Annotated in this window: 58 protein-coding genes (2 of these 58 running past the window's edge); 26 read left to right on the top strand and 32 right to left on the bottom strand. The window is 42.7% G+C overall.

Annotated elements, in window-relative coordinates:
• On the bottom strand, positions 1–26 hold the 5' portion of the coding sequence (locus AC0L46_RS02790) for a LysR substrate-binding domain-containing protein (protein WP_473505580.1). 874 nt of this gene lie to the left of the window's left edge; only the first 26 of its 900 coding nucleotides appear in the window; its start codon is at positions 24–26; its stop codon lies off the left edge, out of view.
• Positions 27–162: 136 nt separating this feature from the next.
• Between AC0L46_RS02790 and AC0L46_RS02795 the strand changes: the two genes are divergently transcribed.
• Entirely contained in the window at positions 163–1,314 is a 1,152-nt protein-coding gene (locus tag AC0L46_RS02795; RefSeq protein WP_473505582.1) for a TauD/TfdA family dioxygenase, read from the top strand.
• 8 nt (positions 1,315–1,322) lie between these two features.
• On the opposite strand, the gene AC0L46_RS02800 is transcribed toward AC0L46_RS02795, so the two are convergent.
• Positions 1,323–2,219 carry a LysR substrate-binding domain-containing protein gene (locus AC0L46_RS02800; protein WP_473505584.1) on the bottom strand — a complete coding sequence of 299 codons (897 nt, stop codon included), beginning with the start codon at positions 2,217–2,219 and terminating at the stop codon, positions 1,323–1,325.
• An 81-nt stretch (positions 2,220–2,300) separates the two neighbouring features.
• On the opposite strand from AC0L46_RS02800, the gene AC0L46_RS02805 reads away from it, so the two are divergent.
• The gene (locus AC0L46_RS02805; protein WP_473505587.1) at positions 2,301–2,954 is read left to right on the top strand and encodes a LysE family translocator; all 654 of its coding nucleotides are present in this window, start codon (positions 2,301–2,303) and stop codon (positions 2,952–2,954) included.
• 145 nt (positions 2,955–3,099) lie between these two features.
• Here AC0L46_RS02805 and lhpI read toward each other — a convergent pair whose 3' ends face one another.
• Complete coding sequence (lhpI, locus tag AC0L46_RS02810; protein ID WP_473505589.1) at positions 3,100–4,056, bottom strand: bifunctional Delta(1)-pyrroline-2-carboxylate/Delta(1)-piperideine-2-carboxylate reductase; 957 nt, start codon at positions 4,054–4,056, stop codon at positions 3,100–3,102.
• A 535-nt stretch (positions 4,057–4,591) separates the two neighbouring features.
• On the opposite strand from lhpI, the gene dctP reads away from it, so the two are divergent.
• The 4 genes from dctP (at position 4,592) to AC0L46_RS02830 (ending at position 8,414) form a co-directional block, all read left to right on the top strand.
• Positions 4,592–5,653 carry a TRAP transporter substrate-binding protein DctP gene (gene dctP / locus AC0L46_RS02815; protein WP_473505591.1) on the top strand — a complete coding sequence of 354 codons (1,062 nt, stop codon included), beginning with the start codon at positions 4,592–4,594 and terminating at the stop codon, positions 5,651–5,653.
• 78 nt (positions 5,654–5,731) lie between these two features.
• A complete protein-coding gene (locus AC0L46_RS02820; RefSeq protein ID WP_414680845.1) occupies positions 5,732–6,241 on the top strand; it encodes a TRAP transporter small permease subunit in 510 nt (169 codons plus the stop codon).
• The gene (locus AC0L46_RS02825) at positions 6,238–7,560 is read left to right on the top strand and encodes a TRAP transporter large permease (RefSeq protein ID WP_473505593.1); all 1,323 of its coding nucleotides are present in this window, start codon (positions 6,238–6,240) and stop codon (positions 7,558–7,560) included. The genes AC0L46_RS02820 and AC0L46_RS02825 overlap by 4 nt, the downstream gene beginning before the upstream one ends.
• A gap of 122 nt (positions 7,561–7,682) precedes the next feature.
• The gene (locus AC0L46_RS02830) at positions 7,683–8,414 is read left to right on the top strand and encodes an AraC family transcriptional regulator (RefSeq protein ID WP_414680847.1); all 732 of its coding nucleotides are present in this window, start codon (positions 7,683–7,685) and stop codon (positions 8,412–8,414) included.
• A 55-nt stretch (positions 8,415–8,469) separates the two neighbouring features.
• Here the strand turns inward: AC0L46_RS02830 and AC0L46_RS02835 are convergent, their stop codons facing one another.
• On the bottom strand, positions 8,470–9,075 hold the full coding sequence (locus AC0L46_RS02835; protein ID WP_473505595.1) for a cupredoxin domain-containing protein: 606 nt from the start codon (positions 9,073–9,075) through the stop codon (positions 8,470–8,472).
• A 145-nt stretch (positions 9,076–9,220) separates the two neighbouring features.
• Here AC0L46_RS02835 and AC0L46_RS02840 point away from each other — a divergent pair, with 145 nt between their 5' ends.
• The gene (locus AC0L46_RS02840; protein ID WP_473505597.1) at positions 9,221–9,946 is read left to right on the top strand and encodes a helix-turn-helix domain-containing protein; all 726 of its coding nucleotides are present in this window, start codon (positions 9,221–9,223) and stop codon (positions 9,944–9,946) included.
• A 6-nt stretch (positions 9,947–9,952) separates the two neighbouring features.
• On the opposite strand, the gene AC0L46_RS02845 is transcribed toward AC0L46_RS02840, so the two are convergent.
• The 6 genes from AC0L46_RS02845 to AC0L46_RS02870 all read right to left on the bottom strand — a co-directional run bounded on the left by AC0L46_RS02845 (position 9,953) and on the right by AC0L46_RS02870 (position 16,298).
• The gene (locus tag AC0L46_RS02845; protein ID WP_473505599.1) at positions 9,953–11,035 is read right to left on the bottom strand and encodes an ABC transporter substrate-binding protein; all 1,083 of its coding nucleotides are present in this window, start codon (positions 11,033–11,035) and stop codon (positions 9,953–9,955) included.
• Positions 11,032–12,492: a sensor histidine kinase gene (locus AC0L46_RS02850; protein WP_317004451.1), complete on the bottom strand. Its 1,461-nt coding sequence runs from the start codon at positions 12,490–12,492 to the stop codon at positions 11,032–11,034. Before AC0L46_RS02850 ends, AC0L46_RS02845 begins: the two co-directional genes overlap by 4 nt.
• Positions 12,455–13,138, bottom strand: a complete 684-nt coding sequence (locus AC0L46_RS02855) for a response regulator transcription factor (RefSeq protein ID WP_414680852.1) — start codon at positions 13,136–13,138, stop codon at positions 12,455–12,457. Before AC0L46_RS02855 ends, AC0L46_RS02850 begins: the two co-directional genes overlap by 38 nt.
• A 109-nt stretch (positions 13,139–13,247) precedes the next feature.
• The gene (locus AC0L46_RS02860) at positions 13,248–14,771 is read right to left on the bottom strand and encodes a tripartite tricarboxylate transporter permease (protein ID WP_473505602.1); all 1,524 of its coding nucleotides are present in this window, start codon (positions 14,769–14,771) and stop codon (positions 13,248–13,250) included.
• A gap of 1 nt (position 14,772) precedes the next feature.
• The gene (locus AC0L46_RS02865) at positions 14,773–15,213 is read right to left on the bottom strand and encodes a tripartite tricarboxylate transporter TctB family protein (protein WP_317004454.1); all 441 of its coding nucleotides are present in this window, start codon (positions 15,211–15,213) and stop codon (positions 14,773–14,775) included.
• 92 nt (positions 15,214–15,305) lie between these two features.
• Positions 15,306–16,298 (bottom strand): Bug family tripartite tricarboxylate transporter substrate binding protein, encoded by a 993-nt coding sequence (locus AC0L46_RS02870; RefSeq protein WP_473505604.1) that lies wholly within the window; start codon positions 16,296–16,298, stop codon positions 15,306–15,308.
• 352 nt (positions 16,299–16,650) lie between these two features.
• On the opposite strand from AC0L46_RS02870, the gene yddG reads away from it, so the two are divergent.
• Positions 16,651–17,583 (top strand): aromatic amino acid exporter YddG, encoded by a 933-nt coding sequence (yddG, locus tag AC0L46_RS02875; protein ID WP_473505606.1) that lies wholly within the window; start codon positions 16,651–16,653, stop codon positions 17,581–17,583.
• A 21-nt stretch (positions 17,584–17,604) separates the two neighbouring features.
• On the opposite strand, the gene AC0L46_RS02880 is transcribed toward yddG, so the two are convergent.
• Positions 17,605–18,837: a pyridoxal-phosphate-dependent aminotransferase family protein gene (locus AC0L46_RS02880; RefSeq protein WP_414680857.1), complete on the bottom strand. Its 1,233-nt coding sequence runs from the start codon at positions 18,835–18,837 to the stop codon at positions 17,605–17,607.
• A 301-nt stretch (positions 18,838–19,138) separates the two neighbouring features.
• Between AC0L46_RS02880 and AC0L46_RS02885 the strand changes: the two genes are divergently transcribed.
• Positions 19,139–19,576, top strand: a complete 438-nt coding sequence (locus AC0L46_RS02885) for a DUF3010 family protein (RefSeq protein ID WP_473505608.1) — start codon at positions 19,139–19,141, stop codon at positions 19,574–19,576.
• Positions 19,577–19,654: 78 nt separating this feature from the next.
• On the opposite strand, the gene AC0L46_RS02890 is transcribed toward AC0L46_RS02885, so the two are convergent.
• The 6 genes from AC0L46_RS02890 to AC0L46_RS02915 form a co-directional block, all read right to left on the bottom strand.
• The gene (locus tag AC0L46_RS02890; protein WP_473505610.1) at positions 19,655–21,445 is read right to left on the bottom strand and encodes an ABC transporter transmembrane domain-containing protein; all 1,791 of its coding nucleotides are present in this window, start codon (positions 21,443–21,445) and stop codon (positions 19,655–19,657) included.
• Positions 21,446–21,512: 67 nt separating this feature from the next.
• Positions 21,513–21,722, bottom strand: coding sequence for a BrnA antitoxin family protein (locus AC0L46_RS02895; RefSeq protein ID WP_473505612.1), 210 nt, complete (start codon positions 21,720–21,722; stop codon positions 21,513–21,515).
• Entirely contained in the window at positions 21,715–22,011 is a 297-nt protein-coding gene (locus tag AC0L46_RS02900) for a BrnT family toxin (protein ID WP_473505614.1), read from the bottom strand. The genes AC0L46_RS02895 and AC0L46_RS02900 overlap by 8 nt, the downstream gene beginning before the upstream one ends.
• 50 nt (positions 22,012–22,061) lie before the next feature.
• Positions 22,062–22,466: a hypothetical protein gene (locus tag AC0L46_RS02905; RefSeq protein ID WP_473505616.1), complete on the bottom strand. Its 405-nt coding sequence runs from the start codon at positions 22,464–22,466 to the stop codon at positions 22,062–22,064.
• A gap of 265 nt (positions 22,467–22,731) precedes the next feature.
• Entirely contained in the window at positions 22,732–23,466 is a 735-nt protein-coding gene (locus AC0L46_RS02910) for a GNAT family N-acetyltransferase (protein ID WP_473505618.1), read from the bottom strand.
• Between the two features lie 114 nt (positions 23,467–23,580).
• Positions 23,581–24,237 (bottom strand): hypothetical protein, encoded by a 657-nt coding sequence (locus AC0L46_RS02915; protein WP_473505620.1) that lies wholly within the window; start codon positions 24,235–24,237, stop codon positions 23,581–23,583.
• Between the two features lie 529 nt (positions 24,238–24,766).
• Between AC0L46_RS02915 and AC0L46_RS02920 the strand changes: the two genes are divergently transcribed.
• On the top strand, positions 24,767–25,408 hold the full coding sequence (locus tag AC0L46_RS02920; RefSeq protein WP_473505622.1) for a LysE family translocator: 642 nt from the start codon (positions 24,767–24,769) through the stop codon (positions 25,406–25,408).
• A gap of 7 nt (positions 25,409–25,415) precedes the next feature.
• Here AC0L46_RS02920 and AC0L46_RS02925 read toward each other — a convergent pair whose 3' ends face one another.
• Positions 25,416–25,889 carry a YHS domain-containing (seleno)protein gene (locus tag AC0L46_RS02925; protein WP_473505624.1) on the bottom strand — a complete coding sequence of 158 codons (474 nt, stop codon included), beginning with the start codon at positions 25,887–25,889 and terminating at the stop codon, positions 25,416–25,418.
• A 200-nt stretch (positions 25,890–26,089) separates the two neighbouring features.
• Positions 26,090–26,977, bottom strand: a complete 888-nt coding sequence (locus AC0L46_RS02930; protein WP_473505626.1) for a DMT family transporter — start codon at positions 26,975–26,977, stop codon at positions 26,090–26,092.
• A gap of 140 nt (positions 26,978–27,117) precedes the next feature.
• Here AC0L46_RS02930 and AC0L46_RS02935 point away from each other — a divergent pair, with 140 nt between their 5' ends.
• From AC0L46_RS02935 to AC0L46_RS02945, 3 genes are all read left to right on the top strand, one after another.
• Positions 27,118–27,939, top strand: a complete 822-nt coding sequence (locus tag AC0L46_RS02935) for an HAD-IIB family hydrolase (RefSeq protein WP_414680868.1) — start codon at positions 27,118–27,120, stop codon at positions 27,937–27,939.
• A 62-nt stretch (positions 27,940–28,001) separates the two neighbouring features.
• Entirely contained in the window at positions 28,002–29,228 is a 1,227-nt protein-coding gene (locus tag AC0L46_RS02940; RefSeq protein WP_414680869.1) for a glycosyltransferase family protein, read from the top strand.
• An 85-nt stretch (positions 29,229–29,313) separates the two neighbouring features.
• The gene (locus AC0L46_RS02945) at positions 29,314–31,071 is read left to right on the top strand and encodes an alpha-amylase family glycosyl hydrolase (protein ID WP_414680870.1); all 1,758 of its coding nucleotides are present in this window, start codon (positions 29,314–29,316) and stop codon (positions 31,069–31,071) included.
• A 116-nt stretch (positions 31,072–31,187) separates the two neighbouring features.
• On the opposite strand, the gene AC0L46_RS02950 is transcribed toward AC0L46_RS02945, so the two are convergent.
• Both AC0L46_RS02950 and AC0L46_RS02955 read right to left on the bottom strand, forming a co-directional pair.
• Complete coding sequence (locus AC0L46_RS02950; protein ID WP_473505629.1) at positions 31,188–31,517, bottom strand: DMT family transporter; 330 nt, start codon at positions 31,515–31,517, stop codon at positions 31,188–31,190.
• A 42-nt stretch (positions 31,518–31,559) separates the two neighbouring features.
• A complete protein-coding gene (locus tag AC0L46_RS02955) occupies positions 31,560–33,422 on the bottom strand; it encodes an ABC transporter ATP-binding protein (protein WP_473505631.1) in 1,863 nt (620 codons plus the stop codon).
• Between the two features lie 281 nt (positions 33,423–33,703).
• On the opposite strand from AC0L46_RS02955, the gene AC0L46_RS02960 reads away from it, so the two are divergent.
• The 4 genes from AC0L46_RS02960 to AC0L46_RS02975 all read left to right on the top strand — a co-directional run bounded on the left by AC0L46_RS02960 (position 33,704) and on the right by AC0L46_RS02975 (position 36,510).
• Positions 33,704–34,897, top strand: coding sequence for a Bcr/CflA family multidrug efflux MFS transporter (locus AC0L46_RS02960; protein WP_414680873.1), 1,194 nt, complete (start codon positions 33,704–33,706; stop codon positions 34,895–34,897).
• Between the two features lie 33 nt (positions 34,898–34,930).
• On the top strand, positions 34,931–35,281 hold the full coding sequence (locus AC0L46_RS02965) for a HopJ type III effector protein (protein WP_317004482.1): 351 nt from the start codon (positions 34,931–34,933) through the stop codon (positions 35,279–35,281).
• 106 nt (positions 35,282–35,387) lie between these two features.
• The gene (locus AC0L46_RS02970; RefSeq protein ID WP_317004483.1) at positions 35,388–36,209 is read left to right on the top strand and encodes an HAD family hydrolase; all 822 of its coding nucleotides are present in this window, start codon (positions 35,388–35,390) and stop codon (positions 36,207–36,209) included.
• Between the two features lie 139 nt (positions 36,210–36,348).
• The gene (locus AC0L46_RS02975; protein WP_317004484.1) at positions 36,349–36,510 is read left to right on the top strand and encodes a hypothetical protein; all 162 of its coding nucleotides are present in this window, start codon (positions 36,349–36,351) and stop codon (positions 36,508–36,510) included.
• 73 nt (positions 36,511–36,583) lie between these two features.
• Here the strand turns inward: AC0L46_RS02975 and AC0L46_RS02980 are convergent, their stop codons facing one another.
• The gene (locus AC0L46_RS02980; protein WP_473505633.1) at positions 36,584–38,080 is read right to left on the bottom strand and encodes a TyrR/PhhR family helix-turn-helix DNA-binding protein; all 1,497 of its coding nucleotides are present in this window, start codon (positions 38,078–38,080) and stop codon (positions 36,584–36,586) included.
• A gap of 49 nt (positions 38,081–38,129) precedes the next feature.
• On the bottom strand, positions 38,130–39,329 hold the full coding sequence (locus AC0L46_RS02985; protein WP_473505635.1) for an ROK family transcriptional regulator: 1,200 nt from the start codon (positions 39,327–39,329) through the stop codon (positions 38,130–38,132).
• A gap of 188 nt (positions 39,330–39,517) precedes the next feature.
• Here AC0L46_RS02985 and AC0L46_RS02990 point away from each other — a divergent pair, with 188 nt between their 5' ends.
• Together AC0L46_RS02990 and AC0L46_RS02995 are read left to right on the top strand one after the other, a co-directional pair.
• Positions 39,518–40,699 (top strand): AGE family epimerase/isomerase, encoded by a 1,182-nt coding sequence (locus AC0L46_RS02990; protein WP_473505637.1) that lies wholly within the window; start codon positions 39,518–39,520, stop codon positions 40,697–40,699.
• Between the two features lie 90 nt (positions 40,700–40,789).
• Positions 40,790–41,743, top strand: a complete 954-nt coding sequence (locus AC0L46_RS02995) for a LysR family transcriptional regulator (RefSeq protein WP_473505639.1) — start codon at positions 40,790–40,792, stop codon at positions 41,741–41,743.
• 119 nt (positions 41,744–41,862) lie between these two features.
• Here AC0L46_RS02995 and can read toward each other — a convergent pair whose 3' ends face one another.
• The 5 genes from can to AC0L46_RS03020 form a co-directional block, all read right to left on the bottom strand.
• Entirely contained in the window at positions 41,863–42,495 is a 633-nt protein-coding gene (can, locus tag AC0L46_RS03000) for a carbonate dehydratase (protein WP_473505641.1), read from the bottom strand.
• Between the two features lie 3 nt (positions 42,496–42,498).
• Positions 42,499–43,344 carry a putative RNA methyltransferase gene (locus tag AC0L46_RS03005; RefSeq protein WP_473505643.1) on the bottom strand — a complete coding sequence of 282 codons (846 nt, stop codon included), beginning with the start codon at positions 43,342–43,344 and terminating at the stop codon, positions 42,499–42,501.
• 142 nt (positions 43,345–43,486) lie between these two features.
• Positions 43,487–45,526 (bottom strand): sensor domain-containing protein, encoded by a 2,040-nt coding sequence (locus AC0L46_RS03010; RefSeq protein WP_473505645.1) that lies wholly within the window; start codon positions 45,524–45,526, stop codon positions 43,487–43,489.
• Positions 45,527–45,578: 52 nt separating this feature from the next.
• Positions 45,579–46,430 (bottom strand): DUF1853 family protein, encoded by an 852-nt coding sequence (locus AC0L46_RS03015; RefSeq protein ID WP_473505647.1) that lies wholly within the window; start codon positions 46,428–46,430, stop codon positions 45,579–45,581.
• Positions 46,427–46,768: a YqcC family protein gene (locus AC0L46_RS03020; RefSeq protein ID WP_473505649.1), complete on the bottom strand. Its 342-nt coding sequence runs from the start codon at positions 46,766–46,768 to the stop codon at positions 46,427–46,429. The genes AC0L46_RS03015 and AC0L46_RS03020 overlap by 4 nt, the downstream gene beginning before the upstream one ends.
• 100 nt (positions 46,769–46,868) lie before the next feature.
• On the opposite strand from AC0L46_RS03020, the gene AC0L46_RS03025 reads away from it, so the two are divergent.
• Complete coding sequence (locus tag AC0L46_RS03025) at positions 46,869–47,939, top strand: DUF3549 family protein (protein WP_473505651.1); 1,071 nt, start codon at positions 46,869–46,871, stop codon at positions 47,937–47,939.
• A 110-nt stretch (positions 47,940–48,049) separates the two neighbouring features.
• Here AC0L46_RS03025 and AC0L46_RS03030 read toward each other — a convergent pair whose 3' ends face one another.
• From AC0L46_RS03030 to AC0L46_RS03045, 4 genes are all read right to left on the bottom strand, one after another.
• Positions 48,050–48,301, bottom strand: a complete 252-nt coding sequence (locus AC0L46_RS03030; protein ID WP_317004497.1) for a formyltetrahydrofolate deformylase — start codon at positions 48,299–48,301, stop codon at positions 48,050–48,052.
• Between the two features lie 191 nt (positions 48,302–48,492).
• Positions 48,493–50,667 carry a bifunctional 23S rRNA (guanine(2069)-N(7))-methyltransferase RlmK/23S rRNA (guanine(2445)-N(2))-methyltransferase RlmL gene (gene rlmKL / locus AC0L46_RS03035; RefSeq protein WP_414680885.1) on the bottom strand — a complete coding sequence of 725 codons (2,175 nt, stop codon included), beginning with the start codon at positions 50,665–50,667 and terminating at the stop codon, positions 48,493–48,495.
• 121 nt (positions 50,668–50,788) lie between these two features.
• On the bottom strand, positions 50,789–51,829 hold the full coding sequence (locus AC0L46_RS03040) for a quinone-dependent dihydroorotate dehydrogenase (RefSeq protein WP_473505653.1): 1,041 nt from the start codon (positions 51,827–51,829) through the stop codon (positions 50,789–50,791).
• Between the two features lie 30 nt (positions 51,830–51,859).
• Positions 51,860–52,081, bottom strand: a complete 222-nt coding sequence (locus tag AC0L46_RS03045; protein WP_317004500.1) for a DUF2835 domain-containing protein — start codon at positions 52,079–52,081, stop codon at positions 51,860–51,862.
• Between the two features lie 129 nt (positions 52,082–52,210).
• On the opposite strand from AC0L46_RS03045, the gene AC0L46_RS03050 reads away from it, so the two are divergent.
• The 6 genes in view from AC0L46_RS03050 to AC0L46_RS03075 are tightly spaced (at most 4 nt apart) and all read left to right on the top strand, a layout consistent with a single transcriptional unit that may run on beyond the window.
• Positions 52,211–53,179 carry an AAA family ATPase gene (locus tag AC0L46_RS03050; protein WP_473505655.1) on the top strand — a complete coding sequence of 323 codons (969 nt, stop codon included), beginning with the start codon at positions 52,211–52,213 and terminating at the stop codon, positions 53,177–53,179.
• Between the two features lie 4 nt (positions 53,180–53,183).
• Complete coding sequence (locus AC0L46_RS03055) at positions 53,184–54,095, top strand: DUF58 domain-containing protein (protein ID WP_473505657.1); 912 nt, start codon at positions 53,184–53,186, stop codon at positions 54,093–54,095.
• On the top strand, positions 54,095–54,577 hold the full coding sequence (locus AC0L46_RS03060; protein ID WP_473505659.1) for a DUF4381 family protein: 483 nt from the start codon (positions 54,095–54,097) through the stop codon (positions 54,575–54,577). The genes AC0L46_RS03055 and AC0L46_RS03060 overlap by 1 nt, the downstream gene beginning before the upstream one ends.
• Positions 54,570–55,568 carry a vWA domain-containing protein gene (locus AC0L46_RS03065; protein ID WP_473505661.1) on the top strand — a complete coding sequence of 333 codons (999 nt, stop codon included), beginning with the start codon at positions 54,570–54,572 and terminating at the stop codon, positions 55,566–55,568. Before AC0L46_RS03060 ends, AC0L46_RS03065 begins: the two co-directional genes overlap by 8 nt.
• Positions 55,565–57,322, top strand: a complete 1,758-nt coding sequence (locus AC0L46_RS03070; protein WP_473505663.1) for a VWA domain-containing protein — start codon at positions 55,565–55,567, stop codon at positions 57,320–57,322. The genes AC0L46_RS03065 and AC0L46_RS03070 overlap by 4 nt, the downstream gene beginning before the upstream one ends.
• On the top strand, positions 57,316–57,671 hold the 5' end (the start) of the coding sequence (locus tag AC0L46_RS03075) for a BatD family protein (RefSeq protein ID WP_473505665.1). Its footprint extends 1,471 nt past the window's final position; the window shows 356 of its 1,827 coding nt (coding positions 1–356); the start codon lies at positions 57,316–57,318; the stop codon falls past the right edge of the window. Before AC0L46_RS03070 ends, AC0L46_RS03075 begins: the two co-directional genes overlap by 7 nt.

Here is a 57,671-nt window from a genome sequence, read left to right on the forward strand (position 1 = left end):
TTCATCGCTGGAATGTCTGTTTTCATTATTCGTTCGCCTAATTCTCAAATCATTCATTAGCATCACTTATCATAATGCCTAAAATTCATCATTTTCATAAAAAATACAACCCGTTTAGCATACTGCATATCAACCTAATAACCTTCTCCCAAGGATTACGCCATGATATCAAGTGCTGTAGAGACGACTAACTCGAATCAACTCATTGTGTCCGTAGAAAAGGGTCAATATAGCCTCACGGTAAAATGGCATGACGGCTCTGAGTCCGAGTTCCATTACCTTTGGCTTAGAGACAATTGTTCAACTGGTTTCCACGAAATAACCAAGGAAAGATCGTTTGACTTGCTCAGTGTCAGTGAAAATATTCACCCGACTCAAATACAAATAGAAGAAGAAAACCTAATAATTGAATGGTCAGAAGGCGAACACAGAAGCGTTTTTTTACACTCATGGCTATTAAAACACAGCTATTCACGCACCGAAGATTTGACTCATGAAAGTCGTTACCAAAGTTGGGATGCTTCTTTTATTCATCGTCTCCCTCATGCAGATTACAACGACATAATGGCGGACGATTCAGGTTTGTACCAATGGATGGTGGCACTCGATAAATTCGGATTAACCATTGTTGATGGCATGCCAGACACTATTGAATTAACAACCACACTGGCATCTCGCATTGATTATCTAAGACAAACAAATTTTGGGACAACCTTTAATGTTGAGTCCGTTGCGGCTCCTATTAATTTAGCTTACACCTCTATCTCTCTGCCACTGCACACGGATTTACCGAATCAAGAAACACCGCCTGGTTATCAGTTTTTACATTGCTTGGCGAACGAGTGTGAAGGTGGTGAATCTATTTTTGTTGATGGTTTACGTGTTGCTGAAGAATTACGTAGCCAATGCCCAGATCATTTCAAGATCTTGGCAGAGCAAGCCATTCCCTTTCGCTTCCATGATCAAGAGCATGATATTCGCCAACACCACCCAATTATTAATTTAGACAACTTCGGCAATATCATTGAGGTCAAATATAACGCTCACCTCGCAGATGTCTTTGATGTGCCTGCGAACCTGATGCATGAGTATTATCTGGCGTATCGTAATTTAATGGCTCGACTAAGAGATGAACGTTTTGGCATTCAATTCAAACTCCAAGCAGGTCAAATGGTAGTATTTGATAATCGAAGAGTATTACATGGTCGTAATAAATTTGAGGACTCAACAGGTCGCCGACATTTACATGGCTGTTATGTAGATCGCACGGAATTCCAAAGCCGCCTACGAGTATTGGCTCAGAAACATCAATAACACGGCTTTTAAATCTGATTCACTTGATCTCTTAACCAATCACAAAAAGCTTTTATCCTTGGGTCTTGTTGTAGGTTATTTAATGTCAGAGCGGCGTAGCTATAACCCGTTTTTTCCATACCAAGTGGTGCAATGAGTCTTTGTTTTTCTAAATCATCAGACACCAAAGGTGTCGAACCAATTGCGACACCCAACTTATCTTGCGCTGCTTGTAGTGCATAAAAAAAGTGATCAAAATGCTGCTCATTTTTCGGGCTTTCTTTTTCCAAATCAGACGTATTGATCCAGTCATTCCAAGCATTGGGGCGAGTTCGGCTGTGTAACCAGTTGGCGTTAAAAAGGCCTTCTTGACTGTATTTTTCCCAGTAATCTTGTGTACACACTGGGCCTGCAAGTTCTTCGCATAAAAGTGTTACATGGTAGTCTTCGGGAATACCAAAATCGGTCCGACGAATCGCGATATCACAGTTTTCCGACAGCAAGTCAATCGGGCCACCCGCCATTCTCAGATCAACATTCAAATCAGGATATTTCTCATGAAAACCGCCTAAACGTGGCATTAACCAACGCATAGCCAAACTCGGTTCACAAGACACAGTCAAAAATGGCGATGCTTTATCGTGTCTATGTATCTCTTCTACCGTTTGGTTGAGTGTGTTTAACGTTTCCGTCGCAGCTTTAAAGAGTCGTTGTCCTGCCGTTGTGAGATACACACGTCGATTGCGCCGTATGAATAAATCAACGCCGATACGCTCTTCTATTTGAGCAACCGCTCGGCTAATTGCACCGTGTGTTAAATGCAGTTCTTGAGCCGCACGCGAAAAGCTTTGGTGCCGTGCGGCTGCTTCAAATGCAGGCAAAGCAGATAAAGGCGGAAGCCGTCTTTTTATGTGAATATTACTCACAGTATTTATCATTTTTTATCGATTTTATGGAGTTTTAAAATAATTCATACTCTTATTATTCACAAATAAGAGTAACTTACTATGTTAAATATAGATCACTTTGAACTCTACTCCGTCGCCGTTATCACCTTGTTAGCGGTTATCAGCCCTGGGCCAGACTTTGCAATGGTGTCAAAAGTGGCGCTGCTCAAAGGAAGAAGAAATGGTATTGCCTGTGCTTTAGGCATTAGTGCTGCAATTGGCGTGCATTTAGCCTATACCCTTTTTGGGTTAGGCGTCTTGTTTGCCAATAATATTTGGGTGTTAAATACATTATGCTACCTTGGCGCCTTGTATCTTATTTGGTTAGGTGTATCAGCATTATGGCCAGATATCAAAAGCATTTTCTCCAAAACGAATTCAGAAACAATGTCAGATAAGACAACACAAGAACTTGATCCAATCAAAAGTACATCGCCATTTTGGACAGGGTTTGCTTGCAACGCATTAAACCCAAAAACCATGTTATTCATCGTGGCTTTGTTCAGTCAGGTTATTTCAGACAAAACACCATTGGCAATGGAATTGGGATATGGAATTTATATCGCATTCGCCCATTTTGCATGGTTTGCTCTGGTGGCGTGTTTACTTACTTCGGCAAGTATTCAAAAGAAAGTATTGGTGTTTAAGGCATGGATTGAGCGCGTCACGGGAGTCTTGCTAGCGTCATTTGGGATACGTTTGCTACTCGAATAGCGCTTAGATTATCAGCTTTATCTAAAGTCCGATATGAACTAAAAAGTAAGCTAAAACGATAACTAAACACCTTAGTTATCGTTTTATTCCTGTGTAAAAGTGCTTGGCTTTTAATGCAATGAAACTTCAAAAAATAACGTGCTTCTTAAGCTCTATCGTACCAAAGCATCGCGGTGGCTAAATCTTCGATTGAAGAGCCAACCGCTTTAAACACTGATATGTCATTTTCAGGATCTTTAAAGGCTTTACGTCCAGCATGTTGGCCGCGGCTCAAGCTGAAAAAGTCGCCAATAATATGATCTTCCGTTATTGCGCCACTTTTAATTGGGCTAATAAAGTCTCCTGTTTCCGTCAAGGCAGCGGCTTTAAAGTCAGCAAAGACTTGTGCTTTTTGCATCAACTCATCGTCGACTTCACGCATATAAGGGGTAAAGCTACCGATTAGATCAATGTGTGTTCCCGGAGTAACCCACTCTCCCAGAACCATAGGCTCTTCGCTCAATGTCGCACAGCTGACAATATCAGCCCAAGCCACGGCACTCGGTAGGTCCTCTTTACTGACCACACTGGCTTTAATATTGAGATCTTTTTGAACCTGCTCTGCTAGACTTGCTGCGGATTCTTCGTGAATGTTATAGATTTTGATTTCTTCTAAATCTCTTACGGTTGCCATGGCGGGAATCACTTGGCTAGCCACTTTACCCGCACCAACAACCAATAAGTTTTTAGATTCTGGTCGAGATAAGTATTTAGCGCCCAATGCGGCAGCGGCAGCGGTACGTCTGGCTGTAATCACATTGCCATCAAACTGAGCTAATGGCAGACCTGTTTTTGCGCAGCTAAGAATATAAATACTGTTTAAACCTGGTAAGCCTTCCTCACCATTACTAGGAAAGACACTAACCTGCTTTACACCAAAATACAGACCTTCTAACCAAGCAGGCATTAACAATAATGTGGCGTCTTTTTTATTCGGAACGTTTAAATAGTGATGGTGACGCATTGGGCATTTTACATCTAATTTAAAGGCATCATCCAATGCTGAAATTACCTTCTCATAAGGTAAACAACCATCTTCATACTGCACAAAAATATTTTTCATTTGAGGTTCCCTTAGTGCTATTACAAGCCAATTTTCTCAAGAGTTTCTTGAAGTAGATAACAACAACCGATTGAGCAAGTAGCAGCAGATCCCCCTATTGATACAGATAAGTTTCATAGTCGAGCTCTGCCGTTTGCTTTTTCTTCGCCCACAAAAGTAAACAAAAACAGAGAAAAATCTTACCTATTTTGTGAAAAAGCCATGTTTTCAACAAAAACATCAGGATTTTTGACAAATTGAACTCTTCGAAACCCCATACAATCGATACACACCTTATGAAAAAGGGTTGTTTAATAAGAATTACTCTCAACCCAAATGCATCTTTATCTTTCAATGATAAAGATAAAAGAACACAACAAAGTTCTAAAAACCTAACTCAGCAATAAAGAAGAAAATAGGTTTGTAAGTAAACAGCACTCCGCTATTTGGCGAATACATTAAAACAACAAGCTATTCACGGAAGGCCGCTTTTTTCGTAAGGACTCAGATCCAATTTTGATAAATCATTAAAACGACAAAACATATAGGAACGAATATGAAATCAATTAAAAGAATTTTATCAACAACTCTTATTGCCTCAGCTGTTATGACGGCGAGTGTAAATATCAATGCGGCAGATAAAGAATGGCGCATGGCGACACCTTGGTCTGGCGGCCCTTGGCTAGAACGTGATGCGCAAGGTTTTGCGGATCATGTCAATTCAATGAGTGACGGTGGCCTTGAAATCAAAGTATTCCCAGGTGGTACATTAGGTAGCGCACTAAAAGTCACAGAAACCGTAAAATCAGGTGTCGCGCAAATCAGCCAAAACTACATCAACTATGATTATGGCGTTGACCCAACAGCAGCACTGCTTGCTGGTCACTCAAGCGGCCTAACACCTGAAGAATTCATGTTATGGATTTATCAAGGTGGTGGCCTTGAATTGTACGAGCAGTTCCGCTTAGAAAAATCGAAAGTTGTTGCTCTTCCTTGCTCTGTTTTGGGCACAGAAATCTTCCTTCACTCTAATAAAAAAGTGCAAACCTTTGAAGACTTCCAAGGCCTACGCCTTAGAACATCTGGCGCTTGGGCGGAAATCGCATCACGTTTGGGTGCTTCAACTGTCGTAATGGCAGGCAGCGAAATTTACAGTGCACTAGAACGCGGCGTAATTGATGCCGCTGAATGGGGAAGCCCAGAACTAAACAAACCAACAGGATTCCAGGAAGTGGCAAAATACGTCATGGTACCTGGCATCCATCAATCTGGCGGTGTTTTAGAATGTCAGGTTAACAAACGCGAATGGGACAAACTCTCTGAGAAAGAACAAAACGTATTGCGTAATGCAGCGAAATTGTCTGTATTTGATTCTTGGTTAGCCTCTTCTTATGCCGATCTAGCCGCTTATGAAGAACTAAAAAGCGGTAAAAACGAAATCGTTAAACTAGATCCTAGCTTTATTACTAAAGTCCTTGAAGAAACAACTGCATGGGAAGATGAAAACGCAGCGAAAAACCCTTGGTTTGCCAAAGTGTTGAACTCGCAACGCGCATTCAAAGCAGAAATGACAAACTGGTCAGAATATCGCCTAACGATTGGTGAATCTGAACTTTAATAAATGAGAGAAGAGACGCTAAAGGCGTCTCTTCTGTTTTATTTGTCCACTATTTAAAACAGTACCTTCAGGAAAACAATGATTCTTATAAAACTGTTAGAGATGACGACGCGTTTCTTTGGAGCCATTGCCGCCCTATTGATCATTCCGCTTGTCGGCGCACTCATCATCGAAGTATTCAGCCGCCATGTTTTAGGGTCACCAACTGCTTGGGCCTTTGAAATTAGTTACATGGTAATGGGAACGCTGTTTGTGCTTGGCATGGCGAATGCTCTACGTCTTAAGCAACATGTCAGTGTCGATCTTCTCACTATGAAAATGCCAGTAAAACTCGCCGCTGGTATTCGAGCCATTTTTTATATCATGCTGTTGCCCATTCTTATTTGGTTAACTTGGGAACTTGCACACTACTTTTACGAAGCCTACGAAAGTGGCGAAAGATCTGGACGATCTGCGTGGAACCCAATTATTTGGCCAATTTATTTCACTTGGTTCTTAGGTTTCTTATTACTCGTTTTGCAACTTTTCGCCGAGCTCCTTAAAGCCATCATTACCGTTTTTAGTAAGAAAGAGGATGACTTTGCATGAGTGATTTCCTACCTATTTTAATGTTTCCTGTGCTCATCCTATTTATTTTTCTAGGAGTGCAAATTGCGTTCGCCATGCTACTCACCGCCGCTATTTTCGGCTTAATGATGTTTGGTGACGTCACAGCTTATCAACTATTAACCAAAATCGAAGAAACCGCGTCGAACTCTATACTCGCCGCCGTGCCTTTATTTATCTTTATGGGTGCCATGCTAGAAAAATCCGGCATAGCAGAGCGACTGTTTCATGCGATCCACTTATGGACCAAACGCCTACCTGGCGGCATAGGTGTGGGAACTATTCTACTAGGTGCCATCTTCGCAGCATCCAGTGGTGTGGTTGGTGCAACGGAAGCTGTTATTGGCTTGCTAACCATTCCTATTATGCTCAAGCATCAATATGACAAGCGCTTATTATCTGGGCTCATTTGTGCCAGTGGCTCCTTGGGCACCGCGATTCCGCCTTCTATTACCGTTATTGTATTAGGTCCTGTTGCGGGTATTTCAGTTGGCCAATTATTCAATGGCCTATTGATTCCTGGGCTATTAATGGCGGCATTATTTGTGATTTATGTAATTGCCTTGGCTTATTTCAAACCTGAGCTCGCACCAAGAGAACAAGGTGAAGTCGGTGCACCACTTGGAGAAAGATTAAAAGTAACCGCGACTGCTATTTTACCTGCTGCTGCTTTGATCTTTACGGTGCTCGGTACAATTTTACTGGGTATTGCAACACCTACAGAAGCCTCTGCTTGTGGTGCGCTCGGTGCCGTACTGCTATCGCTTTGTTATAAAAGCTGTAGTGTTAAAGTACTGTGGGATTCTATGGTGCGTACAGTGAACATCACCGCAATGATCTTATTGATTGTTATGGCTGGTGGTATGTTTGCAGGAATTTTCTTTGCAACAGGTGGCATGCAAACCGTTCAATCATTGCTAACTGGATCTGGTTTTAGCCCATATACGGTACTGGCATTAATCTTGTTTATTGCCTTTATTGCGGGGTTCTTATTAGACATGATGTCGGTTGTGCTCATCGTTATTCCAGTGGCTATTCCAGTGGTTCGCTTACTAGGGTTTGATGACATCTGGTTCTGTGTTGCTTTCTTAGTCGTATTGCAAACCAGTTACTTAACACCGCCTTTGGCACCATCGATTTTCTACCTAAGAGCGATCTCGCCAGCCAGCATTACGTTAAAGCATATGTACGCTGGAGTGATACCTTTCATCATCATCCAGTTGATCGTTTTGTTCATCATTCTAATCTTCCCTGAAACTGCTCTATGGTTACCAAGAGTGCTTGGTGGACCGAGCTGGTAAAACCTCAAAACACAACTCAGCAGAAGCCTTTTTGTTGAGTTGTGTAATCGATAACAATTCCTATTGACTTAACCTAAAAAATATAAGAATGTGTAAAGATTGACAGAATTTTTAGGTTCAAAATGCATGTAAAAAGTGTTGTTTTAGCTAATGAAAGTGACCAACATAACCACAACCACCATCAACTGATTATCGCAGAAAAAGGACATGCACTCTTCGAAATTGGTGGTAAAGGTGGTGTTGTTGACAATCTTCATGGCTGTATAGCGCCCGCCAGTGAAACACACTATTTTGAAGGAATTGGTGAAAACAGTCACATCGTTATAGATATACCGAGCCTACCTCTGCACAGCCGATTAGAAACGCTTTTTGAACAACCTCATTACTTCTCTGCCGACGATAGCCTGAAAATGTTGATCTCATATCTAACAAAAGAGTCCAACACGTTTGAGTTATTCCCTGAAGCAGGTCAAGGCTGCACACTTAGCTTAATCGCCTCCCTACACTCTCGAATTCTAGGTGATACACGCCAATATAAAGACCGTAAGAAACTCGATATAGACTCTATTTCACGCTTTATCGACGAGCATATTGATCAAAAGCTTTCCATTGCTCAACTTGCTGAAATGCATCATGTCAGCCCTGGTCATTTTAGTGAGCTGTTCACCAACGCTGCGTCAATTACACCTTATCAATTCATCCTGAGAAAACGTCTAGAAAAAGCCTACAATCTTATTGTGACAACGAACAAACCTTTATCCATCGTGGCCGATGAAGCTGGATTCAGCAATCAGAGCGCCATGACACACTTATTCCAGCGCCATTACGGACATACACCTAAAAGCTTGCGTTAATATACAGAATTGTTAGGCAGGCTACTGGTTTTTACAAGCAGCAGCCACCTTTTGATTAGTAACCGTGAGAATCGTGATCAACAAATTCGATTGGCGGAAGCAACTCAAGTTTCACTGTTTGCGCTGTGTCGCTGGTGATATCAATCATTTTCTCTGAAGTCACACCTTCAATAAGTCTTTCACTCCAAAATGACACTTTATCGCCTAACTTAGCTGGCAAGGTGACTTGGCCGTTTTTATCTGTTTTAACCGTGTATTCATTGTCAGCCACGTAGATATAACCAATCATGCTGTCATGAATATTACAGCCTAAAACAACCATACCCGGCGCATCAAATTGTATTGGTGGAATTTCAGACCCCTTATAAAGCTTGATTTCAAAGGCTTTAGGAATAGAAAAACTGTAAACATGGTGACGAATATCATCACTGTTTGGAAAGCTCACATATTGGTCTTTCTGAACAATTAAAACGCGAGGCACGAAAGAGGAATGTATTTGGTTCATCTTCTCTACCTCGTCTGGCGTCAAAACAAAGCTGCCAGACAAACTCACAACGGCATTGGAAACAGGCTGATCATTTTGATCATGGATAGTTAAAGTCATATCAGCCCAAACATTTGATAGGCTTAAGCTACAAACTAGAGCGATTAAATAACGCATGATGTTTCCTTTTAATTTTAGTTTTAAACTGTGTACGATTTATAAGCTTAATCAGATTATAATGAATACTTCAAAAAGTCCCACAAAGTAATGTGTTTCTATTACAGAATTAAGAAAACAGTCACCTTTTTAAGGAGCTAATACGATGCGAAATTCTATCGAGGTTATTTCCTATAAAGGTACGGCTGACGCACATCTTCATTCTCACACTCAAATTGTCCTGCCGCTTTCTGGTAGCCTACATTTGGAAGTCGAAAAGCACCAACAGCCTATTCACTTTGGCCAAGCTTGTTATATTTCCACCAGCCAAGCTCACACTCATTTGGCAGAACAAGACAATCGCTGTTTGGTATTAAACGCCTTACCTGTCTGGGACCAGAAAATCGAAAGCGAATTCAATTTTATTAACTTAACACCACAAGCGCAGGCTTATTTACCCTTTCTATCCAGCCTAACGGCAGAAGCCAATAACAGCGTTAAAACACACCAAGCTCTGAATTTACTTGAGCATCTATTACCTATCCCTCAAGACAAAATCAGTCATTCTGATGTCCGCTTAACAAAAGCAAAACAGCGTTTAGACAAAGACTTTCAAGCCTCTTGGAGTTTGGCGGAACTGGCCGAAGACGTACACTTAAGCCCAAGCCAATTGAGCGTTTTATTCAAGCGCCACTTTGGTATGACGCCAAAACAATACTTGCTCAACCGCCGTTTAGAAGAAGCCAAAATATGGCTCTCATCCACCAACAAAAGTTTAGACTACATCGCCTACAAAGTCGGGTTAAGCAGCGCCAGTGTGTTAGTAAAGCTCTTTTCCAAACATTATCAAACCACACCAGGGCGCTACCGTAGCCAGCATTTTTCTTCGTAACGCCCGCTATTCTTCCTTGATTTCTAAAGCGGCTTCCCAGTTACGAATAAAGCGTTTTTGCTTCGCAAAATCTCGTCCAACCAAAAGTTGCTGATCAAGCTCTATCACGCCAGTGGGTCCCGGCGCACTGACCACATACAAGTTATTTGGATTATTCGCGTCAGGTTGGATAGGAAATAAAAGATCCTGAGTCTGCATCATTTGTTGGGCCGTATCAGACAACAAGAAATCAAGAAACAGCCCTGCGTCTCTAACATTCGGAGCATTATTCGGGATGAATGCCGTCCGCATTAACATGAGAGTGTAATCTTTTGGCAAAATCATTTTCAGCCGATCATCTTCTTGTGCCCTTTGTGACGCATAAGAGCCAAGTAAGTTATAGCCAACGGCCAGTTTTCCGCTCGCAATATCGTCGATAATTTCATGAGTACAACAGTAAGTTTGAATGTCGTGGTTGCCGAACGCTTCTAGCAAACGGCCCCATGTTGCGTCGGCTTGTCGCGCATCCTGACTTGCCAACAAATAACCGACACCACTCTGGCGAATATCATAGGTTCCAATCCGCCGAGTCATCTCTTTGCCATGCTGTCGAATGGTTTGCAATAAAGACTGTCTGTCCTCAGGCAGAACACCGGGGAAAGTCTGTTTATTCACCAACATTACAACCGGTTCTAGTGAAAAAGCAAACAGCTGATCCCGCCATTTAAAGTTGTCTGGCAAGAGCATAGTAGCTTCTGATTGATAGGTTTGAGCGTACCCGTCGTTGACTAATTTAAGGTGTAAATCCATCGCACTGCTGATGGCCAAACTGGCAACAGGTTCCTTCTGTTCTTCCATGACGAGAAAGTACAAATCCTGCGTACTTACATCTCGATAAGCCAGTCGAACATTCGGATAAAGGGAAACAAATGCATTTAAAATCGGTTCAAAAGAAGCCAAATCCATGGTCGAATTTATGTGTAATATACGTGTCGCATTTTTATTACCAAACCACACCGAGTCATTGGCGAACGCGCCTAAACTGATCACACTGAAAAGTAACGCGACTAACGAAACTATGGCTTTTTTCATCACAAGCAATGATTTCATACGGAGCGACTCCCCATTCTAAACTTGGCAAAATCAACCTGAAAAGTGGTGCCTTTCGGTTCCGTGTCCGATATCAAAATACGTGCGGAATGATGATCCACAATGTCCTTCACCATAGCCAAACCCACTCCGCTGCCCGCCATGTCATATCGGCCTCGATAAAAGCGCTCAAACACCCGCTCTTTTTCGACATCTGGAATCCCAACTCCGTAATCAATCACGTTAATGCGATAAAACTCATCAAACTCCTGAACTTGAACAATGATCTCCGATGCATGTTCCATGTCTGCGCCGCTATAACGCACTGCATTCTCAATAAGATTTTGCATCATTTGCTGAATCGCAAAGCTATCACCCAATACCAAGGCCGTTTTTATGGTGCAATCAAGAGACAATAAAACCCCTTGATGCAACGCCGTCACCGCCTGTTCGCGGCAAGACGCTGTGATCGGTTCCAACAAATTCACAGGCTCTAATCGCTGTGTTTGTAAGCGATGGGAAACAACCGCTTGATTAAGCAACAAGGTCACTGTTTGCCCTAAGGCATCACATTGCTTCACGATGTTTTCAAGCGCTTCGTGTTGTCTTTCTGGGGAGGTGTTGTCTCGTGCATTTTCAGCCAAAGCACGCAGACTGGCTAATGGCGTGCGCAATTGATGCGCTGCGTCGGCTGTATAATTTTCCAACTGTTCCAAGTTAGTTTGCAGCCTGACCATGAAATGATTAATGGCCACTTTTAAATGGTGTGTTTCTTTTGGCGTATTAATATCAATTGGCGTTAAATCTCCCATAGCACGGTCTTCTAATGCCCGTTCGATACGATGTAACGGCCTTAAAACAAGATGACTCCCTATGGCGATCAACGCAATCGCAACCAAGGCAATCAGCACCACAACCTCTACCGCTCGGCGCGTCACAGCGGAAGCCATTTCTTCTCGTGATAATCGAGTATGACCTAATATGATTCGCACAGTCTGCGCCCCTTCAGGATCAGTAAGGTGGCGCTCAAGCCAAGCAAAGCGCACCATTTCGCCAGAATATTCTTGGTTGTAAAATTGGATTTGATTTAACACGGGAGGATTGGGCGGCAAACTATGAAGGTCTTCATAGCCTGTAATGTAACCTTGCTCTAAGCTCTCTACTTTATAAAAAACGCGATCTTCATCTGCTTGCGCCAAGGTGGCAAAGGCAGACCAAGGAATATCAATACTGACTTCGTTTCGGATCAGGCCGACATTTTCATCCATCTGCAACAAAGCACTGCGCAGTAGACGATCATAAGATAAATCCGCTAATTTACGGCTGTAGTCAAACACCAAATTCACAGCCAATGCCGCAATAATGCCGATGACTAAAACACCCGCCAAAATAAAACGGAAACGCAAAGAAGGCGCTTTATTTAATGCGGTGATTTCCTCTTCACTCAGATTTTGATGGTGTAGAGATTTCGGCCACATAACCAATGCCCCTTAGCGTATTGATGGTTAAATCCCCTTTGATCATTTTCTTGCGTAAGCGACCAACATACAGCTCTATAGCGTTTGGCCCCGGTGTTTCATTGAAATTAAACAAATGATCGGTGATTTCGTCTTTGCTCAAAACACGCCCTAAATGGCCAAGAAAAATCTCTAGTAAGCGGAATTCACGGTTGGTAATCGCCGTCAGTTCACCATCAATAAACACCTGACGGCTGTCTCGATTCACCAGAATATTACCATGCTCAGTTGTGTTAGCAGCATAGCCTTGCTTTCTACGTAGCAAAGCTCGGCAGCGAGCTTCTAGCTCGCCAAAATCAAATGGTTTGGTTAGATAATCGTCTGCGCCTTCATCCAACAATCGGATTCGATCTTCTATCTGATCACGGGCAGTTAAAATTAGAACAGGAGTGTCATCTTCACGCTGGCGAAGCTTTTGTAATAATTGCAGGCCAGATAACCCTGGTAGATTCAAATCCAGCAAGATCAAATCAACAGATTGGTACTTCAGCAATTCATCCGCTCGCTTACCATCTCCGATCAAATCGACACCATGACCTAGACTTGTTAACCGCTCGCAAATTGCTTGCCCTAGAATTTGAGTGTCTTCAACTACTAAAATCCGCATAAAACTCAACCATCTTATTATTTTTGTGTATTGTCTTTTTGTTTAAACGAAAAAATTCGAACCGCCAAAAAACGGTTCGAATTAAAAAGTTAACTGCAATTTTTTGACGTTAACTGTCTTCTGATACAGCTTTTGACTTCGCCATTTTCGCTCTAACAATAGGGCCAACAATGATAGGCAAAATCAACCCAAGGATAGCAACCGTCCAAAGACCAATGCTTAAGCCACTGTTGAATAATACGCTCCAATCACCGTCAGAAAGTACTAATGCATGACGTAAACTTTTCTCCATTTCAGGCCCAAGCAACATGCCCAAAATAATCGGCACAAGAGGGATATCGACTTTACGGAAAATGTAACCCAATACACCAAAGCCAACCATAAAATACAAATCTAACGCGCTGTGGCTCACCGAGTAAATACCAACCGATGCAATTAGCGTCACGATTGGCATCAAGTATTTAGGTGGAATGCTCAGCAACTTAACAAAGATGCCCACCATCGGAATGTTTAATAGCAACAACACAAGGTTGCCCACGAACATCGCCGCGATAACACCCCAAACTAGGTCAGCATTTTGTTGGAACAACATAGGGCCAGGAGAAATATTCAAAGAGATCAACATCGCCAATAATACAGCCGTTGTACCACTTCCAGGCACACCTAAAGTCAACATAGGCACCAAAGCACCAGATGCTGCGCCATTGTTACCGGCTTCTGGCGCGGCCACACCGCGAGGATCACCTTTACCAAACGAGCTATCTTTATCAGACACGCGTTTTTCCAGCGTGTAACTAATGAAACTTCCCAAAGAAGCACCCGCTCCTGGAAGAACACCTGCAACAAAGCCCAATACTGCACCACGGAAAGAAGCTGGAAGCACTTTCACAATGTCTTTTGGAGACAGTTTCAGTTTGTTAATAGCCACTTGTTTCAAGCCATCACCTGCGTGACGCTCTAAGAAAAACAGCAATTCACTGATCGCAAACAAACCAACAATGGCGATGATGAAATCTACCCCTTCAAACAACTCAAGCGTGTTGAAGGTAAAGCGTTGAACGCCAGTAGAAATATCGATACCAACAGAGGCAATCATCAAACCAATCGCTGCAGCCATTAGCGTTTTAAACTGATTTTTTCCTGTTATACCACCCAGAGTGGCAAACGCCAGCGCAAACAAAGCAAAGTATTCTGAAGGGCCAAATTTCAACGCAAATTTCGCTAAGATAGGCGCCAGAATCACCAAGCCAATTGTTGCAATGAAACTACCGATGAAAGAAGCAATAGCAGAGATTGCTAAGGCTTCTGCAGCCTTGCCTTTCAGCGCCATAGGATAACCATCTAAACAGGTCATCATGGCAGGCTCATCACCCGGAATATTCAACAGGATAGACGAAATACGACCGCCATACATGGCACCCGCGTAAACAGAGGTTAATAAAATCAAAGAAGAGGTTGGCGATAAACCCAAGCTGAACGCAAGAGGAATCAAGATCGCCACACCGTTCGCAGGGCCAAGACCCGGCAAAGCACCAATCAAGGTACCCAAAATAGCACCAACAATGGCAAACATGATGCTTTCAGGCGTTAATGCAACGGCAAAACCGTTCATTAATAAGCTCATAGTATCCATATTAAAACTCCAATAGACCCAGAGGCAGTGCTAGTTCAAGCACATTATTGAATAGGAAGAAGATGATTACTGAGCTTGTCACACCCGTGATCAGACTCTTAGCAATACTCGCTCCCATACGCCAACTTAAAAAGCTCACAACCAAGGCCGCGGCAGGCATAAAGCCAATCGGCTCAATTGCCCAAGCAAAAGCCAGCATGGAAAGAACAACAACGCTCAATTCGATAAGCATCGCCACTGGCGCCCACTTCTCATCTGGGTCTGGACGAACAATCATGTAAATCGAACTAATGCCTAAAATGATGGATAACATGATAGGAAAAGTTTCAGGTCCAACACTTTCGTGTCCACCAAAAGGGACGGGGAACTGAGTCGCTTCCCAACCGTAGGCCACGGCAAGAATCAACATCAGCATGCCAAACACACGATCATTTATGCGCATGTCTCTGCTCCATGTAAGTAAATCGTAGGGATAAAAAGAAAACAGGAGGGGTTACCCCCTCCAAATAGCGGTTCAAAATCACTTAAGAGGTGTTATTTGATTAAACCTATGTCTTGAGAAAGTATTCTGATGTCCATCGTTTGGTTCTTCACGAATTGGTCAAATTCAGCACCAGATTTGTGGAATGGGATAAGGCCGTTTTTCTCCATAACATCTTTCCATTCTGGAGTTTCGTACAATTCATCAACTGTATTTACCCACCAGTCGTAAGACTCTGAGCTCGCGTTACCTGGTACGTAAAATCCACGCCAGTTTGGCGCGATAGAATCAATACCCTGCTCCATTGCAGTAGGAATATTATCGAAAGGCGCTGGCAAACGAGTTTCAGAAAGCACAGCTAGAACGCGTAAATCGCCAGAATCCATAAATCCTTTTACTTCTGAAATATCACCAGTGAAAGCATCAACGTGACCGCCAACCACTTGCACTAAGGCTTCAGAACCACCGCTGAATGCTAAGTAACGAACTTGAGGAAGCTTTTCAACATTGGCTTTTTGCGCAGTCATCAAGACTTTCAAATGATCCCAGCCACCAGAAGCACTACCACCAGCAAATTTCACAGAGCTTGGGTCTTTCTTCAACGCTTCCATTACTTGAGTAAGAGAGGTGTATTTTGAATCTTTACCAACGGCGATGATGCCGTAATCTGCACCCAAAGTACCTACCCATTTCACTTGGTCAGCACTCATGCCAGGGAATTGACCCTGAGCAAGACGGGTTGTTGTTGCTGTACTTGCAGCCACAATTAGGTTGTCATCTTTCGCACGTTTACTGATTGTGTGAGCGAAAGCAACACCGCCACCCGCACCAGACATATTCACCGTTTGAACATTGCCTTTAATGTATTCAAGGTCAACTAAAACCTTGCCAACACTACGACAAGTAAAATCCCAACCGCCACCAGGGTTTGCTGGTGCGATACATTCTGCACTGCGAGCGGGTTCGTACGCGTAAGCTTGGCTGGCAACCGTTAAAACGGCAGCACTAGAAATAAGAAGGGATTTCAAAGAAAAGGTATTAAGCATGACAGTCTCCTGCTTGTTATTTTTTTTGTTAGGTAATCATGTCCCGAAAAGTAGACTTTCAGTAAACTAGATTGCGTAAACCTTACTCTCCAAACCTGTCACCACCCTGTCATGGTTTAAGATTTCTCATTAAATTATGGTCACTTAAACTTTTTTACGGATAACATCATCACTTTTGACAACTCATAACAGGCATTTTTGACAACCGCTCAACAAGAAAATAAGTAACATTAGGTCATCTTTACACTGCTTAAAAAGTCATTCACCTTAGCGTTTGCTGAATCGCTTTTTTTAAGCGGCTAGACGTTTGAACCAATACATAAATTCCAAGCAAGATGTTTTAGGAAGCACCATGACCAAACACAACCCAAGAGCCACCTTAATTGGCAGCATTGCGATTTTACTTTGGAGCACACTGGCTCTGTTCACGACACAAGCCAACTTGGTGCCGCCGCTTTTATTGCTGACTCTTACGTTTGGCGTGGCGAGCATGCTCTTCTTTATTGTGTATTTACTAAAAGGCGAGTTGAAACGCTCTTGGCAACTCACACCTAAAAGCGCCATTTTAATGGGCGGTTTAGGCTTCTACTTTTATCACTTCTGTTACTTCTACGCTTTCCAACATGCGCCACCAGTAGAAGCTGGATTAATCGCCTATTTATGGCCACTTCTGATCGTCTTAATGGCTGGAATGACAAAAGGAAACTCTTTGTCTTGGGCGCATTTAGTGGGTGCTGTTATCGCTTTTATTGGCACAGGAATCATGCTGCAAAGCAAAGGGCAAGTGTCTGACTCTCAAATAGACAACGCATATCATTGGACAGGTTATGGTGCTGCTTTTACCTGCGCTTTAATTTGGTCGAGTTATTCAGTGGCCAATCGACGATTTCACGCGGTTCCTTCAAGCTCAGTACTTTGGTATTGCTTGGTCACGACTTTATTGGCTGGCGGCTCTCATTTGGCCTTGGAAGAACAAAACTGGTCTTTCCCTGTTTCCACATGGATTGCGGTTCTAGGGTTAGGACTTGGCCCTGTGGGAGTGGCGTTTTTCTGCTGGGATATGGGCGTTAAAAAAGGCAATTTATCTTTGCTGGGCGTGCTTTCTTATACAGCACCAGCACTTTCTACGGTTTGGTTGGGGATCTTTACAGAAGCACAATTAACCACAGGACAAATCATCGCTTGCACCCTGATCACGCTAGGCGCTTTGTTCGCTAGCCTAATGCCGAATAAGCAGTCAAACAAAAAAATGCCTTCAGTTTCTCAGGAAACAAAAGGCATTTGATTCATAAAAAGTATTGGAAAACTAAGCTACTTGATAAAGAGGACGAGGTGTTTTTTGCAAGTAGCTTTCCATTTCTGCCATGCCATTCGGCTGGTCAACTTTAATACCTAAATCGCGCATTGTGCTACCAAAGGCATGCAGTGTACGGAACAAGTTATGTTCGCGGCATTGCTCGCCCATTTGACCAATACGCACGATCGGCTGTCCAAACGAACCGGCAATTTCCACTCGGTACATTTCTGAAATGTGTCGGCAAATTTGCTTCGCGGTTAAGCCTTCTGGAATATTGATTCCGATGACAGAATTCAAGCGAGATTCATTAGGTATGAAGAGATCTAATCCCATTCCTTCAATCCCAGACTGCAATGCTTTTGAACAACGTAAATGACGAGCAAAACGGTTTTCTAACGTCTCATCACACACCAGTTTTAACGCTTCATGCAAGGCCATAATGCCAGACACAGGCGCGGTGTAGTGATAGCCGTCTTTGTGCCAAAAATTCTCAGCCAATTGAATATCGAAACACCACTGAGCTGGTGGCTTGCTGCGGTTTTTCGCTGCCGCCCAAGCTTCATCGGAAAACGCCAATAAGGACACCCCAGGAATCGACGACAAACCTTTCTGGCCGCCAGTGATCACAACGTCTACTTTCCATTCGTCCATTTTCAGCGGCATGGTACTGAGCGTACAAACGGCATCCACCACAACCAAACAGCCGTAAGATTTCGCGATTTTCGTGATCTCTTCCAAGCTGTGATTGAACACAGTGTTAGAGGTTTCACCTTGCACCATGGTTAATACTTTTGGACGCGTTTCTTCTATGGCTTTTCTCACTCGCTCTGGATCAGCCGCTTCATGAACGCCCACATGCAACTCATGTACATCCGCACCAACCCGCAACGCCATTTCCGCCATACGGTGACTAAAGAAGCCATTGTTGATACATAAAATGCTTTCGCCCGACTGCATTAGATTCGCTACCGCCATCTCCATCGCAGCAGAAGCCGGACCCGCAACACCAATCACCCACTTAGATTCAGTTTGGAACACGTAACGCGCCATGCTCTTAACCTGACCAATAACCTCTGCCATCACATCACCAAGATGGTTTATCACCACAGAATTGGCTCGGGCGACGCGTTCTGGAATAGGTACTGGGCCTGCGCCCATCATAAGCAAAGGTTCATGAGGAAGGATTTCATCTAAAGATTTCACCTGAGGACGAGAAACACCCATTGGCGATGAAGCAGTCATTTTATGCAGCCTAATTTTCAAGAATTAAAGAAAAACATTTCTACAGTAAAAAACCGTTTTCAAAGAATTTACAGTAGAAAATCTCGTGTTTTGTTATTTAACAAAATAATATTTTGAAATACTACAATACTCTTATAGAAAATAAGAGACGGCACAGTCAAAAAAGTGCAATAAACCACAAGCAGATGCATTCGCACTAGATCTGACTCGTTTCTCTTCTCACAGCCAGTATTTTTTACTCTGCGTCAATCGAATGAAGTGTGCGATAATGGCCAAAACCACCCTATTCAGGATCAACACTATGATTACTTGCGGTATCGAGATCAAAGGCAGCGAAGTCATTCTTTGCCTTATGACCAAACAAGACGGCTTATTCCAAATACCAGACTGTCGCCAAATACGACACACATTGAGCAATTCAAACGACAGTGAAGCCGTTCGAAAATTTCAATTCATGCTTAAAAAGCTGTTTGAAGATTACAAGGTAACAAGAGCCGTTATTAAAGAACGTCCAACCAAAGGCAAATTTGCTGGCGGTGCCGTCGGTTTTAAAATCGAAGCAGCAATACAACTGATCAATACTGTTCAAGTGGATCTTTTCAACTCAGCGACAATCAAAGACGTTCTGCAAAAGAACCCAATGCCGATTCCATTCAAAGCAACAGGGTTACGAGCCTTCCAAGAAGGTGCATTCACCACAGCTTATGTTGCTTTGTCGGAGCAAACTGCTGAAAAATAAGCTCTGACAAAACGCAGAAAGACATTAAAAAAGCGGACTTAGTAGATCAAGTCCGCTTTTTTGTATCACCAAAACGGATTATTTATTTCCCTGCTCAAACTGTAGCTCACACAAACGCTGATACAGTGGCGATGAGGCCAACAAAGATTGATGCGTTCCCGAATCAACAATGTGCCCTTTATCCATCACCACAATCTTGTCCGCATGAATCACGGTCGCCAGACGATGCGCAATCACGATCGTCGTTCGATCCGCCATTAACTCATTCAATGCCTCTTGCACATGAAACTCACTTTGCGCATCCAGCGCGCTGGTCGCTTCATCAAGCAATAACACGTCAGGGTCTTTCAAAATCGCGCGAGCAATGGCAATGCGCTGCTTTTGACCGCCAGACAAACGCACACCTTGCTCCCCTAAAAAGCTCTCATAACCTTGCGGCAATTGCTCAATAAAATCGTGGGCATTGGCACGCTTTGCCGCATCCACCACCTCTTCAAATGACGCACTAGGTTTACCGTAAGCAATGTTGCGCATCACATCATGACTAAACAACACAGGCTGTTGCGGCACCATGCCCATTACATCTCGTAATTCAGACAAGGATAACTGCTCAATAAAAACGCCATTGAGTGTGATATGGCCTTTTTGTGGATCGTAAAAACGTTGCAGCATTTCAAACATGGTGGTTTTGCCAGCGCCCGACGGCCCAACCAACGCCACGGTTTGCCCATGTTCAATAGCAAGATTGATGTTCTTCAGCGCCGCCACATCAGGACGAGAAGGATAGTAAAAATCCAAATCATGAAAACCAATTGCAAGAGAAGCTTGATCCGACTGTTTTTCAGGAAGAGATTGTGGATGGCTTGGTGAGGTAATCATGCTCTCAATCTGCAACAACTCCAACAAACGCGTTGCCGAACCCGCCGCCCGCTGCAATTCACCATACACTTCCGCCACCGTTGCCACAGACATGGCCACCATAATTGCGTAGAAAACAAACGCGCCTAATTCACCGCCCGTCATTCTCCCAGCAATCACATCCATACCACCCACCAGCAACATGACACTGATCGCCGCAAAGGTTAATAAGATCACCGCCGCAAACAAAAACGCCCGCTGCTTAATGCGCTTCTTCGCCACATCAAAGGCTTTTTCAACTTCATGACCAAAGGCTTTCTGCTCAATGGATTCATGATTGTAACTTTGCACCACCTTGATGTTTTGAATCATCTCGCCCGCGTAAGTGCCAATATCGGCAATGGCGTCTTGGCTGCTCGATGCCAACTTCCTCACACGACGACCAAACACCATCATGGGAATCAGCACAAAAGGAACGCACACCACCACAATCATCGACAGCTTAAAATTGGTCACGAACAACATAATCAAGCCGCCCAACAACATGAACAGCGAGCGCAGCGCCATGGAAAAAGACGAACCAATAATGGATTGCAGTAAAGACGTATCGGTCGTGAGTCGAGACATCAACTCACCACTGCGGTTTTCTTCGAAGTAACTTGGATGCAAACGAATAATTTGATTGAACACCGCCGTTCGAATGTCAGCACTCACTCGCTCACCGAGCCACGACATCAGGTAAAAGCGGAAAAAGGTCCCAAAAGCCAACAAAGAGATCATACCAATCAGCAACAAAATCGTGCTAGTAAGCTGCTCCACCGAGCCAGAAATAAACCCGTTGTCGATCACCACCTTCACGCCCTGTCCTACCGATAAACTGATCCCCGCCGTGAAGACAAGAAAGAACAAGGCCAAAGCCACCTTAACTTTGTAAGGCTTAATAAAGCGAAGTATCGGCAACAAACTTTGATAAGCGCCAGGGGAAGATTTGGAGTCAGAAGAATGTGGCAAGAGAAGGCCTTTTAATAGACGAGAAGAATGAAAAAAACAGTAGCTTACTAGCGTCTTTTCAATTTAATTACTGCCAATTAAGCTTTAGTTCCTTATGGCTTTGAGCACAGTCTTTAAGATAAAGATTAATTAGGTTTTGATAAGGCACGCCATTTTGCTCAGACAGCTGCTTAAAGTAGTCGATTACATCTTGATCTAAACGAATCGTTATTTGTTTTTTAGACTTTTTCACATACGGATTAGGTACAGAATTAGAAAAGTCATATTGATCACGCATATCTATACTCCTCGTATTGTTTACGTTCATGTTTGTCTGCTTTTCTCGCAGAAATGATACGAATTCTATCATCTGGCTCCCTGTAGCAATGACACACAATTAACACTTTTAAATCAATGCTTTGGCCAAGAATAAGAAAACGCTCCTCCCCAAAAGAACTATCTGGGTCAGGTATTAAGCGAGCATGCAAATCAGAAAATACAGATTGAGCTTCATCGAAACTCACACCATGCTTTTTGATATTTATACTGGCTTTTTGAGGGTTCCATTCAAAAGTAATATCTTCCATAAATTATAGTGTAGTTATATTGTAATGCAGACGCAATACGATAAATTCAGTTAACCACTCACTAAAAAACGAAAAGGCAAATCCCCAAAGCCCCAGATCAAGGTTCCTGTCATCAACAAAATACCTTCGTGTTTCATGGTTCTTTTTTCTAAACCGGTTTTCAAATCGTCTTCCAATGCTTCCGCTTTCTGCTTCCATATTTTGACCTGCTTTTCATCAAGACGCTTATGCTCATATTTTAGGTTCGCATAGGCATTGGGCGCTTCACGCTTTAGTACTTTATGATCATCTTGATGCGCATAAAACTCTAAAATCGTGTACAAAATACCAACGATCACAATAAGCGAACCACTGCGCGCAAACCAGTCGATATCATCAAGGAATTCAATGTAAGACAATGTTGCTCCCAGACAAGCAATAAGCACAGCAACACAGTAAGTGATATAAGTGTTCATTCGAGGTTTTGTTCCTTAAACAAAAGCGGAAAGAGGTTATCAAGGCGCATTATACAGACATTTGTTGAACACCCACTTTATGAGTCAAGCCCTCTTTTCGGATATTAATATTCAATCAGATACTTCCTTTAGGTAACGTTTTAATAGTACACATGCGCGTTATTGTCTCAGAATTAGAGAGCCACACAAGAATGATGAGGGATCAGATACGAGGAAGTTGAATTTGCGTTTAATTCAACCCTGCTCCCAATTATTGGTGCAGGTGTTAATCTAGATTGCGAATACGGTACCAGTACTCGTAGCTTTGCTGAAATTCCATTTTCTCATATAAGCTAATAGCTGGTTTATTGCCTGCAACAACTTGAAGATATGAACGAGTTGCGCCGTTTTCTACTGCCCAGTGAAGCATACCTTCTATTAATTTGGTGGCATAGCCTCTATTTCTGACAGATTTATGAGTGGCAATATCAAAAAGCCCAAATAACCCATTTGCCACCACGCCTAACCCACAAGCTACTTCTACTCCATCTTCAACCAAAACAGCAAAAAGCATTTTGTCCTCAATTCGGTCAATCATTTCAAGATGCGTTAAGTGCTCATCGAAGCTTAACTCACTAATCTTGCAAAACGATTTCACCCAAGCTCTGCTGGTGAATTCAGGGAAGCAAACCTCTTTAAAGCTGTCGTTTTCAATTGACCTTTCCAAAACAAGAGAGCGATCTAAATAGCTATATCCTGTTTCTTCTAGGTAGCTATCCAATCTTTGATTTTCACTAAAAGACGTTAAGCGAAAAATACAAGGAAGACTCTTGTCCTGAAAGTATTGCTCGTATCTGCCCACAAGCGAGTCGAAATCTGAGACTTGCTTTTGAAGTAGGTTTACAGAATTAGCCCTTTTCGTATATTCATTAGAAAAGCGCAATACAATGCCATCTGATTCCGATTCTTCTAATGCAGGCCAAGATCTGAATCCTGCTTTTTCGATTTCCGTAAAATACAAAATTCGGCCTCATGTTTGAGAAGGTTAGTGCCTTGCTAAGCGGCGTGTGGCAGTTGGCTAAACTGGCGAGGAACGAGCGTGAGCCAACTGTTACACGTCCGTTTGAGCAACTTGTTAGGCCAACTGTACAGCCAAAAACTGTTCAATATCTCTTATCATGGTTGTTACATCACTTTCAGAGAACTCTTCTGGTTTTCCATGTGCGGCACTATTTCTAATGTCTGCTAATGCAGTTATTCTTTTTTGCTGTAATTTATTATAAATGCCAGCTTTAGTAAGATCGGCATTCATTTTATCTAGCTTGCCTGTAGCGATACCTTCTCGACTACAAAGATCTCTTAATGCTGTTTCCAACACAACACCCGCAATTACAGCTGAAGCAAGCTTATAACCATTAGATAATAATTCCTCGGCTTGTTCTAATTCACTATCAAAAACATCAGCTTGGATTAAGTTTTTTATAGAAGTTAAATAACCGCCTTTATAATCATCCATTGAAGCAATGAAAACAGATTTCATTCGTTTAAATGCATCAGAGCTTGATTCATATGAGTTTATTTTTTCTGCTTCAATGAACTCAATGTAGTGCTGTGATTCTTTCCCGCACGTTGCTACAAGTAAATTTTTAACTTTTACTTTCCAAGTTAAAGCGGATTCATCATCCATTTCAGTGTAATTACCAAAGTCACTTCGACGGTGAGCAATTGTCGATTCTATTGCTGAAATTTCGGTAAATAATTGGTCAAATCTATCAGATAACTTTTTAAGCAAGATGAACCTCCATGTTGGCCTAACATTTTAATAGTGCGCATGCGCGTTTACATATTTTTAAAACTCTCTAAACATCTCTACAACTAACTGAATATTCTGTACTTTACAAAGCTATCCACAAAATTTAAAACGGGTAAAACAAGCGTGCGCGTTGTTCCTTTTATCCCCAGCGCGTTATCTCAGAGCTAGAGATTCTTATGCATTGATACTAAAAGACTATTTATTTATCTACCAGTGTAAACACGCAAATCCATGATTATTTTTTAGGAAAAACGAGCAAAGAATTGACTAAATCAAAAATAAAGCAATTTGTCGCACTGAAGTGCGACCTACTATTGAGGAGTTGTTGTAGAAGGTGAAAGCTGCGTTTTCAATATCAGATTACGGTCGACCCTCCCTTATCATGACCTACATTTTTCTATTCAGTGAATATAAAGCGTTGAACAGCCATCTAGAAAAAGCTCGACAATAACTCTGCTATTTCATATAAAAATAGATCAAAAGATGCGCATTATGAGGAGATCAGAGTATGGATTTACTGTCTTTGTTAAGTATTGGGGTTGCCTTTTTTATTGTTGCGGCTTCGCCGGGACCAGCCAATATTTCAAACGCAACAATTGCTATGAGTAAAGGTCGTAAAGCCAGCCTAATTTATGCAATGGGGTTATCTTTCGGCCTTGTTTTTTGGGGAATTATTGCAGCCAGTGGCATGGGTGCTGTGTTGCAAAGTTCAGTATACGTTTTAATGGTATTAAAAATATTTGGTGGACTTTATTTACTAAGGCTCGCTTATCTGTCAGCCAAAAGCAGCTTTTCTTCCACTGAAGATACTCTGCAAACTGATAATAAAACAGTTTCGAGTCGGGTTTGGTTTATGCGTGGCTTAATTTTGAATCTATCTAACCCTAAATCTGTCATTGCATGGATGGCGGCATTATCGGTAGGTATGGGAAGCAATGATGATATTTTCGCATTATTAGCGGCGTTTGCTCTTTGTGTGGTGCTTGGATTTGTAGTCAACTCCCTTTATTCCATTTGTTTTTCATTTAAAGGAATCATGGGCGCTTATCAAAAAGCCAAACGCTGGATCAATGGCATGACGGCTGTTCTGTTTTCTATCGCTGGCCTTGGCTTAATTCGTTCCGCTTTTCAACGCAACCCTGTAGGTTAATATCACATTAATCAAGAGAAGCTTGCCAAGCTTTATCCGCTTGGACTTGGTAAGTTTTCCAATCGCCATTTAGCCATCTTTGGCGGCCGCGTTCTGCAAAAAACAAATGCAGTTCTTCTCCGAAAAATTCCCAAACCTGACCGCTAGTAGGAATTAAACCCTCACCTAACGCCAGTGCATTGGCACAAAAACCATTGTAACGGGGAACGTATTTATCAGGGGCAGCGGAAAATTTATCCGCCGATGCTTGGCTTGCAAAACGCCACTCTGCACCGTTCCATGTCACCACAAATTGCTTCGAGCCTTTCGCCACTGGGCTGCTGCCTTCAACACCTTCACGATAATAATCTAATACATCGTGCCCGCCGATGGCCGAGTTGCTCCAATACCCTGTACTCACAGGTTCATTCGCCATTACAGAACCAGATAAAATACATACTACAAAGAAAAACCATTGAGCTAACATTCTACTTTTCATCATTCTTTCTCTTATGTTTACCGAGTTTTATTAAGAACGCTTATCTCTCTATAAAGTTCCTTTCGCTTTATTTAGGCAGAAAAAAGCCAAACATGAGTTTGGCTTTTTGAGTTCATTTTAATGCTTTTTTAAGCACCCTGTTTTGATTCACAGGTTTGTCTATTTTGATGCGACGGGAATTTATTGCACCAAAAAAGAGCAATTCAAGCTTTTTTCTTTTTCCCTAAGATGACCAACAAAACCCCACCTAATACACCTGCGGTTGCAATAATGAGATGCAAAGTCACGGCTTCGCTGGCGAAAATAACGCCGCCAATCGTTGCGATAATTGGCACTAACAATTGCAAAACAGCCGCTAAAGAAGCGCTAAGTGAAGGCAGTACAGCGTACCAAAGTGCGTAGCCAACACCTGACATTAAAGCACCTGAAACAATGGCGAATAATATTCCTTCTGAACTGGCGGTTGTTAAGCTGTAGTCTTCCAAAAAACCAATACATATCAAAGCAATAATTAGGATAGGTACGGTGCGTATGAAGTTGGATGCAGTGGCGAATAATGGCAGTGAAGAAATCTTCCCGCGCCAAGTGTACAGCCCCCAAGCAATGCCTGCGAATGTCATTAAGATAAAGCCAACCAATGAAGGCGAAGACAAGGTTGGGAAGACCAAATACACAAAGCTCGCAAAGGCAACGAGTAAGCCGATCCACTCAAGGGATTTAAGCTTCTGCCCTGCCCAAACCGCCATCAGAATCAGTGTTAGTTGAACAGCACCAAAAAGTATCAGCGCGCCAATCCCTGTCTCTAATGTGACGTAAGCGTAAGAGAAGCCAATCGCATAAATAAACAGCGAAAACGCAGATAACCAACTACCCTCTAACCACACCTTTTTTAGAGAGGTGCTGTTTTGCTTCATGCTTTGCAAAACACAAAGCAATGCCAAGGTGATAGCACCGCTGACTAAGCGCAACATGGTGAAGTTTGCTGGGTCAATTAATCCGCCATCTAACGCTAATCGACAGAGTATGGAGTTGGCCGCGAAGGCTAATAAGGAGAGAGCAATTAAGACATATAACCGTAGTGAAGCTGTCATTTATTTGTTTAAAAGTTCAGTTAACCTGAACCAGTACCTTAGTTGGAGAAATTCGGCCAGTTTCAATCACTGGCACCAGTTTTGCAAGCCTAACAGTAACGCCGACCAGTTATTTTTGGTCGCCTAAATATGGAATCTACATGACGAGTCTTTTAGTATTTTCGGATTTAGATGGCACTTTACTTGACCATCACACATACAGTTTTGTTCCCGCACAAACGGCATTACAGTCGTTAAAAACCTTTTCTATTCCTTGTGTTATCAATACCAGCAAGACATTTCATGAATTACTTTCTTTGCGAGAAGCGTTGGATCACCAAGACCCTTTCATCGTAGAGAATGGCTCTGCTGTTTATATTCCTAAGCATTTATCCCTTTTTATCGATGAAGAATTAGAAGATTGTGGCGACTATTGGGTCAAAGCCTTTGGCCCTAAGCGCAGCACTCTGATTGAGCTAACCGACAGCCAAAAAGACAACTACACCTTCAAGCGTTTCAGCGATATTTCCTGCCAAGAGCTGATGACATTAACCGGCTTGAGTGAAGAAAACGCCACATTAGCCATGCAACGAGAATTCACTGAACCTATGGTGTGGACAGATTCAAACGTGGCATTAAACCAGTTAAGAGAATACCTAGCGCCTTTTGGTGTGCAAATTCAAAAAGGCGGTCGTTTCTCACATTTAATGGGCAAACACTGCGATAAAGCCAATGCCATGCTTTGGCTAACCGATTTATACGCCAGCCAAAGTGACGAGGAAATTACCACCATGGCGTTGGGCGACGGTGAAAATGACATTGGCATGTTAAGCGAAGCCGACATTCCGGTTGTTATACGTTCACCAGTGCATGCGCCACCAGAAGTCCCTAATCGTATCGATGCTTGGTTGACGGATGGTTATGGACCGGAAGGTTGGGCGCAAGCCATAGATTTAGTATTAAGCAAACAAGGCATTATTTAGCTTTCTTGTTTTCAGTTTTACTCAAACAAAAATTATTATTTGTATTTTATTAGGAGATTTTCATGGGCGATTTTCATCAGAACGGCATCATTACGACACTCCATAACTTGGCGAACCGCCCGTTAGAGGAAATGGAGAAAGAGTTGTGCGAGTTTGCAAAAACACGTCCTATGTCTCTTATTTTGCCTTGCCTATATTCTGAATTAGAAACAGACGCAATGCCGAATATCATTAAGCATTTGCAACAGGTTCCTTACCTTTCTGAAATCATCATCGGCTTGGACAGAGCAACAGAAGAGCAATACCGCCATGCTCTAGAATTCTTTAGTGTCTTACCGCAAAACTACAAGGTACTTTGGAATGATGGCCCTCGGTTAAGAGAAATCGACAGTGTCTTGAAAGGCGAACACCTTTCCCCTTCTGATCCAGGTAAAGGCCGAAATGTTTGGTTCTGCATGGGCTACAACTTAGCGGCAGGTAAAGCAGAATCCATTGCCATGCACGACTGTGACATTGTGACTTATGACAGAGAGTTATTAGCACGATTAATCTACCCAGTGGCGAATCCAAACTTCAACTACGAGTTCAGTAAAGGTTTCTATGCTCGTGCAGCCAACGGCAAAATGAATGGTCGCGTGAGCCGTTTATTGGTTACGCCTTTGCTTCATTCCTTGAAAAAAGTATTCGGTCATCTAGACTATTTAGATTACCTAGACAGCTACAAATACCCACTTGCTGGCGAGTTTTCCTTCCGCCGCGATGTTATGACAGATTTACGCATTCCAAGTGACTGGGGTCTAGAAATTGGTGTTCTGAGTGAAATGTACCGCAACTATTCACCAAACCGTTTGTGTCAGGTGGATATTGCTGACATTTACGATCACAAACACCAAGACTTATCCGCAGATAATGACAATGGCGGTTTGTCTAAAATGTCGATCGATATCACTAAAGCCATTTTCAGAAAACTGGCAACCAACGGTACGATCTTCAATCAAGAGACTTTCCGTACGATTAAAGCGACTTACTACCGAGTTGCTTTGGACTTTATCGAAACCTATCGAAATGATGCCGAAATCAACGGTTTAAAACTGGACGTTCACAGTGAAGAACAGGCCGTTGAGTTGTTTGCCAGCAATATCATGAAAGCGGGCAACCAGTATTTAGAAAACCCAATGGAAACGCCTTTTATCCCAAGCTGGAACCGCGTAGTCAGCGCATTCCCAGGTGTTATGTCTCAACTTGCTAAAGCGGTTGAACAAGACATGGCCGAATACGGTAAAAAATAACTCGCTTGTATCCGAAAAAGGCTGCGGCCTTTTTCGGATACCTAAGTGTTGCTTCATCCACTTATTGAAAGACAGGTAGGTAACTATGGAAAATGTATCTCTGTCGCATCTCGAACAAAAGCTCATTGTTCATTTGCAGGTGCTTTACCCAAACTTGGACACGGCGGAGTTGGCACGAAAATGCTTAGCTACCTTTCATCTTGATCCAAACACAGAGTCACCTCGCCCCCATAATAACTTATGGGATCAATCCGATATCATGCTGATTACTTATGCAGATACCTTGCGATGCGAAGGTGAAGCACCACTTGAGACACTGCACAAATTTGTGAAGAGTAAATTAGCCGACAGCATTTCTGCTGTGCATCTTTTACCGTTTTTCCCATACAGTTCAGATGATGGCTTTAGCGTGATGGATTACACCACGGTTAATCCGTCGAGCGGGAAATGGGATCACGTCGAGAATCTCGCCAAAGACTTTAAAGTCATGGGTGATTTGGTTATTAACCATTGTTCTAGTCGTAGTATGTGGTTTGAAAACTACAAAGCGGGCGTGCATCCGGGCGCGGATTTCTTTTATGAAGCTGACCCAAATGCCGATTTAAGCGCTGTGGTTCGTCCAAGAACATCACCGTTGTTGCGAGAAGTACAAACCAAAAATGGAACAAAACACGTTTGGTGTACTTTCAGTCATGACCAAGTGGATTTGAACTTTGAAAACCCAGCGGTTTTATTAGAGTTCTTAGGCATTATCCGCTTATACCTTGAAAAAGGCATTCGCTGGTTCCGCCTTGATGCTGTGGCGTTCCTTTGGAAAATACCGGGCACGAGCAGTATTAACCTTCCACAGACCCATGAAATGATTCGCCTACTACGCTTGATGATTGAGCATTATGCGCCTGAGTCTGTGATCATTACGGAAACCAATATTCCGAACCAAGAGAACTTAACTTACTTTGGTAACGCCAATGAAGCGCACTTGATCTATAACTTCTCTTTGCCACCATTGCTGATTAACAGTCTTGTGACGGGTAATTTCAGTCACTTGAAAAAGTGGTTAATGAGTATGCCACCAGCGCAACAAGGCACAACCTATTTGAACTTTTTGGCTTCTCACGATGGTATTGGTTTACGCCCAACAGAAGGTTTATTGTCTGAATGGGAACTGGAAACTCTGATCAACACAATGAAGCGTTTTGGCGGAAAGCTCAGCGCTCGAACTACGCCACAGGGTGAATCCAAGCCTTACGAGATTAACATCAGCCTTTGGAATGCTTTATCAGGCTCAGCTCAGCAAGGCCCAGACCAATGGCAGTTTGCGCGTTTCTTATGTGCTGCTGGTGTGATGATGGCGCTAGAAGGTGTTCCAGCCTTTTACATTCACAGTTTGTTCGGCACAGAGAATGACTTAGAGCGAGTTGATAATACAGGGCATTTTCGATCCATTAACCGACATATTTGGGACATGGATGAACTGGATCATGCGCTGAATACTCCGACTCATCACCAAAAAGTCTTCCAGAGTATTTCGCAGTTAACCAAAATTCGTCGTGCTCAACCTGCGTTCCACCCGAATGCAACCCAATACGTTTTGCACATGGGTGACAACCTGTTCGCGTTTTGGAGACAAAGCATAGACAGACGACAAAGCTTGTTTGCGGTTTACAATATGACGGATCAGCCTCAGAGCTTTAACTTGTCTGAACTGAACTTGATTGCCACAGACGAATGGACAGACCTTGTTTCTGATGCTGTGTACGAAGACCACTTAGGTAAGATCATCCTAATGCCTTACCAATTCGTTTGGTTGGCGAATAAAAAAGGCAAAATCAAAACAAGCTAGTTGCTTTGATCAAGCCATAAAAAAACGCGACTCACTGAGTCGCGTTTTTTGTTTTTCTTTCATTGCTCGTTTAGCAACCAGGAACATCTAACAAATAAGCCTTTCTTAAATGCGAGTTAGTGACTCACTGTTTTAGAAAATACGTTAATGATCACCACACCAGCCACAATCAGAGAAATGCCAATACAGGCTGCAGCATCGAGCTTTTCATTGGCAAACAAATAGCCAAAGATAGAGATTAAAACCACGCCCAAACCAGACCAAATTGCGTAGGTCACACCAGTTGGTAAAGTACGCATCACGATACTTAGCAAGTAAAAAGACACCGCATAACCCACCACCAAAATAATACTTGGCCCAAGTTTAGTAAAAGAGTCCGACGCTTTTAATGCTGTGGTCGCAACCACTTCAGCCAAGATGGCTAAAAACAAAAGCAGGTAAATCATAGTGCTTCTCCTAAACCGTGCAATGAGTATGAGTGACGCTCTTTACTGTGCCGTATTGTCTTTTTCTAGGTCAATATCTTCTGCTAAAAAACCGCCAGTTTGATGAGCCCATAAAGAGGCATAAATACCTTTGCCTTGAATCAACTCTTCATGGCTGCCTTGCTCAACGATCACGCCTTTATCTAACACGATTAAGCGATCCATCGCCGCAATGGTAGAAAGTCTGTGTGCAATCGCGATCACAGTTTTACCTTGCATGAGTTTGTACAAACTGTCTTGAATAGCCGATTCTACTTCTGAATCTAAAGCGGACGTGGCTTCATCTAAAATTAACAAAGGCGCATCTTTTAATAGCACTCGGGCAATGGCAATACGCTGACGCTGTCCGCCTGACAATTTGATTCCGCGTTCCCCCACCATAGCATCGTAGCCAGAATTACCGTACGGGTCGGTCAACGTTTGAATAAACTCATGGGCTTCGGCTTTTTTCGCGGCGGCGATCATTTCTTCTTCTGTCGCTTCTGGACGACCGTAAAGTAAGTTCTCTCGCACCGTTCTATGCAGCAAAGATGTGTCTTGTGTCACCATGCCAATTTTAGATCGCAATGATGCTTGCTGAACTTGGCTAATATCTTGCCCATCAATTTTGATTTGCCCAGATTCAATATCATGGAAGCGCATCAACAAATTTACTATGGTGGATTTTCCGGCACCAGAACGACCAACAAGACCGACTTTCTCTCCTGCTTTAATAGACAAAACAAGATTCTCGATTACTTTTCTGTCCTGCTTCCCATAATGGAAATTCACCGCTTCGTAATCAATTGAACCATTAGCAACCACTAATTCTGGCGCATCGGCTTTGTCTTCAATTTCAATCGGGCGAGACAGTGTTTTCATGCCATCGTTTACCATGCCGATATTTTCAAACAAGGCACTGACTTCCCACATAATCCATTGAGACATGCCGTTCATGCGCAGCGCTAAACTCACCGCAATGGCAATGGCACCCACACTGATAACACTGTCCGTCCACAACCAAATAGATAATGCCGCAATAGAAAAAGTTAAAAGGTAATTACAACCTTGCACGCCAACATTGAGCATGGTGACGAGACGCATTTGTCGATAAACGGTGATTAAAAAACCATCCATGCCTTCTTTTGCGTATTCTGCTTCACGTTGGTGATGGGAGAAAAGCTTCACCGTAGACACATTACTGTAGCTGTCTACCACGCGCCCTGTCATGGTCGAGCGAGCATCAGCCTGTTCTGCCGAGATTTTCTTAAGCTTTGGAATAAAATAAAACTGCAAAGAAACATACAACACAAGCCACGCAAGCATTGGCAGCATGAGTCGGTAATCGGCATTCGCGATTAAAACCACCATAGAAACAAAGTACACAGCGATGTACATCAATACATCCAGTAACTTCATCACGGTTTCACGCACAGCAAGGGAAGTTTGCATCACCTTAGTGGAAATACGCCCTGCAAATTCATCCTGAAAGAAGGACATACTTTGGCGCAAAATATAATGGTGCGATAACCAACGAATTCGCATGGGATAATTGCCCAGCAAGGTTTGATGAATAATCGCAGAATGCACAAAAGTCACCAATGGCATCACGACCAACACCATTAATGACATTAATAATAAATGCATGCCCTCTTCAGCAAAAAACGTGTCTGGATCTTTGTTGACTAGCCAATCCACCAGCTTTCCCATGAAGCTAAACAGAGTCACTTCTAAAATCGCCATCGTAGCGGTTAAAAGAGACATAAGGATGAGTGGAATTTCAACGCCTTTCGAATAGTAACGACAAAATGCAAACAGTGTTTTAGGCGCCTGCACTGCTTCCACTTCAGGATAAGCCTTCACCCACTTTTCGAAAAAACGTAACATAAAATTCCTTATCAAACTTGAAGAGAGGCTCTAATTCTTAAGAGCAGAATGAATTATAAATCCACCGCAAGACATTTAATACGTTTTTGCGGTTTCGTAGGCATAAACCCTACCTAAAAAATAAGTGCGAAATTGAAACACGTTAGTAAATTGAAAACCAGACAATATAAAAACAGGCTCTATTCTCTGTACGCTTTACTTACTGTTTGCATAATTAAATCAGCCTAAAAAAGCAAAAAGATATTATAATTCGTGCCTATTTACTCGACGTAAGCGATTATATGAAACTGACTCTGCCGATCATTCTAGTACTTGGGTTGCTTGCGGGATTGACTCCTATGGCAATCGACGCATACCTTCCTAGTATTCCAACGATTTCAAAAGATTTGGATACCAATATCGATTTAGTACAAATGACGGTCAGTATGTATTTGCTGGTTTTCGCTTTCTTGCAAATCCTCTTTGGGCCAATTTCAGATGCGATTGGTCGACGAAAAGTCGTGGTGGGAGGCCTAAGTATTTACGCGATCGGCAGTATAATCTGCGCCTTGTCACAGAATTATGAAATGCTTTTAGTCGGCCGAGCAGTTCAAGCACTTGGTGGCGCAGCAGTTGCTGTTTGTGTTCCTGCCTTGGTTAAAGATGGACTCTCCATTAACCAATTCGCCAAAGCCATGTCTATGGTTATGCTAGTAATGGCATTGGCGCCTTTGGCCGCGCCGATTATTGGTGGTGCGATTTTAACTGTATTAAGCTGGCACTATATTTTCGGCTTTCTCTGTATTTTATCGCTCGTTGGAATGACGCTGTTTTTATTAACCATTCCAGAAACACTGCCAGTAGAAAAACGTACGCCTTTTTCTTTTTCTAATGCCATTGGTAATTATGGAAGATTATTAAGTAATCGTACTGTTTTGGGTTACCTTGCCGCTTCTGCCTTTTTCTTCGGCGGGATGATGAGTTTTATCACCGGTTCTTCTTTTGTTTATATTGAACTTTATGGCGTAGACCCTGCTCATTTTGGTTTCTTCGTTGGCTTAAACGTTATTACCATGATGTCGGCATCTACTATAAACAGCCGTTTCGTAGAAAAATTGGGCACGGAGTTTTTATCGAAATACGCCATTATTGTGGTGTTATCTTCGTCCATTGCGATGATCATTTTAACCTTCTTCGAACACCCTCCTTTGGCTCTTATCATCATTTCGAGCATGCTGTTTATGGGACCAATGGGGATTCTAGGAAGTGGCTTCATGGCGGGCGCACTAAGACACGCTGGCAATCATAATGGCAGTGTTACTGCGTTGGCTGGCACCTCACGTTTCGCCTTTGGTGCCCTTGGTGGTGCTGTGGTGAGTCTGCTGCACAATGGTACTTTTATCCCAATGCTTGCTACTATGGCGAGCTGCGGCATTATCTCATTCGTTATTTTTAAAGTTACAACTCGGTATGCCGCGCCGACAGACACAGTATAATTAAAAAAATTTACTCAGTTTTATGGAGCTTGAATGTTAAATACTCAAACGCTAATCGAAAAAATCAAACAATCACCTGATCAGGTTCAATTCAAAGAAGTCATTGGAGTGATCGAGCAAGAATACGATTTCACACCAACTTCATTTGTAAATGGTGAGCAAAACAACGCCATCAATGAAAACAATGGCTCTTGTAAGATTTTTTCTTTTGCCGCTATTCACCAATTAGCAGAAGCAGACACATTGCATTTGTTCGGTGACTTCTACCGTGTTGATGTACTTCAAAACCCAGAAGGCAGTGACCATCAAAACATCCGTCAATTCATTCAAAATGGCTGGAGCGGCATTACTTTCAACGCCATCGCTTTAACACCAAAAAGCTAACAAAGTTAACCGCAGCAATGAACTTGCTGCGGTTAACTCATGATGAATGGTTGAGTTCAGCACCTAAAAAAGCCATAGTTTCGAACACTTAATATATGAGGTGGTTATGGAATTAGTCGCATTTGATTTAGATGGTACACTACTGAATCGGCACCAACGTCTCTCTGAATACACAATAGACACTCTTGAACGTTTAAAATCCGCTGGCATCTTTTACACTGTCGCAACAGGACGAACTCACCTTGCCGCCATGCCTTGTATCCAAGGCCATGATTTCCCTCATTGGCAGATTTTTAAAAATGGTGTGGAATGGTGGAATCCTTCACAAAGCCAATATCGCCACCGCAACTTATTATCTCAAGGGCACATCACAGATTTGCTGTCTTCTTTTGAAGAACACCAAGTCACACCTTTTATCTTTTGCTTAGAAGATGACGGCTCACATCGTGTTTATCATGCGCCTTTAAATGGACACATGAGTGATCACATTGCTAATGAGCTTGGCAATCATAAAAGCATGAGTCTTCACCCTTTAGCGGAATTATCCAGTGAAGCGAAAATCACTAATATCAGCGCTATGGGCAGCCCGACGCTCATCAATCATATTGTTGAAGCAAGTAACAAACACGATCACTTAACGGCTTATTCTGGTGGTGGCATCTATAATCCAGACGCTTACTGGCTAGACATACATCACAGCAATGTCTGTAAAGGTTCTGCTTTAATGGAACTTAAAGAAGAAATTGGTGCCGAACGATTAACGGTGTTTGGCGACGGCGATAATGATTTGTCTATGTTCTCCGTGTCCAATGAAGCCTTTGCGACAGAGAATGCTCACGACCATATCAAAGATGCGGCGACCGATGTCATCGATCATCACGATAAAGATGGTGTAGCGAAGTTCTTAAGAAAAAGATACGACTTGTGACCGTTTTTTAGAAAGCGTTTGTGAAGGGTTGATTTTTAAACAATACCCTCCATTAACTAAAAGACAACATAATGGACTATACTAAATCATCAAAATGAAACATGATGGTAAACAAGAATAATTAGTTTGGAGAAATGCCATGTTTGAATTTTTACTTTTCGTAGCGGCTTGTGCCGTGATTGCTTTCTTGGCAAAGAACATTCAAAAAAGCGTAGCTCAGCCAAAATCAAAGCTGCAACCGATCAAAATTGAGCGTGAAGAAGTTCGTCGCCCGACGCCTCGTCATAGACGCCCATACTAATTCCCTTCTATTCCATTAGTCTGTTTTTAAGATGAATAGAAAAATAGCCGCATTGGAAGGCTTTCCAATGCGGCTATTTTGTTCCTATCCCATATTCTTTTAGCTTGTTTGCAATGGTGCTGTGACTCATTCCCACCGCTTTAGCCAAACGTCTGGAACTGGGAAACTCTGGGTACAATCGTCTTAATAATTCAGCTTCCCAATGTTTCACTGTTTGATCCAATGAGTTGTTGATCAAACTCAAATTCGACATCAAATCCATTTCGGGCAAAGCCACATCTTCTGCCTGCCAGTTTTTTCCTTTCACCGTCAAAAAGGTTTGCAAGCAACGGTTTTGCAGTTCTTTTAGATTGCCCGGCCAATCATATAAAGCCAATTTCGTCATGGCTTCTTTGGAAATATTCGGCACGGTGACTTTGTGTCTTTCCGCTAACGCCAATACCAATTGTTGCACCAAACCTTCTATGTCTTCCTTGCGTTCCCGTAACGGCGGCATGGTTAACACCAAAGTGGCGAGAGAGAAATACAAAGCCTTGTTAAGCGCCTTGCTTCCAAGCAACTCCTGCTCGCTAAGTGACGACAAACTGATCACTCTTAATCTTTTATCAAAACTGATGCCAGCGCCCTGCTGACGATTTAACCAAGCCATAAGCGCCGCTTGAGCTGTGTCGTCCAAATGCTCAATATCTTCTAAAACCAGCCAGCCTGAAACACTCTCTAATGCTGATATATCTTCTTGGTTCAAGCTGTTGGCGGGACGAATAATCAATTGTGCGTCTGGGTCAGCTTGATGCTTTTGCCAATATTGAAATAAGGCTTCTACAAAGTGTCGCTTCCCAGAGCCCATTTCGCCCATAACAAATAAAGGTTCATTGCCGCTGCTAAAGGCTTCTGCTTTCGCTAGGGTTTCTTGCATAGCAAAGCTTTTTACAACGGAAGGTTGAAAGTAGGCTTCCAAAGGGTTTTCAGCATTTGGGGCTTGTTTTAAACGCGCGGCTTGTTTGTCTAAGCGCAGTTCTGATTTCAAATAAATCACACTTCCAGCGAGGTTTTCAGTGCCTTCTTCGTCGGAAACAAAGATAGGCTTCATTTCCAATAAGAAAGTTTTATTGCGAATACGAATACGCTTACTAATGCTTTGCTGTTTTCCTAACAGGTCTTTGGAAAGACTCACGCCTTTCAACACCTGCGACAAAGGTTGAGACAAACAATCCACCACTGTGACATTTAAGTCTTCGGCGGCTTGTTCCGTCATCATGGTAATTCGACCTTTCAGATCAACAGAAATTACGCCATCTGGTAAAGATTCCAGCAAGAGATGAAGAGAATGATGCTCTCTTTCAAATGGCGTAAACATCACAGTCTTCACGTCTTCCACACTGTCTAATCGACGAATTTCTGCCAAAAGGGTTTGTAGTTGAGAAAAGGGAATATCAGAGAAACCGCAGTAAATACAACGCTGCTTGGTATCCACTTCAATCAAGCGAATATCAATTTTATGCGGCACAAAAAGGTCTAGAATCTCGCGTATCATGCCAATTCTGTCTTCACACTGTATTTCTAATCTCATGTGGATTATTTGCCTTTATGGGTGATTTTCATTGATTGAAGATAAAGCATTATTTCTCTTTGGCATTCACTAATAAGATATTCTTTTGCGGCGCAAACATCTCATAAAGCGGCAATACCGCAGCACCTAAAACACCCGCGCTGTAACTGGTTTGAGCCACGCGAATGGCTGGCAGAGGCAACAAACTATGGGATTTTTGCGTTTCTTCAATATAACGAATAAGAGAAACCAATACAGGTTCTGGCAAACGCCCGCCAATCAAAATCGCTTCTGGGTCATACAATGCAATAACAGACGCCAAAGCGGGCTGAACTTCCAATGCTACTTCTCGCGACCATTGTTCCGTCAAACGAATAACAGGAGCCGTAAGCCAAGCTTCTTCTGTTTCTGGCCAATCTTGCTGGTGTTCTGCAAAAAAGCGTCTTAGTGAAGACAACGACAAGGCTTCTAAAATCCACTTGCCATGTTTACCTGTTGCCGCTGGAATCAAGCCAAAGCTGCCCGCTTTGCCAGTTGCACCTGCGTAACATTCACCATTTGCAACAAAGCTACCGCCGCACGCCGTACTCACAAAAAGATAAAAGAAATGCTGTGGCGAATCTGGGCTTAACAATAGCTCACTGGTAGCGGCTGCGCCGGAATCCAATTCCACAAAACAGGTTAAACCTGTCACATCAGCCAACCAAGTTTCAAAAGCATCCGATTGCCAATAGGCCAATGCGGCTTTCAGACTGATCAAATCCGCTCTTTGATGAGAATCCGTTACCAATGTATCAAGCCAAGCATCCATATAATCTGGTCTTGCTAAGCCAATGCCTTGAACCTTGCTCCAATCCGCGCCTAAAGTAGTTTTTACTTCTTCGATTAAATCTTGAGCAATGTCTTTCGCTAGCGCCTCTGTCGGAAAAGAAACCGAACGCTCCAACAGCAAAACACAAGCGCCACTGAAATCTAGCAATGCAGCGCTAATGTGATCACGGTCAACATTGATGCCCAATCCATAAGCGCCCTTTTCATTGATACTTAGTTTAATGGAAGGCTGCCCTCGGCGACCTTTCACCTTACCAGTGACATACAGCAGTTGTCGCTCAAGCAAGGAAGAGGTGATCACGGAAATCGTCTGAGCGCTCAATCCCGTACGTTCGGCAATGCTGACACGAGAAATTTCAGGATACTGCCTTACTAGGTGAAGAATGATTCGTTCATTGTAGATGCGACTTTGCTCAGAGGTACTGCCGGATGATTTCATATAATTCACTCTAATTTTCGTGCCTGTAAATTAATCAATTAGATTTAATAAATCTAATTGATTTAAAACTATAACCTCATTAGTATGAAATAACGATCAAAAAAGTATTAATAAAAATAACAAGGCTCACCTCATTTTCCATGCGAAAGCAGAAAGTGAAGGAAACGCCAAAACTAAAGGATTGCATCATGCCAGACTTCCAGTCTCCTGAGTTTTTAAAACGTCATATTCAGACTACGATGGATTTTTATCATCCACATTGTCTCGACCCAAATGGCGGCTACTTTCAGTTCTTTAAAGACAATGGCGATATTTACGACACAGACACGCGCCATTTGGTCAGCAGCACACGTTTTGTTTTCAACTATGCCAAAGCCTATGAAGCAGAAGGAAAACCAGAGTATTTAGAAGCCACTCGGCATGGTTTGAACTATTTGAGAACTCGACATCGTCGAGACAATGGCGGCTATGTTTGGCTTCTTAATAAAGACCAAAATCTTGATGAAACCAACCATTGTTATGGCTTGGCTTTTGTTCTTCTTGTCTACGCCACAGCCTACAAAGCAGGTGTCGAAGAGGCGAAACCTTGGATCAAAGAAACCTTTGATTTAATGGAGCAACATTTCTGGGATACTGAGTTTGGTCTCTATAAGGACGAAATTTCTAGCGACTGGCAACAGGTATCACCCTATCGTGGCCAAAATGCCAATATGCACACCTGTGAAGCTCTTCTTGCTGCCTACGACGCCACACAAGAAAGCCATTATTTAGAACGTGCAAAGTTACTGGCAGAGCATATTTGTCTTCGCCAAGCTGAGCTCGCCAATGGCGAAATCTGGGAACATTACACCGAAACTTGGCAAGTTGATTGGGACTACAACAAACAGGATCCAAAGCATTTATTCCGGCCTTGGGGCTTTCAAACTGGTCATCAGACTGAATGGACAAAGTTATTACTATTGATTCACCAAAGATCACCACAAGATTGGCTGATTTCAAAAGCAAAAGCACTCTTTGATCAAGCTTGGATAAAAGCGTGGGACAAACAACACGGTGGCCTTTGCTACGGTTACGACACCCAAGGCCAAGTCTGCGACGGTGATAAATACTTCTGGGTTCAAGCAGAGTCTTTCGCGGCTGCGGCCTTATTAGCAGAGGCCACTCAAGAGGAAGAATATTGGGATAAATACAAGGCACTGTGGGATTACAGTTGGTCGCACATGATAGATCATCAATACGGCGCTTGGTTTCGAATCCTGACTCAAGATAACAAAGCTTTCGATGATAATAAAAGCCCTGCGGGTAAAACCGATTATCACACCATGGGCGCTTGCTATGAAGTGATCAACTTGCTCACCAAGTTGCGCTAAACCATTACAGAATTTAGGGGCATCATTCTATTTGTATGCAAAATACAGTATGATGCAGCCCCTACGGTTAGTGGATGAGCCCTTTCATATATGCAGTTAGATAAAATAGATCTTAATTTACTTCGTTATTTAGACTCCTTATTGAGAGAGCAAAACGTTACCCATGCAGCCAATCAGCTTGGCATCACACAACCCGCCATGAGTAACGGATTACGACGTTTACGAGATTTATTTCATGACCCTTTGTTGGTAAGAACCAGCGATGGCATGATGCCAACGGCACTGGCCATTCAACTGCAACCTCGCGTACGAAGCATTCTTCAATCAGTCGATGAAGTATTACACTTAGGGCAAAGCTTTGAAGCCGAATCCAGCTCTCGTGTTTTCCGCATCATGGCAAGTGATTACGCAGAAGCGACGTTGATTCCTCCCTTGATGGAAAAACTGCAAGAAGAAGCACCAAATGTCATCCTAGACGTGATGAATCCAAGTGATGTGAGCTTTCACGATGTGGAAAAAGGCAAAGTGGATTTGGTCATTAACCGCTTTGAAACACTGCCTCAGTCTTTCCACCAAAAATCCGTTTGGGTTGACCATTTCTCTTGCTTAGTACCCGCCAATTCCGATATCGCCAAAGACTTCAGTCTAGAAACCTACCTTGCTTCTCCTCATGTTTGGGTAAGTAAAACAGGCTTCGGTGTGGGTGTGGGTATTCAACCAGAAGAAGTGCAAAAGCTTGGTTGGGTAGACGGTTCTTTGGCAGATTTAGGGTTCAAACGTAATATCCGTTTGTTTACTCGCAACTATAATGTCGCCATGCGGGCAACAGAGCAGTTAGGTTTGATAGCGACCTTGCCATCACTGGCAACACGCTTAATGAAAGACAACGAAAATGTTGTCGTGCTACCGCCACCGTTTGAGATTCCACCAGTGGAGTTAAAGATGCTTTGGAGCCCTTTACTGCAACATGATCCGGGGCATATTTGGATTCGCTCCACTATTGCAGGCTGTGCAAGAACCATTGCAGAAAACAACAATTTATAAAACATCTTCTTACTCGAAAGTACTCGAAAGCACTTCAAAAGCTTTCAATCACAACATAAAAAAGAACGAGCACTTGGCTCGTTCTTTTACATTCTTCATTAAGAAAGACATCGTCTTAACTACATATTATTCAGTTGTGCCCTTGATTCCTCTGCACTGGAAACCGTCACTTCTAAATCTTTAATGTGACCATTTCCTAAGCTGTAACACCAGCCGTGCACATGAAGCTCTTGGCCAATGCGCCATGCATTTTGCACAATGCTACTTTGGCAAACGTTCGCAACTTGCTCCACTACGTTCAATTCGCACATACGATCGAAGCGAGTATGCTCGTCTTCGATGCTGTCAATTTCTTGTTTATGAAGGCGATATACGTCTTTAATGTGACGTAGCCAGTTATCTATCATGCCATGTTCTTCTGTTCCCATTGCGGCTTTAATGCCACCACAACCATAATGACCAACTACCATAATGTGCTTCACTTTCAACACATCGACAGCAAATTGAATCACAGACAAACAGTTCAAATCTGTGTGAACAACAACATTGGCAATATTGCGATGTACAAAAACTTCACCTGGTAACAGGTCAACAATTTGGTTTGCTGGAACGCGGCTATCAGCACAACCAATCCAGAGATATTCAGGCATTTGTTGTTTTGACAAAGTTTCAAAAAACTCAGGATCTTCTTCCGTAACTTTGGCCGCCCATTCCCTGTTTTTATCGAACAATTCCGTCAACTTATTGGACATAACCTACTCCGGCAGTTTTTTACGATACCAACGGAGTTTAATATCCGCGGTTAAATTAATAGATTCAAGCTTTTTTACTGCCTCTTTTCCATCATAAGACGCTTTATGGATATGAGGTGTCATACTTAATAGGTCTTGAATTGCAGCTTGAGAGCTCAATGTAAATTCAAAGTTTCTCGCCTCTTCAGTCACAAGTTCAAACCCATCAACGCCTTCACTGTGAGTTGGTTTGTACTCATGAATGGAGGGATACAGTATCTGACGCAGTTCAATCAAATGATTGGCCCCAGACTCAACTAAAAGCAGCAAGCCTGAATCAGTCAATGCTCTTGAAAACTCATTAAAAATAGGAAAGCCAAACAAGCATAAAATAGCGTCAAAGCGTTCAGCTGGCGTCGGCAAACTGGCATTACTTCCGACTAACCAGCTGATGCTTTTATCTCGTTTGCTGGCTGCTGTGACCGCCCATTTTGAAATATCCAAACCGGTTAATTCGGCTTCAATTTGTTGCTCCAGCAAGAGCTTATTTATTTCATTCAGGTAATAACCTTCACCACAGCCAGCATCTAATACTCTGACACCGCTGACTAAATGCTCTTTTGGCCAAGTCTCTAAGACTGCTTCTACAATCGGATAATAAAAATCTTGGTTCAAAAAGGCTTGGCGAGCCGCCACCATAGCTTTGCTGTCGCCTGGATCTTTAGAGCGTTTATTCTGTACAGGTAGAAGATTTACATAGCCGGTTTTGGCTAAATCATAAGTGTGTCCGTTGTCACACTTTAGACTGTTACCATCACGGTTTAGTGACAGCGAGTCTATCGGACAAGAAAGGTTTTCAAGCGTTCTCACAAGGCATCCATTTTTTGTTAATTGACGTTCTCACCATGCGGCACTTTTATAAAGCACACTGAACATCAAGTATTGAGAGTATAAAGAAGCGAGTCATTCTTCGCTATGAAAACAAAGCCTGAACGTCATCAGTAAATGTGATTTACATTAAGACTGCACAGGCATTATTTATACTATTGCTTTGCATATACGACAAGAAATCCACACTGTCTAACGGCTTAGAGAATAAATAGCCTTGTACTTCTAAACAGTCATAATGATTAAGTGTGTCCACTTGAGAACGGCTTTCTACACCTTCCGCAATGATTTTCAAATTCAAACTGTTTGCCATAGCAATTGTCGCTTTTACAATCGCATCATTGTCATTGTTAATACCCAAATCATTAATGAATGATCTGTCTATTTTAAGGGTTTGAATTGGGAACTTCTTCAAATAAGCGAGAGAAGAGTAGCCGGTACCAAAATCATCAATAGAGAGTGTTAAGCCTAGCTCACGAAAGCCATGTAGCTTTTCAATCGACTGCTGTGCGTCTGTCATCAACATGCTTTCAGTCAACTCAAGTTCTAGATATTCAGGGTCAACGCCCGTTTCTTCCAACACACGTTTAACCATTTCCACCAAGTCTGCTTGCATAAACTGACGACCCGATAAGTTTACCGAAAGCTTAATGGGAGGATGACCAGACTCACGCCATTCTTGTAGCTGGCGACAAGCTCTTCGAATCACCCACTCCCCTAACGGAAGAATCAAACCGCTCTCTTCTGCCAAAGGAATAAATTTATCTGGACTGATCATACCTAATTCTGGATGCACCCAACGAATAAGGGCTTCTGCCCCTACAACCGTTTCATCAGGAAGACGGATTTTAGGTTGGTAATGAAGCACAAACTCTTCTTCCTCAATGGCTTTGCGCAAGCCACTGCCTAAGGTCAAATGAGCATTGATATTTTCAGCCATATGGCCTTCATAAATACAATACATGTTGTGACCCATTGCCTTTGCTCGATACATAGCGGCATCGGCATTTTTTAGCAAATTATCAATGTCGTCAGCGTGGCTTGGATAACTTGCAATACCAATACTAGCCGTAATCATCATTTCCATATCGGCAACAAGATAGGTATTACTGGCGCTCTGCTTGATGTTATCAGCAATGCTTTCTAATTCTTGTGTGTTGTTCGTCATCTCTAAAACAACAACAAATTCGTCACCACCTAAGCGATACAAACAAGCCGTTGGCGGTATACTGCCTTTAATACGTTCAGCAACTCGCTGAATCAGCTCGTCACCGACACGATGGCCGAAGTTATCATTAATTACCTTGAAACCATCTAAATCTAGGTACAAAAGACCAAATTCTCGCTGGCGTTTTTTCGCATTAGATAAGGCACTTTCTAACTGCTGATAAAGTAGGTTTCGGTTAGGTAATTGAGTCAAAATATCGTAGTTTTTTAAACGATAAAGCTCGACTTCGTGATCTCTTTTTTCTTGGATATCGTGAACCAACAGATAAACGTGACTGTTTTCTGTGTTATGAGTCACTTCAATCTGATGCCAACGAACACCATGTTTCGTAGACAAACGAATTTCTTGAGATATATTTTCTTGCTTTGCGATTCGACGAATAAAACTGTTCGCTGCACCGGATACTGCGAATAAATCACGAATGTCCGCTAGATCGCCAAATAGCTGAGAGAAGCATTCACTTGAGTCTATGTACTGACCACTTTTATCAAATACACCAAAGGACAGGGTTTTAAACTGAGACAACAAGCCAACATGGCTATTCAATTTAGGAGGAAGCAAATCAGAAATTTGATGTTGTTCAGAAACGTCTAAAGCCGCAGAAGAAACGCAAGGACGAGCCTCTACAGAAAGCCCTTTGCGACTTTTTCCGAGTGAAATAACAGAACCTGTTACTTGGTATTGAGAGCCATCTTTGGCAATGAAGGGCCATTTGAAGGGCAATTCAGCCCCTTCTTCGAGTTCTCTTAAGTGAACCGCTAGACGTTTCTGCAAAGCGTCATTGATGACTCGTCGGCCAGATTCTATATCGTGTAAAGAATCAGCTAACAAGGCTTCTGCCGCTTCGTTAAACCAAGGAATCGTCGCGTTTTCTATGTCTATAATCCAAGCTGCCAACGGCATCTTAGATTGAAGTAAAATTGATAAGTCGGTCATTTATATAAAATACTGCCAATTAAGATCTTAAAATTAGATCCTGTTTAACCTCTTACCATGAGTCAGGAACAACAAACACACTTCGCTTTATGTCCTTTCCTACTTCCCATAAAAGTATATGTTGAGGGCGTTCATCCTGTAGGAAATGACCTACAAGATTGTAGGCAGATTGCAGAGAAAATAAAGTAAAATTCTCATTTATATTTGAAAAAGCCATCCAATGCGGCTTCTTTAATATAAGAAAGTGGGAAAAGTACGACATTAGCAGTATGAATTCCGAAGCACGAATCCAGCCACCTCTACCTTGCTCAAGCCATCGCTCAATGTCGTTGTTATCTTTTAACCCATAATATAATCGGCCGAAGACCAATAAACTTGAGTTTATTTTTCGATTATTTGCGATTTCATTGATAATCGACAAGCCTTCGGGTGTTTCAAGGATAGATAACTGGTGCTCTCGCGCTCGAGTCACCTTCTTTAATAAGCTGTCATTTTTGTTGGGGCCAATCCAAGAATGTGGTGCAAGATCAGGTCGTTCTAAATAAAACTTAATCGCTATTTCAAATTGATGAAGCTGACCGCAAGGTGTTTCCACCAACATGTCCACTTCTCCCAATGTGCCATTCTCTCCCTGAATCTGAAAGTGCTCTAAAACAACCCTGAGAGAAGACAAATGCTTGATGGCATAAGAAAACAAGGTTTCAAAATAACTGCCCAGAAAATGAGATTTGCAGGCATTCACTGCATTGATTAAATCGTCAGGGTTATGGTCCAATTCAATCAACCTTAATGACACATCATCTAACCAATAAGGTTCAAGGTCGAAATCCTTCTCAATGTAATGACCTTCCACCAGCCAAGCAAGATCTCTCACAAAAGGATGATGGAACTCAGAAGTCATCATGAAGGATTACTTAGATGCTGGTCGATAAGGTCTAAACAACGAACCAAAGCTGCGACACTTTCTTGAGGTTTATCTCTAAAAGCCTCTTCGGCCATTGGCGAAATGTGACAGCGAGTCGGCAATGTCCCCCCAGTTTCTAACAAGACTCTAAAGCGCTCAATCATCACAAATTTAAGCCATTGCTCGAACGACATTGTGTCTATACAAAATGGCTCTTGGCTCTGTAAGGCTTGTAGCGTTGGTGTCTCACAATCCCAAACACCACTGGCTTGCATCGCCATTTGTAAGTCGATTAGCAAATCAGCCAATGTGTGATGGGCAGAAAAAGCCTTTTTCAACCTGATTTCTCCCTAGAAAAACGGTAAGATATGTGATCTTTTTTTCACTGATTAACGGCATTTTTACGCTTTTATCAGCAACTTGAGTCTATATTTTATCATGAACAAAATTGAATCTCTTTCTGACTTATTTGATATGGTCGGATGTGACGTTACCTATTACGACCTTGGACGAAACATCACAAAAATTACACCTCAGCAGGCCACCCAATTCGACCGAAAGCAGCAAGTCTACCCTTTTCCGTTTCGCCAACACGCTTGGCTAGCTTGCCTTTTAAAAGCCAAAGACAGCAATAAGAAAAGTGTTATTGATGAAAGTGTAATTTGGTTTCTGAAGTTACCGCTAGACGAAGCAGGCTGTTTGAATCTAGGAACCCGCGATCATTTCATCAAAAGCATCGTCGATAAAATTCTTCACAAAGGTGAAGAGGCAGGCTTGTCCGAAGCTTTGGAAGATAACCCTTATGTCTTTAAGCCGGACCAAGAACGCATGGCGAGCCTTCACGCCATTTTAGGCAAAGACTTAAAAACCGATCCATCCCATTATTTCCACGCTGTCGTTGAATACCTTTCTTCCGATCAAATAGAAGAAAATGACCAATGGCAAACGCTTGGCCTTCAAGGCATTGCTGAACTCGCAGCAAGAGTTAACGAAACACAATACGAAGCACTGATTGATAAAGCGATAAAACGTGCCGTTCCTCAAGTCGTGAGTGCACTTTGTCACGCGCTAGAACATCAAGCGCTGCCAGCGACCCTACAAACTGAAATCATTACTCAATTGCAAACGGAGCAAGACCCGTTAATTCAAGCCAGCTACCTCCGTGCATTATCCAGATCCACGTTGGATGACTCTCTTCTCTTGCCTTTATTCGGCTTACTGGGCAGTTTAACCGAATGCAACGATGGCGACATTCACACCATTGCGGCACTGGCTGCGAAATGCCCGAATTGGCTGAGCCAAAACCCTCAACTGTTTAGAATCATCATGGAAAAACTGGCTCACAGAGAAGATGGTTACATAGCTTTCAAACAAGTGACAGCGGAACTCAGCCAGCACCCAGAAACCAAACAACCACTTTGGACTTTATTACGTGGAAACCACATCAGCCCTAAACTCGCTCAAGCAGTAAGTTTCCTGTTCACAGAAACACCAAAGTCACTGCATTAGTGCTGATTTAACGACTACATAGATAACATAAAAAAGCCCCATTAGATTTCAGAGAAAAATAATGGGGCAAAGTAGCCTCAGCTAACATTACAACAACACCAGGAACACAGTTAATGATGAACTGGTTTCACGCCTTCACGCAGTTTTTTGCGATGAGCTATAAATTCTTGAGTAAGCTTATAATTGCCTTGTTCAGTGCAAAGCGCACCTCTATCAATAAGAGCGTCTAATGTTTTCGGCAATACTTTCTGCCGACGCTTCCCTTTAACAAAGTAGAATTGCTCGCCTAACTGGATAAGTTCAAAACCAGATTCTAGATAGCCAACACATAAATTTTGAGTTGGCGTTAATTTGAGTTTCATAATTTCCCTCACTTTGCCGTCTCTTACTTAAATTGCTTTATTAACTATAGACTCTTTTTCTCACAAGATAGAGTTTGCATACCTAAGATTACAAAAAGATAAAAAAAGGAGGCGGTTTACAAACCGCCTCCTTTTTCATGACGCATCTAAGAAGATGCGATGACTATTTAAACACCTGATATCACTAAGTTTTAAGCAGTGAGCTTATGCTTAATGATGTAACACTGGTGAATTTTACCATTACGATCAAAGTCAGGATCCAACGTTTCACGAGTGATGTTTTTCACTTCAAACTCTTCTTCTAAATCTGCATCCAGTACAAAACGGCGGTAATTATTAGAGAAAATCAGCTCCCCTTCTTGCTCTAGTCTTGCCATCGCCAAGCGGACTAATTCACCATGATCACGTTGAATATCTAACACATCCGCCATTTTTTTTGAGTTTGAAAACGTTGGAGGATCCATAAAAATCAAATCAAACGTGTCTCGACTTTGCTTAAGCCACTCAATGCAATCTGCTCGCTCAACTTGATGATAAAGCTCAGAAAACTCGTTCAATTCTATATTACGACGCGCCCATTCTGTGTAGGTATTCGACATATCAACACTTAAGGAACTACGAGCACCACCTTGTCCAGCATGTACAGACGCGGTTGCCGTATAACAAAAAAGGTTCAAAAAGCGCTTACTGTCAGCTTTATCTTGAATCAATTTACGCACAGGTCGGTGGTCCAAAAATAAACCTGTGTCCAAATAATCCTTCAGATTTACGATGAAATCACAGCCATATTCTTCGACAATCATTTCATGTTTGGATTGATCAAGCTTTTCATATTGCTCTTTACCAGACTGTCTTTGACGCTGTTTCAGAACCACTTGAGACTCTGAAATATTCAACGCCGTTGGAATGGCCGACATCACTTCAAACAAACGCTGCTTGGCTTTTTCTGGATCGACACTTTTTGGCGCTTGATACTCTTGAACGTGGGCCCAATCATTGTAAACATCAATCGCAACAGCGTATTCCGGCATGTCTGCATCGTATACTCGGTAACATTGGATCTTGTTCTTCTCGACCCATTTTTTCATTTTCTTGGCGTTTTTCTGCAAGCGATTAGCAAACATTTGAGCGCCAGGCGTCATCACGGATTGCGCAACAACGTCTTCTTTAATACTGCCTTGCAACAATGGGAAAATATAAGCACGACACTCAATGCCACCGTTAATAACACGAGTACTTTTTTCTGGTCGAACCGGAATTTGACGCGCTAAGTGATCATTACTGGTTAGCATCATAAATTGCCAACCGCGCACATTGCTGACAACCCATTCGCCCAATTGACGATACAAGGCGATCAATGCCATTTCGTCGCCAATACGCTCACCGTAAGGTGGGTTACAAATCACTAAACCCGGCTTCTCTTGGTTAATGTCAAACTCGTGCTCTTGGAAAGGCGTCATGGACACATCAATGATTCCGACCATGCCTGCACGTTTAATGCTTTCACGGGAAGCGGCAATCGCTCGCTGGTCTCGATCCGTACCTTGAAAACGCAAACCCAGTTCTTCTGCGTTTCTTTTACGATTTTTGGCAAAATCCATTAACTGCTGCCACATACGGTGATCATGCTGCTTCCAGCCTTTAAATCCCCAGTAATGACGACCTAAGCCTGGCGCAATATCCAACGACATCATGGCCGCTTCTACTAAGAAAGTACCAGAACCACACATAGGATCGATCAGCTGAGTTAAGCCACAATCTTTACCCCAACCTGCGCGTAACAACAAACCAGCCGCTAAATTTTCTTTCAACGGCGCCATACTGCCCTGTTGACGATAGCCACGGCGATGCATACTTTCGCCGGACAAATCGATGCTCACAGTGACTACTTCACGCTTAATCCGCAAAGCGATACGCACATCTGGCTGATTCTTTTCAACGCTTGGACGTTCGCCAGATAAGGCAACAAAATAATCGGCAATCGCATCTTTGGCACGAACCGCACCAAATTGAGTATTGCGAATGTGATGGTTAGTGCCGTGGCAATCAATCGCAATAGTGTTGGTTGCCGACATGTGTTCAGACCAAGGAATGGCTTTTACTGCGTCATATAAATCATCCGCGGAATCGATCTTAAAATTCGCGATTGGCAGCATGACTCGGGTGGCAACACGCGACCAAAGACACGCTTTGTACATACCTTCTAAGTCAGTCGTCAGCTTAACTTGCCCTTCGCCAAAACGAGTATTCGTTAAACCTTCGCTGTGCAGCTCTTTTTCTAAGACATTCTCTAATCCTAAAGGACAGGTTATTTCTAGTGCGTAAACCTGATTTTCAGAATCAGTTGTCTGTAATATTGTGCTCATTTTTAAATTACTTTTTTAAATTCAATGGATATTCAACAAATAAAGAAGGCGAGATCATATCTCGCCTTCTTCACAGCTCACTAAACACTTTCAGTTAGATAGCTGCTTTATAAGTTCGTTTTTAAATGCCTAGATCACGCTCTCGGTAATAAGCATCTGTCGTGGCAATCGCCTCTTTTATCATCTCTGGACCTTGATAAATAAACCCAGAGTAAATCTGCACCAAGCTCGCACCGGCTTGCAATTTTTCAACCGCATCGGCACCACTTGAAATGCCACCGACACCAATAATTGGCAAGGTGCCTTTCAGATGCTCTGCCAGTACTTTAACAACATGAGTAGATGCATCACGCACTGGCGCGCCACTTAGGCCGCCTGCTTCCTCTTCAAACTGATGCCCCGCAACCGCATCGCGAGACAAGGTCGTATTGGTCGCAATGATACCATCAACGCCTTGTTTCACTAACGTATCAGATACCAGTTTAATTTCGTCATCTGTCATGTCAGGGGCAATTTTCACAGCCAATGGAACGCGTTTTCCGTGCTCCGCTTCATAGCGATCACGGGCTTCCGTCAATGGCGCAATTAACTCTGCCAAGCTTTCACCGAATTGCAAGCTACGTAATCCTGGTGTGTTTGGCGAGCTGATGTTCGCTGTAATGTAATCCGCGTAAGGAATAACAGCGGTTAAACAAGCCAAATAATCCGCAGCGGCGTCTTCAACAGACGTGGTCAAATTCTTGCCAATATTAACGCCCAAGACACCCGGATAGCGATGAGTCTTAATACGTGAAACAAGATGATCAACACCTTTATTGTTGAATCCCATACGGTTAATAATGGCTTCATGTTCTGGCAAACGGAATAAGCGTGGCTTCGGATTACCAGCCTGACCTTTTGGCGTCACAGTACCCACTTCAACAAAACCAAAACCAAGTGCGCCTAAGGCTTCAAATGCATCAGCATTTTTGTCTAAGCCTGCCGCTAAACCAACCGCATTGGGAAAACGCAGCCCCATGACTTCAACTGGCTTAGTTGATGGCAATCCACCTAGAAATTTGTTCAAACCCAATCGACTGCTTGCGGCCAGAAGATCTAAAGACAATTCATGAGAAACTTCAGGGTCCAATTTAAAAAGTAACGAGCGAGCAAGGTTGTACATAAAATAAGGCTCCTAGGTGTTTACGTTGCACTATCTAAGTTGAGTAATGCCAATTAATTTATTCGAATCATCAAATTCTACTTCAAACACACCATTAATACCTTGATGTGTTACAAAACGTTGAAAAGCCGCTAAAGGAAGTTGTACTTTGCGCCCATCCAAACTGTTCGCTACTAAGTTTTTTGCAGCGCCCGCATACATAGCTTCATATTTGAATGCGGGCAACGCCACACTCAATACAAGTTTTGCCATTTTTTATTCCTATGCTTACGTTACTCTTACAGACGTGACTCTGTGCGTAAAGATTTGAATCCGATAAGATGAGGGTTATTATATTGTGTTGACACTTTTTTTGACAGAAGTATAAGGAAGCTAGGTTCGATGGTAGCTGTAATTGAACAATTAAAAGACCACCTCAATCGTGCCATTATTGGCCAACCTGATTTAACCCATGAATTACTTGTCGCTTTAATTGCTAATGGCCATGTCCTTTTAGAAGGCCCGCCTGGTATTGCAAAAACCACGGCAGCCAAAGCGCTGGCCAATGCAATAGACAGCCGCTTCCAACGTATTCAATTCACGCCTGATTTACTGCCTGGCGATGTGACTGGCTCGGATATTTACCAACAAGAAACCGGTCAATTTAGCTTCATCCCCGGCCCAATCATGAACGAAATTGTATTGGCTGACGAAATCAACCGCGCACCCGCAAAAGTACAATCTGCGTTACTCGAAGCCATGGGCGAAAACCAAGTGACTGTAGGCAATAATAGCTATACTTTGCCACCTTTGTTTTTTGTCATCGCAACTCAAAACCCCATTGAGCAGGAAGGCACTTACCCTTTACCAGAAGCTCAGCTTGACCGCTTTATGTTGAAAATTAACCTTGGCTATCCAAGTGCTGCAAGTGAATTAGAAGTACTCAGATTGGTCAGACAACAAGACCTGCATAAAACCGCCACCAGCACGGCTCAACCGCTTTGCAAGCCGAGCGATATTCTTGAGCTACAGCAAAAAGCACTGTCTTTGTATATGTCGGAAAGTGTCGAGCAATACATAGTGCAATTGGTCATGGCAACAAGAGAGCCAGCTCTGTATCTTGGTGAAGCAGGCAAAGGCGAAAACCTCATTGAGTTTGGTGCCAGTCCACGTGCCACACTCGCTTTAGACCGCTGTGCTCGCGCCAACGCCCTACTTAACGGCAGAGACTTTGTAACACCAGATGATGTGCGCCAAGTGGCTTTACCTGTTTTGCGTCATCGCATTATTACAACCTTTGAGGCGCAAGCAGCAGGCTTATCTGTCGATGATTTATTAAAACGATTAATCAGTCACGTTCCGGCACTGTAACATTATGAGCCCATTATTATCTCCAGAATCACCGGAGTTAGATGAAGCGCATTTTGCCCTTCTGGCCCATTATGCGAAGCATTTAGGCCGAGCACCAAAAGCCATTCGTTTTGCGACGAATACTGGCGAACGTCGATCTCGCCAGAAAGGTCACGGCATGGAAATGCTAGAGCTACGAGCTTATCAAGCAAGTGATGACTTGAGGCACATAGATTGGCGTGTCACAGCTCGTACAGGTCAAGCGCACACTCGTCTTTATGCTCAAGAAAATGACCATCAAAGATTATTGTTGGTTGATTTGTCCAATCATGCTTACTTTGGCACTCGCCATACTTTTATTTCCACTCGCTTAATTCAGCTTGCGGGAATCATTGCTTGGCGCTCAAAACAGCAAGGCGACACCTTGTCTTATTGTTTGAATTATGGCGAACAAGAATACGCCAGCAACAAAAAAAGCATGTTTCCTACTTTGCTTCATCAATTACAAGACGCCTCTCGATTAGACAATAGAAGCGCAAAGCCGAATCAAAAAAGTGTGTGGTCTCGCTCTCTATTGACGTCTAAATCACACAATAAAGATGTGATTATTTTGACAGATAAGCAAAGTTGGAGTGATGAGGAAGAAAGTTCGCTTATGCAACTTGCCAAGCATAATGCCGTTCACTGGATTCAAGTTATCGATAGCAACGCCTACAACTTGCCAGCAGGTCAATATCAAATGGTTGGCCAGCATGGCATTCAACGAGTGAATGTCAGCCCAAAAACCATGCAACAGGCAAAAGCCGCTTTCTTTGAGCAAAATTCGGTTATGCGTAAAAAGCTTTCCGCTATAGGCATTCGCCATCAATTGTTCGACCTAACGGAATCCCCTGAAAAAATCGCTCGCTATTTACTTTCTCAAGGAGCCTTACGCTAATGCCTGCCGGTCAAACACAGGCAACAATCAGTTTGCCAAATGAAGCTTATTTGCTACCCGAATCCATTCCAATGTGGCCGCCCGCGTGGTGGACATGGCTAATTCTTGCGTTGCTGCTTTTGCTCATCGGTGCCTTTGTTTTTTATCGTTATCGACGCTACAAAAAACGCGCCTACCGACGAGAAGCACTTAATGCAGTCACTAAAGCACCGACTGATTTATCAGACAAAGAATGCATATTGCTTTGCCATGAAATGATTCGTCGTTGCTTGATCAGTGAAAACAAAATAGAAATGGCCGCACTGCCTAGTTCAGCTTTATTGGAAAAAATAGATCTCACGATGCCTAAAAAATACCAATTTTCATTACTTGGAAACGCATTTTTTGATGGCCCTTATCGCAACAAGGTTGAACTAACACCAGAACAACGAAGCGCCATGATCAAAACCACAAGTTATTGGATAAGGAAACACCATGTTTGAATTAACTTGGCCTTGGTTTCTGCTGCTTCTTCCTATTCCTTTAATAAGGTTCTTTGCACCTAAAGCAAAGCCAAAAGGAAATGGTATTTGGTGGATGAATACAGATGAATTGGTTCATCATCAAGACACCAAGCTAGCATCAAGTCGTTTCCAGTTAGGGCCTTTGTGTCTGACGATTGCGTGGATTTTACTCGTCCTAGCCATGACCAAACCCGTTTGGTTGGGCGAACCAACTAAAGTCGTTCCATCAGGTCGGGATTTGTTAATCGCATTGGATTTGTCCGGCAGCATGCAGGTGTCTGATATGACACTCAACAATCAATCTGCAAACCGACTAGAAGCCGCTAAATCAGTATTATCAGATTTCATTGAAGCCCGTCGCGGTGATCGCATTGGGATCATCGTTTTTGGCTCTAAAGCCTATTTACAAGCGCCTCTCAGCTTTGACACAACCACTATTAACCAGCTTGTTCAGGAAGCACAAATAGGCTTTGCTGGCGAGCAAACCGCCATAGGTGATGCTATTGGCTTGAGCATTAAAAGACTCGAAGACAAACCATCCGACAAAAAAGTCTTAATTCTTATGACGGATGGCGCCAACACCGCAGGCCGAGTTCAACCTGAACAAGCAGCGGAGTTTGCCGCCTCACAGAATGTTCGTATTCACACCATAGGCATTGGTGCGGACAGCATGTTAGTACAAAGCTTTTTTGGTTCAAAAGTCGTCAATCCATCGAGCGACCTAGACGAAACTCTGCTTAAAAACATTGCTGCTCAAACTGGCGGCGAATATTTTCGCGCTAAAAGCACAGAAGATTTAAGAGCGATTTATCAGACATTAGATGAACTAGAACCCACACCAGCGGAAGATATTTGGCAACGCCCTTTGACTAGCCTTTTCCACTGGTTAGGCCTAGGCGCCATCGCTTTTCTAAGCTTGGCTTTGCTGTCTAACAGAGAAATCGTTTGGCGCAAAAGGAGTCACTCATGATGCTGTTTGACATGATTCATTTCGAGCGACCTTACTGGCTGCTGTTTATTCCCGTGACGTTGCTCATTGCTTTTTTATTCAATGCCACAGCGTCACAAAAAAGTGCTCTGGACAGCACGGTAGACGCCAATCTACTTGAGCATTTGGAATACAAAAATAATTCAAGCAATAAAAACAAATGGCTTGGCGTCATTAGTCTTATTCTGTGTTGGATTGGGTTAGCTGGCATCAGTTGGACACAAGTACCAACTGAAATGTTTGAAAGTACCCAGAAAACCGTTTTGGTTGTCGATCAATCTTTGTCCATGTATGCGACAGATATTTTGCCCAACCGCCAAACACAGCTAAAACAAACCATTCGAGATATTCTAGAGCAAACAAAAGAAGGCGATATCGCCCTAGTGGCTTTTGCTGGAGAAGGCTTTGTTATCAGCCCTTTCAGCCAAGACAGAGAAACCATCACGCATTTCTTGTTGGCTCTCGAACCCATTATCATGCCTGTGTATGGCAGTAATTTAAGCAGCGGCATTGAGACAGCATTATCACTCAACCAAGACACAAGTACGCCATTACACATCATTGTATTAACAGATGATCTGAATGAAGAAGATGAAGAACGAATCCCTTCTCTGCTGAAAGGGGCTAACACACAACTGGATTTAATCGCTGTTGGCACTACTAATGCTTCCCCAATTAAGCTTCCTGACGGCCAAATCATGAGACAAAATGGTAGAAACGTCATCGCAGCCACTCCTATCGATAAATTAGAAGCCTTTACTCAATCATTAGGTGGGCAGTTTTATGAAGGACGCTTGACGCCAAATCAGCTGGCTCAAGTCACCCATACTTCATTGGACAATCAACAAACTCAGAAATCGGAAAACAAGAGTATTTATTGGCAAGAACAAGGTCATTGGTTTGCCTTGCCTTTGTTGCTTTGGCTCGCCTTCCAATTCCAAAAAGGCATGCTGTTCATCTTACTCATTGGTGTTTTCTCTCTTCCTTCAGAAAAGTCTTTTGCTTCCCCTTTGGATTGGTTTTTAACGCCAGATCAAAAAGGCCAACAGGCTGTTGATCAAGGTGACTGGCAAACAGCTGATCAATATTTCACTCAACCTGATTGGAAGGCCGCGTCATCTTATGCCCTAAAAAATTACCAAGAAACCATAGAATCTCTTGAAGGCATAGAAAGAAACGCCTCTGAAAATTATAACTTAGGCAATGCTTTCGCATTATCTGGTAACGTGCAAAAAGCCATCGAAGCGTATGAAAAAGCCTTAGAGCAAGACCCAACTCTTGTGGTTGCCAAAGAGAACCTCGACTACCTCAAAAAACAAGAGCAAAAAAAGAACGAACAAAACGACGAGTCTCAGAATCAAAACTCTCAGGATCAAAATCAAAGCAACGACCAGAGCGAGAACCAAGAGAATCAACAGTCGTCATCAGACTCAGATGAAAAAAATGAGCCAAATAACTCTTCAGAGTCAAAAAATGACAATAAAAAGAACGAAACAGAAGACAAAGAGAAATCACCTAAGGATAATAAGCAAGAAGCTGATTCCCAGAGCGAAGCAGAAAAACAAGAGACAGCCGACAGCACTCTCGACAAAGAACAAACTCAAGCTCTGAATCAATGGTTAAGACAAATTCAAGATGATCCTGGGTTATTACTGCAACGTAAACTCTGGTATCTGCATCAAGAAAAACGTAACGAAAATCGATTTACACAAGAGGATGGGCAAAACCCATGGTAATTAAGCAAACTTTCTTTTCATCCAATCTGAAACGCAGCATGAAATGTTTGCTTTCCATTTTGGTGACGATATTGCTTGCTGCCTCATTCTCTACCAACCTTTATGCGGACACAGTAACCGCATCGCTTAATAAGAGCACTGTTACCGAAAACGAGATTGTCCAGCTCACAATCAGAGCCGATTTCAGCGACACAGGAAATGGCCCAGAATTGGCCCCCTTACAACGTGACTTTGATGTTTTAGGCAAAAGCCAAAACAGTCAGTTCAGCTTCAATTTAGGCACTAGCCGTGCGATGAATTATTGGGTCATCTCTTTGATGCCTAAATCAGTTGGCACCTTTGAGATTCC

The sequence above is a fragment of the Marinomonas sp. 15G6-16 genome (genome assembly GCF_055809555.1).

Bases quoted from the DNA above. Each gene is read 5' to 3' on its own strand.
- AC0L46_RS02795 (WP_473505582.1), top strand. From the start codon at position 163: ATGATATCAAGTGCTGTAGAGACGACTAACTCGAATCAACTCATTGTG.
- AC0L46_RS02805 (WP_473505587.1), top strand. From the start codon at position 2,301: ATGTTAAATATAGATCACTTTGAACTCTACTCCGTCGCCGTTATCACC.
- lhpI (WP_473505589.1), bottom strand. From the start codon at position 4,056: ATGAAAAATATTTTTGTGCAGTATGAAGATGGTTGTTTACCTTATGAG.
- dctP (WP_473505591.1), top strand. From the start codon at position 4,592: ATGAAATCAATTAAAAGAATTTTATCAACAACTCTTATTGCCTCAGCT.
- AC0L46_RS02820 (WP_414680845.1), top strand. From the start codon at position 5,732: ATGATTCTTATAAAACTGTTAGAGATGACGACGCGTTTCTTTGGAGCC.
- AC0L46_RS02825 (WP_473505593.1), top strand. From the start codon at position 6,238: ATGAGTGATTTCCTACCTATTTTAATGTTTCCTGTGCTCATCCTATTT.
- AC0L46_RS02830 (WP_414680847.1), top strand. From the start codon at position 7,683: ATGCATGTAAAAAGTGTTGTTTTAGCTAATGAAAGTGACCAACATAAC.
- AC0L46_RS02835 (WP_473505595.1), bottom strand. From the start codon at position 9,075: ATGCGTTATTTAATCGCTCTAGTTTGTAGCTTAAGCCTATCAAATGTT.
- AC0L46_RS02840 (WP_473505597.1), top strand. From the start codon at position 9,221: ATGCGAAATTCTATCGAGGTTATTTCCTATAAAGGTACGGCTGACGCA.
- AC0L46_RS02845 (WP_473505599.1), bottom strand. From the start codon at position 11,035: ATGAAATCATTGCTTGTGATGAAAAAAGCCATAGTTTCGTTAGTCGCG.
- AC0L46_RS02850 (WP_317004451.1), bottom strand. From the start codon at position 12,492: ATGTGGCCGAAATCTCTACACCATCAAAATCTGAGTGAAGAGGAAATC.
- AC0L46_RS02855 (WP_414680852.1), bottom strand. From the start codon at position 13,138: ATGCGGATTTTAGTAGTTGAAGACACTCAAATTCTAGGGCAAGCAATT.
- AC0L46_RS02860 (WP_473505602.1), bottom strand. From the start codon at position 14,771: ATGGATACTATGAGCTTATTAATGAACGGTTTTGCCGTTGCATTAACG.
- AC0L46_RS02865 (WP_317004454.1), bottom strand. From the start codon at position 15,213: ATGCGCATAAATGATCGTGTGTTTGGCATGCTGATGTTGATTCTTGCC.
- AC0L46_RS02870 (WP_473505604.1), bottom strand. From the start codon at position 16,298: ATGCTTAATACCTTTTCTTTGAAATCCCTTCTTATTTCTAGTGCTGCC.
- yddG (WP_473505606.1), top strand. From the start codon at position 16,651: ATGACCAAACACAACCCAAGAGCCACCTTAATTGGCAGCATTGCGATT.
- AC0L46_RS02880 (WP_414680857.1), bottom strand. From the start codon at position 18,837: ATGACTGCTTCATCGCCAATGGGTGTTTCTCGTCCTCAGGTGAAATCT.
- AC0L46_RS02885 (WP_473505608.1), top strand. From the start codon at position 19,139: ATGATTACTTGCGGTATCGAGATCAAAGGCAGCGAAGTCATTCTTTGC.
- AC0L46_RS02895 (WP_473505612.1), bottom strand. From the start codon at position 21,722: ATGCGTGATCAATATGACTTTTCTAATTCTGTACCTAATCCGTATGTG.
- AC0L46_RS02900 (WP_473505614.1), bottom strand. From the start codon at position 22,011: ATGGAAGATATTACTTTTGAATGGAACCCTCAAAAAGCCAGTATAAAT.
- AC0L46_RS02905 (WP_473505616.1), bottom strand. From the start codon at position 22,466: ATGAACACTTATATCACTTACTGTGTTGCTGTGCTTATTGCTTGTCTG.
- AC0L46_RS02920 (WP_473505622.1), top strand. From the start codon at position 24,767: ATGGATTTACTGTCTTTGTTAAGTATTGGGGTTGCCTTTTTTATTGTT.
- AC0L46_RS02925 (WP_473505624.1), bottom strand. From the start codon at position 25,889: ATGATGAAAAGTAGAATGTTAGCTCAATGGTTTTTCTTTGTAGTATGT.
- AC0L46_RS02930 (WP_473505626.1), bottom strand. From the start codon at position 26,977: ATGACAGCTTCACTACGGTTATATGTCTTAATTGCTCTCTCCTTATTA.
- AC0L46_RS02935 (WP_414680868.1), top strand. From the start codon at position 27,118: ATGACGAGTCTTTTAGTATTTTCGGATTTAGATGGCACTTTACTTGAC.
- AC0L46_RS02940 (WP_414680869.1), top strand. From the start codon at position 28,002: ATGGGCGATTTTCATCAGAACGGCATCATTACGACACTCCATAACTTG.
- AC0L46_RS02945 (WP_414680870.1), top strand. From the start codon at position 29,314: ATGGAAAATGTATCTCTGTCGCATCTCGAACAAAAGCTCATTGTTCAT.
- AC0L46_RS02950 (WP_473505629.1), bottom strand. From the start codon at position 31,517: ATGATTTACCTGCTTTTGTTTTTAGCCATCTTGGCTGAAGTGGTTGCG.
- AC0L46_RS02955 (WP_473505631.1), bottom strand. From the start codon at position 33,422: ATGTTACGTTTTTTCGAAAAGTGGGTGAAGGCTTATCCTGAAGTGGAA.
- AC0L46_RS02960 (WP_414680873.1), top strand. From the start codon at position 33,704: ATGAAACTGACTCTGCCGATCATTCTAGTACTTGGGTTGCTTGCGGGA.
- AC0L46_RS02965 (WP_317004482.1), top strand. From the start codon at position 34,931: ATGTTAAATACTCAAACGCTAATCGAAAAAATCAAACAATCACCTGAT.
- AC0L46_RS02970 (WP_317004483.1), top strand. From the start codon at position 35,388: ATGGAATTAGTCGCATTTGATTTAGATGGTACACTACTGAATCGGCAC.
- AC0L46_RS02975 (WP_317004484.1), top strand. From the start codon at position 36,349: ATGTTTGAATTTTTACTTTTCGTAGCGGCTTGTGCCGTGATTGCTTTC.
- AC0L46_RS02980 (WP_473505633.1), bottom strand. From the start codon at position 38,080: ATGAGATTAGAAATACAGTGTGAAGACAGAATTGGCATGATACGCGAG.
- AC0L46_RS02985 (WP_473505635.1), bottom strand. From the start codon at position 39,329: ATGAAATCATCCGGCAGTACCTCTGAGCAAAGTCGCATCTACAATGAA.
- AC0L46_RS02990 (WP_473505637.1), top strand. From the start codon at position 39,518: ATGCCAGACTTCCAGTCTCCTGAGTTTTTAAAACGTCATATTCAGACT.
- AC0L46_RS02995 (WP_473505639.1), top strand. From the start codon at position 40,790: ATGCAGTTAGATAAAATAGATCTTAATTTACTTCGTTATTTAGACTCC.
- can (WP_473505641.1), bottom strand. From the start codon at position 42,495: ATGTCCAATAAGTTGACGGAATTGTTCGATAAAAACAGGGAATGGGCG.
- AC0L46_RS03010 (WP_473505645.1), bottom strand. From the start codon at position 45,526: ATGACCGACTTATCAATTTTACTTCAATCTAAGATGCCGTTGGCAGCT.
- AC0L46_RS03015 (WP_473505647.1), bottom strand. From the start codon at position 46,430: ATGATGACTTCTGAGTTCCATCATCCTTTTGTGAGAGATCTTGCTTGG.
- AC0L46_RS03025 (WP_473505651.1), top strand. From the start codon at position 46,869: ATGAACAAAATTGAATCTCTTTCTGACTTATTTGATATGGTCGGATGT.
- AC0L46_RS03030 (WP_317004497.1), bottom strand. From the start codon at position 48,301: ATGAAACTCAAATTAACGCCAACTCAAAATTTATGTGTTGGCTATCTA.
- rlmKL (WP_414680885.1), bottom strand. From the start codon at position 50,667: ATGAGCACAATATTACAGACAACTGATTCTGAAAATCAGGTTTACGCA.
- AC0L46_RS03040 (WP_473505653.1), bottom strand. From the start codon at position 51,829: ATGTACAACCTTGCTCGCTCGTTACTTTTTAAATTGGACCCTGAAGTT.
- AC0L46_RS03045 (WP_317004500.1), bottom strand. From the start codon at position 52,081: ATGGCAAAACTTGTATTGAGTGTGGCGTTGCCCGCATTCAAATATGAA.
- AC0L46_RS03050 (WP_473505655.1), top strand. From the start codon at position 52,211: ATGGTAGCTGTAATTGAACAATTAAAAGACCACCTCAATCGTGCCATT.
- AC0L46_RS03055 (WP_473505657.1), top strand. From the start codon at position 53,184: ATGAGCCCATTATTATCTCCAGAATCACCGGAGTTAGATGAAGCGCAT.
- AC0L46_RS03060 (WP_473505659.1), top strand. From the start codon at position 54,095: ATGCCTGCCGGTCAAACACAGGCAACAATCAGTTTGCCAAATGAAGCT.
- AC0L46_RS03065 (WP_473505661.1), top strand. From the start codon at position 54,570: ATGTTTGAATTAACTTGGCCTTGGTTTCTGCTGCTTCTTCCTATTCCT.
- AC0L46_RS03070 (WP_473505663.1), top strand. From the start codon at position 55,565: ATGATGCTGTTTGACATGATTCATTTCGAGCGACCTTACTGGCTGCTG.